Source organism: Alistipes intestinihominis (assembly GCF_040095975.1).
In the GTDB taxonomy this organism is placed as follows: domain Bacteria; phylum Bacteroidota; class Bacteroidia; order Bacteroidales; family Rikenellaceae; genus Alistipes; species Alistipes senegalensis.
Map to the genome: position 1 here is coordinate 1 of NZ_JBBMFL010000008.1, position 57,671 is coordinate 57,671.

Genomic DNA, 57,671 nt, shown 5'->3' on the forward strand with positions numbered 1-57,671 from the left:
CGAAGTGAGCGTGGGAATCCGTTGGAAGCGTTGTGAGGTCGCGGCATTCAATCGGATTGCCACGGCACCTGCGCTGCTTCGCAATGACGGGGAGGGCGTAGAACCGGAAGAGAGCCTCCCGGCAAACCCTCGCCCCTAAAACCCGCGTCATACGCGGGCGGGTGACAAAATGCCGTGTGGCGACCCGGCGCATGGCATTTTTCTGCCATTCGGCTGACATTTTGGCAGGGATCGCCGATCGGCACGACCTTTGTTCGAATTCCGGGCGTAACCTGAGGCCGGAGCCGGAAGGCAGGCCCCGGGGTGCGAAAAACGAAAAATGACAATTAAAACATATTACGATTATGGCAAAGATTATTGGTATTGACTTAGGAACCACGAACTCCTGCGTGGCAGTGATGGAGGGCAGCGAGCCCGTTGTAATTCCCAACTCCGAGGGACACCGCACGACCCCTTCCGTCGTGGCGTTCACGGCCGAGGGCGAGCGCAAGGTCGGCGATCCCGCCAAGCGTCAGGCTATCACCAACCCCAAGCGCACGGTCTTCTCGATCAAGCGTTTCATGGGCGAGGCTTACGACAAGGTCGCTGCCGACATCGCGCGCGCTCCCTATACGATCGTCAAGGGCGACAACAACACTCCGCGCGTGGACATCGACGGACGCCAGTACACGCCGCAGGAGATTTCGGCCATCATTCTGCAAAAGATGAAGAAGACGGCCGAGGATTATTTGGGTCAGGAGGTTTCGGAGGCCGTCATCACGGTTCCTGCCTATTTCTCCGACTCGCAGCGTCAGGCTACGAAGGAGGCGGGCGAGATCGCGGGTCTGAAGGTGCGCCGTATCATCAACGAGCCTACGGCCGCCGCGCTGGCCTACGGTCTGGACAAGAAGTCGAGCGACCTGAAGATCGCCGTATATGACTTGGGCGGCGGTACGTTCGATATTTCGATCCTCGAACTGGGCGACGGCGTATTCGAGGTGAAATCCACCAACGGCGATACGCACCTGGGCGGCGACGACTTCGACCACGTGCTGATCGACTACATGGCCGAGGCTTTCAAGGCCGAGCACCAGATCGACCTGCGCCAGGACCCGATGGCCTTGCAGCGTCTGAAGGAGGCCGCCGAGAAGGCGAAGATCGAGCTGTCGTCCTCGACCACGACGGAGATCAACCTGCCGTATATCATGCCCGTCAACGGCATTCCGCAGCACCTCGTGATGACGCTCACCCGCGCCAAGTTCGAGCAGCTGTGCGACCACCTGATCCGCAAGACCATCGAGCCTTGCAAACTGGCTCTGCGCGACGCGGGGCTGAATGCTTCGCAGATCGACGAGGTGATCCTCGTGGGCGGTTCGACGCGTATTCCCGCGATCCAGAAAATCGTCGAGGAGTTCTTCGGCAAGACCCCGAACCGTTCGGTGAACCCCGACGAGGTCGTGGCCATCGGCGCCGCCATTCAGGGCGGTGTGCTCACGGGCGAGGTGAAAGACGTGTTGCTGCTGGACGTTACGCCGCTGTCGCTGGGTATCGAGACCCTGGGCGGTGTGATGACGAAGCTCATCGACGCCAACACGACGATCCCGACCCGCAAGTCGGAGACCTTCTCGACGGCTGCCGACAATCAGCCTTCGGTGGAGATCAACGTCTGCCAGGGCGAACGTCCGCTGGCCCGCGACAACAAGTCGATCGGCCGCTTCCACCTCGACGGCATTCCCGCTGCGCCGCGCGGCGTTCCGCAGATCGAGGTAACGTTCGACATCGACGCCAACGGCATTCTGAACGTCTCGGCCAAGGACAAGGGCACGGGCAAGGAGCAGAAGATCCGCATCGAGGCTTCGTCGGGCCTTACCGAGCAGGAGATCCAGCGGATGCGCGACGAGGCTAAGGCCAACGAGGAGAAGGACAAGGCCGAGAAGGAGCGTATCGACAAGATCAACGCCGCCGACTCGAACATCTTCTCGACCGAGAAGCAGTTGAAGGAGTACGGCGACAAGCTGCCCGCCGACAAGAAGGCCGCCATCGAGACGGCGCTCGGCAAGCTGAAAGAGGCGCACAAGAACGCCGACGTGGCTGCCATCGACACCGCGATGGGCGAACTGAACGCCGCATGGCAGGCCGCTTCGCAGGACATCTACGCCGCACAGCAGCAGGCGCAGGGCGCACAGCCCGGAGCCGATGCCGGCCAGCAGTCGCAGTCGAACGCCGGCGGCCAGCAGGGCGGCGGCGACGGACAGCCCGAGGACGTGGAGTTCGAAGAGGTTAAGTAAAACCTCCGGGGAGAATCCCCGTCAAACATAACGCGAAGAGCGCGGTTCCGGAAACGGTGCCGCGCTCTTTTATTTTGCCCGGGAGGTAAATTTCGTTATCTTCGCCGACATAAATCCGTTTCCGATGGCTTGGTTGTATCTGATTCTGGCGGGGCTTTGCGAGGTGGGGTGGCCGCTGGGTTTCAAACTGGCGAACCTCAATCCGCGTTACCATCTCCTTTTTCTGGTCCTGGCAGTCGTTTCGATGGGCATGAGCGGCTGGTTGCTCTATATCGCCCAGAAGATGATCCCGATGGGCACGGCCTACATGATCTGGACGGGTATCGGGGGCGTGGGAACCGTGATCCTCGGCATCGTCTTTTTTCACGACGCCGTGACCTTCTGGCGGATGTTCTTTCTTTCGCTGGTTTTCATCGGCATCGTCGGCCTGAAGATGGTGCATTAGGCTCGCTCCGCCCGCCACATTCCGTAGAGGATCAGCGCCGTTCCGGCCAGCGCCGCAGGGGTGATGCGTTCGCCGATGCAGAGCGCGGCCGTGACGATCGTCACTAACGGATTGATGTAGATGTAGTTGGTCGTGCGCACGGTTCCCAGCCGGTGCATCACGGCGTTCCAGAGCAGGTAGCAGAGCATCGAGGCGACGACCCCGAGGAACAGCAGGTTGCCCCACACCGCGGGGCGTGCGAGCACCTCCCGTTCCGCCGCGAAGGGGTGGAAGGCGAAGACCGGAAGAATGGTCAGCAATCCGTAGAAAAAGACTTTCCGGGTGATGAAGACTGCGGGATAGCGGTCTCCGATGCGTTTGACGACCAGCGAGTAGACCATCCACAGCAGTGCCGCCGCGAGTGCCAGCATGTCGCCCCGCGGCGAGAGTTGCAGCACGAAATGCCCGTTGAGCACCACGAGGACCATGCCGGCGAAAGCCAGCGCCGACCCTGCGATCTGCCGCCGCGACATCCGTTCGCCGCGGTATGCGAGGCTCATCGCCACGGCCGTCCATACGGGCGCCGTGCAGACGATCAGCGAGACGTTCGAGGCCGGGGCGTACTCCAGGGCGATATTCTCGGTCAGGAAGTAGAGCGACCCTCCGCTCAGTCCGGCCGCCGCGAGCAGCAGTTCGTCGCGCAGATTCGCGGCCAGCAGCCTCCCGCGGGCGAAGGGCAGGATGCAGACGTAGGCCAGCGCGAAGCGCAGGACGAATATCTCCGCCGGGGTCAGCGAGTTGGCGATCAGCACCTTGGTCGATACGAACGTCGCGCCCCACACGGCGACGGCGAACAGCGCCGCGAGGTGGTATCGGTATTCCGGATATTTTGTCATGCGGCCCCAAAATTACTTATTTTTTGGCTTTTGACGCTAATTTCCACCCGCCGAATCCGCGTTATTTAATTCTTTTTTTCTATCTTTGCGTGCTATTATGCGTAATGACAAGAATTACAACAAATAATAACAACTATTTTTCATTCAAATGCAAAGTAAAGGTTTCATTAAACTCATCGCGGTCCTGCTGGGCCTCGCATGCGTTTACCAGCTCTCGTTCACGTTCAAAACGCGTGGCGTAGAGAAGAAGGCGGCTGCGTATGCCGCGCAGTTCCCCCTCGACCAGCAGGCCGAGGCCGAGCAGCATTACCTCGATTCGGTGCAGAACCTGTCGGTTTACAATCTGGGCTTCAGGAAGTTCACCTACAAGGAATGCAAGGAGAAGGAGTTGAACCTGGGTCTCGACCTCAAAGGCGGTATGAACGTCATGCTGGAGGTGCAGGTCGAGGATGTCATCAAGGCGCTCGCCGGTGACAGCCAGAACGATCCCGCCTTCGTCCAGGCCATCGCCGAGGCGAACGAGGCCATGAAGCAGGGCACGTCGAACGACTATATCGCCGATTTCGTGAAAGCCTATTCGCGTCTGTCGAACGGCCGGGCCATCGCCGAGATCTTCGTAAGCCCCGACCGCAAGGACATCACGCTCGAAAGCTCGGACGCCGATGTCGAGAAGATCCTCAAGAAGGAGACCGAAGCCGCCATCAACGCATCGTTCAACGTGTTGCGCAGCCGTATCGACCACTTCGGCGTCACGCAGCCCAACATCATGCGCCTGCCTAACTCGCACCGCATTCTGGTCGAGCTTCCGGGCGTGAAGGAGCCCCAGCGCGTCCGCGACCTGTTGCAGGGCACCGCTTCGTTGGAATTCTGGACCACCTACGATGCCAACGAGGTGCTGCCGGCGCTGGTTGCAGCCGACAAGCTCATCAAAACCGAACTGGAGCAGGCTCCCGTCGCTGCGGAGCCCGAGACCGCTTCCGCCGAGGCTGAGGCCGCTGCCGGGACTGCCGCTGCCGAGACCGGCGACCTGATTGCCGAGGTCGGCGCCGCCGATTCGACCGCCACGGCTCAGGTCGCAGGCGACGAGCTGCGCTACGACCGCGCGCAGAACCCGCTTTTTGCCGTTCTCAATCCCCGCTTTGCGGGCGGCGCCGCCATCGGCGCCGCCTACAAGGCCGACATGGCTGCTGTGAACGAGTACCTCGCCCAGCCGGCTGTGCGCGAGCTGTTCCCCGCCGACATCCTGTTCAAGTGGGGCGTCAAGGGCGACGACAAGATCGACGGCCGCTTCTACCTCTACGCCATCCGGGTTTCGACGCCCGACGGCAAGGCTCCGCTCGACGGTTCGGTCGTTACGGAGGCCACCGAGCAGTACGCCCAGCGCGGCGCCACGGCCGAGGTTTCGATGACCATGAATGCCGAAGGCACCCAGGAGTGGTCGCGCATGACGGGCGAGAACATCGGCAAATGTATCGCCATCGTCCTCGACGGCTATGTCTACTCGGCTCCCCGCGTCAACTCGAAGATCGACAAGGGCCAGTCGCAGATCACCGGCGATTTCACCATCCAGGAGGCCAAGGACCTCGCCAACGTGCTCAACTCGGGTAAGGTTCCGGCGCCCGCCAAGATCATTCAGGATACGGTCGTGGGTCCCTCGCTGGGCCAGGAGTCGATCAACGCCGGTATGATGTCGTTCGTGATCGCCTTCATCCTCGTCCTGCTCTACATGGGCCTGTTCTACAAGACCGCAGGCTGGATGTCCGACATCGCGCTGCTGACCAACGTCTTCCTGCTGATGGGCGTGCTCGTGTCGTTCGGCGCCGTGCTGACCCTGCCGGGTATCGCGGGTATCGTGCTGACGATGGGTATGGCCGTCGATGCCAACGTCATCATCTACGAACGCATCAAGGAGGAGCTCCGCGGCGGCAAGGGCCTTTCGCTGGCCATCAAGGACGGCTTCTCGAAAGCCTACTCGGCCATCATCGACGGTAACCTGACGACGATCATCACGGGTATCGTGCTGTTCATCTTCGGCAACGGCCCCGTTCAGGGCTTCGCCACGACCCTTATCATCGGTATCATCACCTCGTTCTTCAGCGCCATCTTCATCACGCGCCTGCTGATCGAGTGGATCGTCGGCAAGTGGGGCCGCATCTCCTTCTCGCGCAAATGGTCGGAGAACTTCCTCAATAACACGCGCGTCGATTTCATCGCCAAGCGCAAGGTGGCTTACTACATCTCCGCAGCCCTGATCGTGCTGTCGTGCGTTTCGTTCTTCGCCCGCGGTCTGAACCTCGGTGCCGAGTTCACCGGCGGCCGTGCCTATGTGATCCGTTTCGACCAGCCCGTTTCGGCCGAGGAGGTTCGCCAGAATGTCGAGCAGGCTTTCTCGCAGTTCGCCGATGCCGACGCTTCGTCGATCAGCTCCGAGGTGAAGCAGTACGGCAAGGAGAACCAGATGCGCATCGTGACGCAGTACCGTTACGACGATACGTCGGACGAGGCTACGGCCGAGGTCGAGAAGATCATCTACGACGCCCTGAAGCCGCTCTACTCCTACGACATCACTTTCGAGCAGTTCCGCAATACGCAGACCGACGCCAACGGTATCCTGACGGCCGACAAGATCGGTCCCTCGATCGCCAAGGACATGACCTGGAACGCCATCTATTCGGTGCTCTTCTCGCTCATCGCCATCGGTCTCTACATCACGTTCCGCTTCAAGCGCTGGCAGTGGGCTTCGGGCGCCACGGCAGCCCTGGCTTTCAACGCGCTGTTCATCATCGGTATCTTCTCGATGTTCTACGGACTGCTGCCCTTCAACCTCGAAGTCAACCAGGCGTTCATCGCTGCGATCCTGACGATCATCGGTTACGCCATCAACGACACCGTGGTGGTCTTCGACCGTATCCGCGAGTTCCTGGGGCTCTATCCCAAGCGCAACCTCAAGGAGAATGTGAACAACGCCATCAACTCGACCCTGTCGCGTACGATCAACACCTCGGGCACGACGCTCGTGACGCTGCTGGCCATCTTCTTCTTCGGCGGCGAGACGATTCGCGGCTTCATCTTCGCGCTGATCATCGGCGTGGTCGTAGGTACGGCCGCCACGATCTTCCTCGCTACGCCGATCGCCTACGATCTGATGACCAAGCGTGCCAAGGCCGACGGAGAGAAGTAGGGTTACGTCGAATGTTTTACGTGAAATGGACTGCATCCCGGGCGGGTGCGGTCCATTTCGCATTCGTGAACGGCCGCTCTTTCCGGTTCCGGCAGATCGGAATTTGCACGGAATTTGAAGGTTGTCCGGCGATGTGTAACGATATAACCGGAAGATTATGAAAACAAAGAATCTGTTGCTGGGTATGGGCGCTGTTTGCGGCGCTTCTTTCCAGGCGATCGCCTGCACGGGCATCGCGCTTACGGCTGCGGACGGCAGCTATGTACAGTCCCGCACCATCGAGTGGGCCCGCGGCGTTTTGCAGAGCGAATACGTCGTCATTCCGCGCGGCCAGCGGCTCCGCTCCTTCACGCCCTCCGGAACCGACGGAATGACCTTCACGGCCAAATACGGCGTCGTGGGGCTGTCCGTCGTGCAGAAGGAGTTCATCGCCGAGGGGATCAACGAAGCGGGATTGTCGGCCGGGCTCTTCTTCTTCCCGCAATACGGCGGTTACGAACCCTACGAACCGGCTCGGAACGACCGCACGCTCGCCGATCTGCAATTCGTGGCATGGGTGCTGACGCAGTTTTCGACGATCGACGAGGTGAAGGCCGGCATCGGAGAGGTGCGCATCGTCGGATTGGAGCCTGCGTCGGTCGTGCATTGGCGTATCGGAGAGCCCTCCGGGCGGCAGGTCGTGCTGGAAATCGTCGGCGGGGTGCCTCATTTCTACGAGAACGAGATCGGCGTGCTCACCAACGCTCCCGGTTTCGAGTGGCAGCTCACCAACCTGAACAATTACGTGAATCTCTATCCGGGCGACGCTCCCGTCCGGCGGCTGGGCGACGTGACGCTGCGTCCTATGGGCGGCAACTCCGGGTTCCTCGGGCTTCCGGGCGACGCCACGCCGCCGTCGCGCTTCGTGAGGGCCGCCTTCTACCGCGCCACGGCTCCGCAGCGCGCCACCGGGTTCGACACCGTGCAGCAGTGTTTCCATCTGCTCAACAATTTCGACATCCCCATCGGCATCGAGCATCCCGAGGGCAAATGTCCGGACATTCCGAGCGCTACGCAGTGGACCTCGGCCATCGACCTGACCAACCGCCGGGTCTATTACAAGACGGCCTACGACAATACGATCCGCTGTATCGACCTCGCGCGGATCGACTTCGCAAAGACGGCCTATCAGTCCCATCCGCTGGACCGGAGGCGGGAACAGCCCGTGGAACAGATTGTCATTCCGAAGTAGACCGCCCGGCCGCCCGCATCCGGCGGGCGGCCCCTCGCGGAAAGCCGGGCATGCAACTTTTGGGGTGCGGTTCATTTTGAATCCATCCGACTTTTTCATACCTTTGCGAACGTAATCGAACCTGTTCATGGAAAATTTGCTGAAATGGATGCATCGTTACGTGTCGCCGGTTTTTCTGGCGCTGCTGGTCGCGTCGTTCATCCTGTGGTATATCGCCAAACTGAGTTACACCTACACCGCCGAGCAGACCGTGAAGGTGAGTGTCGATGGGCAGCCCTTCGAGGTCACGTGCGTGGTCGAGGGCGTCGGGACGAACCTTTTCGGCTACCGGGTCTACATGAACAAGACGCTGCGCATCCCGCTTTCGGACCTCAAGACGAAGCGTTCGCACGAGGAGGGTCACGAAGGCAAGCTCATCATCGACCCGCAGTCGTTGCAGAACGCCCTTGCGCCGCGTTTCAGCGACATCAAGATCATCTCCGTCGGGGATATTCCCGAAATCGACGTTCCCGCGCGTCCATGATGAAGGTCGGGATCACGGGGGGCATCGGCAGCGGCAAGAGTACGGTTTGCCGCCTTTTCGCGCAGCGGGGCGTCGCGGTCTACGATTCTGACGCCGCGGCCAAGCGGCTGATGACCGAAGAACCCGCACTTCGGGCGGGCATCGCGGCCCGCTTCGGCGCCGAAGCCTACGCCGGCGGCGCGCTCAACCGCCCGTACCTCGCCGCGAAGGTCTTCTCCGACCCGGCGGCCCTGGCCGACCTGAACGCATTGGTCCATCCGGCCGTCATGGCCGATTTCGCCGCGTGGGCCGAACGGCAGGAGGGGAGTTATGTGATCCTCGAAAGCGCCATTCTCTTCGAAGCGGGACTGGAGGGTTCGGTCGATCGGACCGTCGCCGTCCTCGCCCCGTTAGAGCTGCGCGTCGAACGCACCTGCCGCCGCGACGGCTGCGACCCCGAAGCGGTCCGCCGCCGCATCGCCGCTCAGGCCGGCGACGATTTGCTGCGTGAGCGGGCCGATTACACCCTTGTCAATATTCTTGAAACCGATCTCGAACCCGCCGTTGCGGAGTTGGACCGCATATTTACCCATGAAGCCGTTGAACATTGATTTTTCCGCACCGCAGGTGATGGCGATTCTGAACGTCACGCCCGATTCGTTTTATGCCGGCAGCCGCATGCCCGACGCCGGGGCCGTCGAACGCCGCGTCCGGGAGGCCGTGGCCGAAGGAGCGCAGCTGATCGACGTGGGGGGCTATTCTTCGCGTCCCGGCGCCGACGAGGTTCCTGCCGACGAGGAGTGGCGGCGCGTGGAGCTGGGCGTCGGGACCGTGCGGCGGCTGGCTCCGGACATGCCGGTTTCGGTCGATACGTTCCGCAGCGAGGTGGCCGCAAAAGCCGTCGAGGCGTTCGGACCTCTGATCATCAACGATATTTCCGCCGGGGAGCTCGACCCCGCGATGCTCTCCGTCGCCGCGAAATACGACGTTCCCTATATCGCCATGCACATGAAAGGCGATCCCCGCACGATGCAGTCGCAGACCGACTACCGGCGCGACATCACCACCGAGGTCGTGGACTATTTCCGTATGCGCTCCGAGGCGATGCTTGCGGCGGGTATCCGGCCTGAAAATATCATCCTCGACCCCGGCTTCGGCTTCGCCAAGACCACGGAACAGAACTACGAACTGCTGGCGGGCCTCGGGGAACTCTGTGCGCTGGGTTATCCCGTGCTGGCGGGGCTTTCGCGCAAGTCGATGATCTACAAGGTCCTCGGCGTGACGCCTGCCGAATCCCTCGCCGGGACCGTCGCGCTGGGGTGGGAGTGCCTGCGGCAGGGGGCGAAGATCCTGCGCGTCCACGACGTGCGGGAGGCCGCCGATACAGTCAGACTGTTCAACATGTTCCGCCGATGATACGAGTTACCGACATACACAAGAGTTTCGGCACGCTCGAAGTGCTGAAAGGCGTCTCGCTGGAGGTCGCCGCAGGCGAGGTGGTCTCCATCGTGGGGGCCAGCGGCGCCGGAAAGACCACGCTTTTGCAGATCATGGGGACCCTTTCGCGGCCCGACAGCGGGCGCGTGGAGATCGGCGGCGAGGATGTCTCGTCGCTGGGCGACAAGGCCCTGTCGAAATTCCGCAACGAGCGCATCGGCTTCGTTTTCCAGTTCCACCACCTGCTCGCGGAGTTCACGGCTTTCGAGAATGTCTGCATTCCGGGGCTGATCGGCCGGCGTCCCCGCGCCGAGGTCGAGCGCCGGGCCGCGGAGCTGCTCGACATGATGGGCCTCGCGTCGCGCCGCGACCACAAGCCCGGGCAGCTTTCGGGCGGCGAGCAGCAGCGCGTGGCCATCGCCCGTGCGCTGGTCAATGCGCCTGCGGTGCTGTTGGCCGACGAACCCTCGGGCAACCTCGATTCGCACAACCGCGACGAGATCCACCGTCTCTTTTTCGAATTGCGCGAGAAATTGGGCCAGACCGTCGTTATCGTGACCCACGACGAGAACCTCGCCGCGATGGCCGACCGGAAGATCACCATGTCCGATGGAACGATTCTCTGACGACGACCTGCGGGAGCTGCTGGAGGCCCTGCACGACAAATACAACCGTCCCGAATTCATTCCCGACGACCCGATTTCGGTGCCGTATCGCTACACCGGGCGCGCCGACCGCGAGATCGCGGGCTTCCTCTCCGCCACGATCGCCTGGGGCAACCGCAAGGCGATCGTCAGCAGCGGTCACCGTATGATGCGCTTCATGGACGACGCCCCGGCGGATTTCGTCCGCAACGCTTCGGAGCGCGAGCTGGCGCTGCTCTCCTCCTATGCCCACCGCACGTTCAACGGCCGGGACCTGCGCGATTTCGTGCTGGCCCTGCGGCGCATGGAGGAGCGTTACGGAGGTATCGGGAACTTCTTCGAAACACGCTACGAGGCGACGCACTCCATGCCTGCGGTGCTGGCCGACTTCCGGCGCGAGTTTTTCGCCGCGGAGCACGCCCCGCGCTGTGAGAAGCACCTCTCGTCGATCGAGAAGGGCGCGGCTTGCAAACGCCTCTGCATGTATCTGCGGTGGATGGTGCGCCGCGACGACCGGGGCGTCGATTTCGGGATGTGGCGGCGTATCCCGATGTCGGCCCTCTACCTGCCGCTGGATCTCCATGTCGGCAAGACAGGGCGCGCGCTGGGGCTGCTGACCCGCCGTCAGGACGACTGGCGCGCCGTGGAGGAGATCACCGCCGCGCTCCGCCGGTTCGATGCGGAGGACCCCGTGCGGTACGATTTTTCGCTGTTCGGCGCCGGGATAGACGGCTGCCTGCGGTAACCGCAATTAAGAATTAAGAATTAAAAATTAAGAGTTATTTTCAGCTTCAAACAATTCACGATTCGGCAGGACCGCTGTCCGATGAAGGTCGGCACCGACGGCGTTCTGTTGGGGGCCTGGGCCGGTGTGCGGCCCTCCGACCGGTGGATGCTCGACATCGGCACGGGCACGGGGCTGATCGCCCTGATGCTGGCCCAGCGCTCCCCGGAGGCATCTGTTACGGGGGTAGACATCGACGACGTTTCGCAGGCCCGCGAGAATGCCGACGCCTCGCCGTGGGGCGGCAGGGTGGCTTTCGAACGCTGCCCCGTGCAGGAGTTCGCGGCGCCGGAACCGTTCGATCTGATCGTCTCGAACCCGCCCTTTTTCGTCGATTCGCTCACGTGTCCCGACGAAGGCCGTACGGCGGTACGCCATGCCGTGCACCTGCCTTACGACGAGTTGCGCGATGCCGTGCTTCGTCTGCTGGCTCCTGCGGGCCGCTTCGCCGTGATCCTCCCCACGGCCGAGGCCGCGCGGTTCCTTGCGGTCTGTGCCGGACGGCTGGCCCTCGTGCGCCGCACCGATGTCCGCACCACGCCCCGCCGCCCGGCCAAGCGGGCGCTGATGGAGTTCGTCCGCGCGGAGGGTGTCGCGGTCGTGCCCGAAACCTCGGAACTGATCGTCGGCACAGGCGAACACGAGTGCTACACCCCCGAATACCGCGCCCTGACCCGCGATTTTTACCTGAAATTTTGACGGCTCACGAAAAAAAGTTACATTTGTCGTATTGCAATAAAAAGACCCGGACTATGAAACTCAGACTTTTGGCATTGTCCCTGCTGCTCGCGGGCGGCGTTTCGGCACAAAACCCATACATCGCCTTGCAGGGCGCGAATGAAACCGCTTCGGGCGTCGTCGTCTCCCAGCCGCGCACGATCCTTGCCGTGGACGTTACGGTCGAGCGCGATCAGACCCTCACGGGACCCTATGCGCGTTATGCGCAGAAATACCTCGGGGTGCGCGCTCCGCTGGCCGACAAAACGACGTGGAACATCACCGGGGCGCAGATCGCCCTGTTGGACTTCGGCACCTGCCTCGATGCCGGGGCTCCCGCGCCCGCTTCGACGCGCATTTTCAACCACGCCGCTTCCGACGAGGAGTTCGCGCGTCTGCAACCCGACAAGACCGACATGACGACGCCTGCGCTGGAGGATGCCGCGCGCGCCGCCGCCGACCGGATCTTCTCGCTGCGCCGCCACCGGATCGAACTCATCACGGGCGAAGCCGGGGAGAACGTCTTTGGCGAAGGGCTCAAAGCCGCCCTGGCCGAGATCGACCGCATGGAGCAGAGCTATCTGGAGCTGTTCCTCGGCAAGCGCATCGTCTCGACCGAGACCCGCCGCTATGTGGTCTACCCGCAGGCGGACAAGAAGCAGTATATCGTCTGCCGTTTCAGCCCGGCCGCCGGATTGCTGCCCGACAGCGACCTTTCGGGCGACATCGTGCTGTTGCAGATCGAGCCTTCGGGCAACACGAAATGCGACCTCGAAGCCGGTCCGAAGGAGACTTCGGTCGTGGCGTGCCGCGTCGCCGATCCTTCGACCTGCACCGTCCTCTCGGGCGGCCGCGAATATGCCCGGGCCGTGCTTCCGGTCTTCGAGTTCGGCCGCACGGTCAATGTCGCTTTGCCGCGCCGCAAATAATCCCGCACCGGATATGGATTTCACCTCCCGGATGGCCGCGCTGCTTGGGGCGTTCCGCCGCGAACGCAACGGCGCCGTGGCCGATTCGATGCGTCTTTACGGCAAGCCTTACGGCCTGAACTACGGCGTGAGCCTTCCGACGCTCCGTACGCTGGCGCGCGCCGAAGGCACCGACCATGAATTCGCCCGCTATCTCTATCAACAGGATGTCCGCTGCCTGCGGCTCGCGGCGTTCCATATCGCCGACCCGGCACGCCTCCTACCCGCCGAATTCGCCTTCTGGGGCGGCGGACTGCTCAACTCCGAACTGGCCGAAGAGGCCGCTTTCGCTCTGCTGAGCCGCTCGGAAGCCCTTCCCGCGCTCTTCGAAGCGTGGACCGCCCCGGGCGCTCCCTGCCTCGAACAATATGCCGCTCTGATGGCCGCCGCCCGTGCGCCGCATCCGTCTCCGGCGTGGATCGCCCCGACTGTCGAAGCCGTGCGCCGCGCCGCTTCGGACGACGCTCCGGCCGCACGGCTGTTGGCGCAGGGTGCCGTGGCGCTGCTGGCCGCCGCAGGCTCCCTGAACGACGAAAACCGGCTGGCGGTGCTCCGCGCGGCCGGTTCGTTGGATTCGTCCCCTGCCGCGGAGTATCTCCGCGACGAGCTGGGATGGCGTCTGGATGCCTAAAGCAGCACGTGTTCGTGTTTTTCGAGTTCGTTGAGCACGTTCACCAGGTGCTCGTAATCCACCCGTCCGCTCTCGCGCCACAGCACCTCCCCGCGGCGGAAAAACATCAGCGTCGGTACCGACACGATGTTGTAGCGCCGCACGATTTCGAGCAGGTCGGGGTCTTCGATGTCCATGCGGTAAACGTCCGCGCGGCCGTTCATCTGTTTTTGAAACCGGTCGATCACGGGGGTCATCGCCCTGCACGTTCCGCACCAGACGGCGAAAAAATCCACGAACGTCAGCGCGTTCCGCCAGATGATCTTGTCGAAGTCTTTCATTGTCGCTGTTTTATTCGGTTCAACTTATCTCCGCCCACGTCATCCCCGCATGGGTCTTGTCGGCGAGCTCCTTTTCGGCGTAGCTGATCGTGCGGCGCAGCCCCTCGACCAGCGGCGTGCGGGGCTCCCATCCCAGTTCGCGGCGCGCCGACGAGATGTCGGGCGCGAGACGCCGCACGTCGTCGGCGCGGGCGTCGGTGTGTACGATCTGCGAGCGGCTGCCTGTAAGGGCGACGATCTTCTCGGCCAGCGCACGGATCGAAACCTCGTGGCTGCTGCCGAAATTGATCGTCCGCGCGGTCTCGGTCGGCGGGGCGTCCATCAGCCGTACCAGCCCGTCCACGACATCCTCGACCCAGCAGAAGGTCCGCAGCTGTTCGCCGCTGCCGTTGATCGGAATGTCGCGGTTCTGCAACGCCGCTACGATCATTTTCATCACCACGCGCTGATCCATCAGGTCGGCGCCTGTGCCGTAGGTGTTGAATATGCGGGCAATGCGGGCGTCCACTCCGAATTCGCTCTGATAGGCGCGGTGCATCGCCTCGGCGGCGCGTTTGCCTTCGGCGAGAATGCGGCGCGTGGTGCAGAAGCCGGACTCTTCGGCGGTGTCCCGGCAGTTTGCGGCATAGATGTTCCCCGCCGAGGCAAACAGGATGCGGGCGTGTTCCGCACGGGCGGTGTCGAGGGCGTTTATCGAGCCCAGCGTGTTGACTTTGAGCGTCTCGACGGGCAGCGCCTTGTTGTAGCGTACGCGGGAGGGCGAGGCGAGGTTGTAGATCTCGTCGCAGCGAATTCCGAATTGGTGGACGATGTTGTGGCGGACATAGCGGAATTCCGGATGCGGGGGCATGTCGCGCAGCAGCGGCGAATTGGCGATGTCGCGCGTGTCCACGCAGAAAACTTCGTGCCCTTCGTCCAGCAGACGCAGACACAGGTGGGTGCCGATGAATCCCACGCCGCCCAGTACGACTATTCTCTTTTGCATCTCGTTCCGGTTTTTTACCGGAGCGGAAGCAAAATCCGTTCCATACCGATGCGATTCCTGCTTTTTAACGGACTTCCAGAAAGAGCGCCCGGGGAAGCTGGTCGATGCTGTTTATCGGCACGACCTCGATTCCTTTGGGGCGCTTGCCGCCTTTGGCCAGATAGCCCGAGACGATGATGCGCTTAAACCCCAGCCGCGCCGCTTCGCTGATGCGCTGTTCGGTGCGGGGTGCGGGGCGCACTTCGCCCGAGAGGCCGATTTCGCCTGCGCAGCAGACCCCCTCGGCCACGGGACGGTCGTAGTAGGAGGAGATCACCGCCGCCACGACCGCGAGGTCCAGTCCCGGATCGGCGACCTTGAATCCTCCGGCGAAGTTCAGGAAAACGTCCTTCTGGAACATCTTCATTCCCACGCGCTTCTCCAGCACGGCCAGCAGCATGTTCATGCGCCGGCCGTCGTAGCCCGTCGTCGAACGCTGGGGGGTGCCGTAGGCCGCGCCGCTCACCAGCGCCTGCACCTCGATCAGATAGGGCCTCACGCCGTCGGCCGAGGCTCCCACGGCGATGCCCGAAAGCGGTTCCTCGTAGTGGGTCAGCAGGATTTCCGACGGATTATCGACTCCCCGCAGCCCGGCGTCGAGCATCTCGAAGACCCCGATCTCGAACGTGGCGCCGAAACGGTTCTTGATGCCCCGCAGAATACGGTAGATGTTGTTGCTGTCGCCTTCGAATTGCAGAACCACATCGACGATGTGTTCCAGTATCTTGGGGCCGGCTATCGCTCCGTCCTTGGTGATGTGTCCGATGATGAAGATCGACGTTCCGGTCGATTTGGCGTATTTCAGCAGCGTGGCGGCGCATTCGCGGATCTGCGACACGCTTCCCGCCGACGAGTCCAGCAGGTCGGTGTAGATGGTCTGTATCGAGTCGATCACCACCAGGTCGGGACGCTGTTCGGTGATCTGCGCCACGATGTTCTCCAGCAGCGTTTCGGGATAGATCAGGCATTCGTCGTTGCCGATTCCTATGCGTGCTGCGCGCATCTTGATCTGCTCGGCCGACTCCTCGCCCGAGACATAGAGGGTCTTCAGTCCGTTCGCCGCCAGCGCGATTTGCAGCGAGAGGGTCGATTTGCCGATGCCCGGCTCGCCGCCCACCAGAACCAGCGATCCGGGGACCATGCCGCCGCCCAGTACCCGGTTGACTTCGGCGTTCCCGAGGTCGATGCGCACGTGTTCGCTCTCGCGGATGTCTTTCACCCGCTGGGGCTTCGCCGCGGGCAGGGGGCCCGCCACGGTCGCCGCCACCGAACCGCTTTCACGGGCGATGATCTCCTCGGTGAAGGTGTTCCACTCGCCGCACGAGGGGCATCGTCCCAGCCATTTGGGGGCTTCGAACCCGCAGTTCTTGCAGAAATATGCCTTTTTGACCTTTGCCATCTCAGTTCGCGTTTGTCGAGGTGTACGACCGGCGTTCGGCCTTCGTGATCCCGGCGTCGGGGTAGAGCGCCTGGTAGGTTTCGGTCAGGTCGGTCACGAGCACCGTTTTGGTCCGCCCGTCCGTGTCCTGATAGGTCGAGAGCGTGAACGAGTATTCCGCCTCGGGTTCCGGACAGTAGATCAGCACCTCGTTCGTGCCCGGGGTCTTGAAGAAAGCCGCCGTCACCGTGCCGGCCTCCGTGGCGGTCTCGATCTGCGCGCGGCCGCCGTTGTATTTTGAGAAATTGAGCGTATAGCGCCCGCCTGCCTGCACGTGCGCCGACGCGACGATTCCGGCCTCGATCTCTTCGATCACCGGGTCCGTCGTTCTGCCTTCGTCCGCCCGGCTTTCCGGCGTCGGCTCGGGTTCGGGCTCGGGTTCCGGCTCCGGACTCGGGACGGTCACTACGGCTTCGACACGTACAACGGGGTAGACGGCCGTGTAGAACACCTCCGATTCGCTGCATGCTCCCAGCAGCAGTGCCGCCAGCACGGCGGCGCCGTATTTCAATCCTTTCATCATAATCCCAAATCTTCGTCGATCAGTACCACCAGCACCCGTTTGTCGGGCCAGCAGCGCAGCATCTCCATCCGGGTATTGCAGACCCGGTCCTGCGCATTGCAGTCCGAACAGACGCCCGTTTTGGCGCAGGGCGTGCGGAATCCCGGGTGGCGGGCGATGTTCTGCGGCGCCGCGATGCGGCGGATGCGCTCTTCGGCTGCGTTGCGGTCGGCCACCACCTTGTTGCGGCCCGCCACGATGACCACCTTGCGGGGTCCGAACGCCACCGGGGCGATGCGGTTGCCCACTTTGTCGAGCCAATGGAGCGTTCCCGCTTCGGTCACGGCATTCACGCCCGTTACGAAAAAGTCCGACATCAGGGCCTGACGGCGTATTTCGAGCCGTTCCTCATAGGGCTTCGAGGCGTCGAATCCGTCGAGCAGCACTATTTCGTCATTGCCGGCGAGCCACTCGACGATCCCCGTCGCACGCATTGTCATCGAGTCGCCGAACGACGCCAGCCGGGGCCGGCACTCCTCTGTGGCGGCCTTCATCACGGCGAAGGCTTCGGCCGTACTGCCGACGGCCACGGCGTCGAAATGATGCCTCCGCAGCGCCGCGGCGCAGGCTTCCAGTTTTTCCATGCTCTTTTTTGCCATCTCACAAAGGTAACTTATTTTCCGGTTTCTGCAAAATGCCCGTTTCCGCTTGAAAACGGGTTTTACCGGCGGCGGAAATTTGCGCTCGTATATGAAAAAAGGCGCGGAACACTCCGCGCCTTCGTCCCGAGCGGGGTTCTCCCCGGGATCAGTCCACTTTCAGCGAGTTATCGATCCTGCGGAGCATGTAACGGCAGAAGTCCCGCGAGGAGGCATCCGACGCTGCGGCGACGCCCCGGCGATAGATGTCGCGGAGTTGCAGCAGCATGCCGTAGTAGACGTGCTCCGAGAAATCCTTGGCGTAGTACGTCATGCGGTATTTGCCGTATGCGCTGATCGGAGCCAGCGTCGCCGTGGCTTCGTAGGGGAATGCGGGCTGCATGGCTTCCTTGTCCGCAGCGAACGCCGAGGCCCGGCCTTGTGCGGTTTTCGGCTCTGCGAGCACTTTCGAGCCGCCGATGACCACACCCGTAAATGCCTGTTGAAGCAGCCGGTTGTAGTCGGACAGTTTGCGTCCCGCCTTTACGTCGCGGAAGATGTAGTCGGCCATGTCCGCCGCCATCTCTCCCGGCGTATAGGCTCCCGACAGTCCGTTCTGGTAGCGGGGCAGGGTTTCCATGCGTTTCATCAGCGTTCCCAGGCAATCCGTCTGCACCGACTGCGGGAGGTTGGCCAGCTGGCCTTCGGTGAGCTTCGTGTCGAGCCACGAGAGGTCCTCGATGGCTTTCAGCGTCTCCTTCACATAACGCCGCTGCTCCTCCTTGGGCACGACGCGAAGCATCGTCTGCCCGTCGCCCTCCGTGACCTCGGTGTAGTAGACGCCGCCGATGTAGGCCGCCATGTAGGAAATCACCTCCCGGACACCCTGCGAGAGCGCCGCAATGGCTTCTGCGCGGTAGCTGCCGTCCGCATCGCGCTCTTCGAGCCACTCCGCTGCATGTTGTGCGACGGTGCGCAGATTCTCGAAACGGTAGCGGGTGCGCTTCACGGGATCGTCGCCCAGATTGTAATAAGCCAGACGTACGTCGCCAAAATAGTAGTCGTACCAGTAGTTGCCGTAATAATAAGCCGGATCGCCGGCTTTCTCGCGGAGCATTTCCGAAAGCGCTTTCTGCTCCTCGGCGGGGGTCTTGGCTCCTGCGATGTCGCCGTAGAGCCAGCGGACGGCGAAATAGTCGTACTTGCCCAGACAGTCGTTCACCAGCCGCACGTCTTTGTCCCCGGGCTGTGCCAGGTAGTTGTAGTCGTTGAGCGCCGTGATCGACGAGCAGAGCCCGTTTTCGCGGGTGAAAGCCGCCGAGCGCAGCGAATCGGTCGGATAGGCCGCTGCCGCCGCATAGTTGGTCGCAAGGCCGAGCAGCTGGGCCACGCCGCGCGCCGTGTGGACGGCCAGCGACGAGGCGAGTTCCTCGTCGTCGAGCATCATGTCGCGTGCCGCGGGATCTGCGGCCGAGAGGTCGATGAAGCGGCGCAGGCGGATTTCGTCGAGCAGGCTTTCGGGCAGGTGGATGCACCCGCCCGTGATTTCGCCGCTGCGGGGATCGGTCGAGAGGTTGACCGTCATCTTCGGATTGGTCGAGGCGACGTACTTCACGTAGAATCTCCCGGGGCTGTTGCTGTCGAAGCCCTCGGCGGGGTAGACTTCGGCTTTCAGCACGTCGCCCATGCCGATGCGGCGGAAGGCTTCGTTCCACAGCGCGATGCCGCGGCGGATGCCCCGCTGCCACGCCGGAGTGAAGAGGGTGTCGATGTAGAAGGTCACGGGACGAATCTCACCCCCGGGGCGGAAGTTGATCCGCGAGGCGAAATAGGCCGGGCGCGTGCCCTGTTCTGCGGTGAAACGGGTGAAAGGCACGGGCAGTACGCCGATCCGCGGGTCGGCGATGCGTGCCGGGGCGCACTCCTCGGGGAGCATCGTGACCGTGCGCCGCGCACGGGCCGTGAAAGGTTTGTCCTTGCAGATGATGAAGATGAAATACTGCGTCGTCACACCGTAGGTCATGTCGCTGATGACCGAGGCGTAGTCCTTGCCGCCCTCCACGTCGCGGAGCAGCGAGCGGTCGGCCTTGTAGCTGGCGCGGGAGATGTGCAGCGGGCTCATGCCGCGGGCTTCGAACGCTTTGAGGTGTTCGTTGTCGCTCATGAACAGCGCCGTGTTCTCGATCACCACGGCCGTCGAATCGGCGTTGTAGGCCTTGATCGGGTAGCTGGCGACAATGGGCATCGCCGAGCTGAGCTCCAGCGCCCGGGCGATGCCGGCGTCGCTGTCGGAGAGCGTGCGGCGCGGTACCTCGTGCATCCTCACCAGCGAATCCCGGCGTGAGAACGTGATGTGGTAGGGCGGCAGGGGCTGTTGGCCTGCCAGTCCGTAGTCGGCCAGCGACGATGCTTCGATCGTGGTGTTGATGACGAACTCGCGTTCGAGGATGTCGAGCGGAATCTCCGTATAGAGTTTTCCGTCGATGATGTGGAGTTTGAAAAGCCCTTCGGCCGTTCTGGACTCCTTGTCCTTGAAGAGTTTTTCGTAGGCCGACAGCTTTTTTTCGGGAGCCGGGGCTTCGCTCTTTTTCTTCTCCTTGCGGCTCTTTGCCGCCGCGTGCGCCCCGATGGGCAGCGCGGCCGTCGCCAGGAGTGCGGCTAACAGCAGCGCGCCGATCTTGTTCAGGAATGTTCTCATGGCTGCCGGCATTATTTGTTGAGCGCTTTGTCGAGGTTGTGCAGCAGGTATTGGTAGTGCATGCGGGTTTCGCCCGACGCCGATGCCACCTTGCCGCGCAGCAGGTCGCGGATGCGCAGGATGTCGTTGTAATAGATCATCGAGATGTCTTTCTGTGTGAAGTACTGGAACCGGGGCGCGCCGAATCCCGACACGGCGTCGCCGTCGGCCGCGGTTCCGTGCGCACACCCGGCGCAGCTGCACAGCGGCGCGGGTTGGGCGAATGCGCTGAATGCCTCCCGTCCGGCGTCGTCCGCGGCGAATGCGTTGGGCGTGCTGCCTCCGGCGGTGTAGTTCTTCAGCCCGGCCTTGACGGCTGCGGCTTTGAGAAATTCGCGCTGGATGGCCATTTCATCCTCGGTCAGACGGCGGTTGCGCACGGTAGGCTCCCATACGAAGTCCGAAACGTCTTTGTAGCAGGCTTCGGGGGTGTAGGGGTCTTTCGACAACTGGGCGTTGATCGCCAGGGTCTTCTTGGCCGGAGCGTTGACCACGGCCTTGATGATCGCTTCGCGCACGGCCTCCCGGGGCGAACCCAGAATGGTCACCTTTTCCAGCAGAGGCGCGTTGTCGAGCCACTCCATCCGTTTGAGTTCCGCGAGGATGAACTGCAATGCCCGGCGCTGCTTCTCGCGCGGAACGCACGCCACGGCCTCCACGGGGTCGCCCTCCAGTTTTTCGTTGAGGTAGATGCCGCCGATGTTGGCGTAGACGTGCTGGATATAGGTGACGTACTGGTTCACGATGTTCGTGTACATGCCGTTGCGCTGCGAATAGTCGTCGTCGCCGGACGCCAGCCATGCGTCGAGGTTTTCGAGGATGTAGCGCAGGTTGTGGATGCCGTATTCCGAGGCCTTCACGGCGTCGTCGCCGAGGTCCTCGGTCTGCGACTTGGGATCGACGATGCCCCCGAACTGCTGTTTGCCGTAGCGGTAGGTCGGGTCGGCCGAAGCCTCGGTGATCCATTTCGAGGTCACCGCATACTCCTCTTCGGGGGTTTTGGCGTCGGGCACCGGGGTGTAGAGCCACTTCACGGCGTATTCGTCGTAGACGCCGAAACGGGGAGGCGTCATCCGCACGCCCCGCTCCATGTCGCCCGGCTGGGCCACGTAGTTGAAACGCGCATAGTCCATGATCGAGGTGGTCGTGCCGTACTTCCGGGTGAACGACGGCGAGCGGAGCGAATCGACCGGAATGACCGACGACGAACTCATGTTGTGCATGAATCCCAGGCAGTGTCCCACCTCGTGCGCCAGCACATAGCGGAGCCCGTCGAGCAGCACCTCGTCGGGCAGATTTACCTGCCGGACGCGCTCGTCGGCCTGCGAGGTCTGCACGAAGATCATCCGGTTGAGCATCTTCACGACATCGTGGAAGACGTAGACCGAGGCGTTGAGGATCTCGCCGCTGCGCGGATCGACCCACGAGGGACCCATAGCGTTGGCGATGGGCGCCGGAGCGTAGCGCAGGCAGGAATATTTGATGTTGTCGGGGTCGAACTCCGGATTGTCCTCGGGGTAGGGCAGCGCCTTCACGGCGTTTTTGAACCCGATCTTGGCGAAGAGCTCGTTCCACTGCGTGACGCCCTCATAGACCGCGGGCTGCCACTTCTCGGGGAAATCCGGGTCGATGTAGAAGACGATCGGCTTGACGGGCTCGACCTGCTCGCCGCGTTTCCAGGCCTCCGTGTCCGAAGGCTCCAGCCGCCAGCGGTTGGCCAGGTAAATGGCCTTCACGCGCTGTTCCTTGTCGCTGTACAGGTATTTCCCGGTGGGGAATACCGACATGCGGCTGTCGGTGATGCGGGGGCGGTAGGGCTCTTCGTCGAGCAGCACCAGCGTCCGGGTCATGACAGCCGTCAGCGGTTCGTTGTCCACGATCTTCTGCTTCGTCACGGGGTGAGTCACCGAATAGGTGTAGCTCAGCGTGCTCTTCACCGTGAGGTTGTCGGCGAATGATTTGATGCCGTCCAGCGACGAAAGCTCCTTTTTGAACGACTCGCTGAGGCTCGGCGACCCTGAGCCGCCGTAAGCCCCGAGGTAGGAGAAGGGCGACAGCTCCTTGACGTGGCTCACGAAGAGGTCCGTGACGTTGAACACCACGGCTGTCGAGTCGGCGTTGTAGGCGTCGATCTTGAAGTTGCGGAAGATGGTCGGGATGTTGTTGCGGTCGAGCGAGCGGAGGATGTTCCCGGCCACGCCCAGCGTATAGTTGTCGGCGTTGATCTCCCGGATCTGCACGTTTTCGCCCGTCTTGGTGAAGGTGATGTGGAGCGGTACGTAGGATTTCGAACCGGGGACTCCCGTGAGGTTGTCCGAGGTCTCCGAGATCACCGATCCCAGCAGCATTTCGCGTCCGAAGAGCGCCTGCGGAAATTCGAAATAGAGCTTGTCGCCGACCTTGTGCAGTTTGATCATGCCGTCGGCTACGTCGTGTTTCTTCTTGAAGAGCTTGTCGTAGGCGCTCTCCTTGGGTTTTTCCGCGGTTTGCGCCGTCTGCGCCTTTTTCCGGCTGCTTTTTCGGCTTTTGGCTTCGAGCGGCGCGGCGGCTATCAGGGCGCAGAGCGAAAGCGTAAGAATTTGTTTGAGCATAAATCGTATCGATGGTTAATTGTTTCAGAAATAGCGGTGAACGATGCGGATGGCTTTCGAGCGGGACATGTCGCCCGGATTGGTGCCCGGCACGCCCTCGGGGATGTCGCATTTGAAGCGTTTGAAATGTTCGATCCACAGGGGGCTCGTTTCGCCCGTCGTCTTGTCGCGGAAAGTCATGGGCTTCATCCGGAAGATCGGTTTTCCGTCGGGGCGGAGGTAGGAGACATAGATCAGTTCGCTGCAATAATAGGTGTCGTCGTCGGGGTTGAAAACATAGTCGTAGCGTTTTCCCAGCAGCTTCTTGATTCGTTCGATGGCTGCCGGGATGTTCTTTTGCAGCCGGGGTTTCAGTCTGCCGACCACCACGACCGGTTTGCCGTCGATCAGCTGGGAGTTGCGGAAGAATTTGTCCAGTCTGCTTTTGACGACCCCGTAGGGCACGGCTTCGAGCACATAGGTCTCCCCGTTCTCCACGTAAGCGACGCCCACGTGCGAGAATTCCAACTGTCCGATGCCCGAAGTGACGTTCTTGATGGCGTCGGTGTAGGCGCTCCGGCCATTGACCTGAAAGAGCAGATCGCCGGTTTCGAGCCGGAAGGTCTCCTGCGCGAATCCGGGCGCGACGGTGAGGAACAGCAGGACGAACAGGATTTTTTTCATGGTTTGCATAGGCGAATCGTCTTCGAAAGATAAGGATTATTTCCGGCAGTCCCGTGCAGGGCCGTCGGAAATAATCCCCTCGTTTCGGGTGTTTACTGGTTGGCCAGGTAGCGGACCACCTTGCCCGGGATCGTGGTTTCCACCTCGGAGTAGGCTTTCAGGTCGTCGGTCCGGGCGTCCAGCACATACATTTTCGAGGATTTGGTACTCGTATCGTATGTGAATATCGCCGTGTATAGCTCTTTGGTGTTTTCGCTGATGGTGTTCGGGGTGGAGATGACCACCTCGGCGGCCGTGATCGGAGCCGGAAAACTCTTCACCGCCTTCGGGTCGGCCTGCGACTCGTAGCTCGTGCGCCAGAGGTCGTTGCCCTTGGCGATGTAGAGGTAGTTGAGCGGAACTTCGACGCCGTTGGTGAACATTTTGCAGTCGTCGCTCATGCCCCCGGCCCAGGAGGTGATGTCTTTCTTGCCAACGCAGGTGATGATGTCGCTGCCGCTGGCCTTCTGCTCATACGTGTAGGTGTAGAGCTGGTAGGCGGCGCCCGATTTCACGGCCACGAACATCTTGATCTGCTTGTCGATGAACGTCGGCTGGCGGAATACGCCGATGATCCGGTCGGCTTTGAGCGCCGCATCGCCGCTCTCATCCGGCAGTATCTGGCGCAGATACCCCCGGTTGGAGTCGTAGCGGTAATACCAGAGTTCGCCCGAAGTCATGCGCTGTATCGAGAAATGCATCCGATTTCCATAGGGATTCGCACCCATGATCTGCGCTACGTTGTCCTGCGAGGGTTCGGCGCCGGGCAGGATCACCTGATACTCTTCATTGCTCGGAGCGATGAAGAGTGAACTGCCGATTAGTATTTCCTGCATGCATCCTTTGTAAAATCCCTGTCCCTCGATCTTCCCGTCGGGCGTACCCTGGAACACTTCGTTGCTGATCGAACCCACGTGGAAGCCCATCGGGTAGCTGCCCGATTCCGATGTCTCCACGATCACGCCGTAATCCGGGGCATGGTCGGTGTAGACGATGAGTTTCGATCCGGTGAAGGTAGCTCCGGTTACGGAGCCTCCGATCTCGCGCGGGGCGTTGTAACGGGCGTAGAGGTCGGTATAGAGTGTCGTGAATGCCTCCGGGGTCGAAGCGTTCGTACCTTTGACCGAACCCCATTCGACGGTTCCGTCCTCCTTTTCATAGACGAAGACCCCGATTTTCGGTGTTATCGTTTGGGAAATTTTCACTCTCAGAATAGTGCCGCTTTCATTTTGGAGGTAATAGAGCCAGTTCTCGCCTGATTCCCTGTTGTCGATGGCCAGCCAAAAAGAGGTCTCTCCCGAGTCGTTGAATTCCATTTTTGCCGTACGGGTCACCGTCCAGTCCAGTTTGAGTCCCGACGCGATGGTGTCGCCGCCCATGACCCAATGATAAGCGAATTGCGAAGTGTCCGCTCCCGGATTGAAACGAACCGTGGGATTTATGCTCAGCGTTTCATCTTCGACCAGGTTGAGAAAGTAGGCTGTTTCGGTGCCGGGTATGCTCATGCCTTCCACTGCGGCGATTTCGGTCCACGAGCCGGTGTAATAGCTTCCCTCGTCGTCGTAGCAGCCCGTTGCCGCGAGGGCGGCCGCCAGAATAACCGTCAGGTATTTGAATGTTTTCATGGTCGTTCGTCTTTATTCGTAATTGATCGTTCCTATGAACATCACCCGCTCTCCGTTGTCGTAAGTGGGGTTGTCGCGGAACCATTCGTAGGTGCGTTTTCCGTAGGCGTAGAGTTTGGCCTTGTTGTTTTCCACCCAGCTGTCGGAGGTTACTCCGTTCAGCTCGACGTATTTTTCGGCTTTGACGGAAGAGTAGATCCCTCCGTAGTCGTCCAGTTTGTTTCTGTTCCAGAAATCCGGCTGCGTGGTGAATCCTTCGCCGGATACTTCCAGACCGATGCTCTGGTAGTTGTCCAGTCCGACGGTGAAATCCGCTCCCGGGACGAGTTCGAAGACCAGCGTGCCCGAAGCCTTGTCGGTGCGGAGTTTGGCGATGTTCGCATGGACGACGGCCGAATCGGCATATTGCCCCGCATGCAGGATTTGCTTTTCCGGAAGTGTGAAATGCACGCCTTCCACCAGGTCGCCGTAGCTCTTTTCGGCCGATACACGTATCGAATACGGCCGGTCGTGGTCCGCGATGGGACCGGAGAGGCGTATCGGAAGTTTGAAATCGGCCTGCTCCTGTCCGGCGTAGAACACCGCGACGAGTTTCAGCGTATCGAGTTCGTTGCCGCTCAGATTCAGCCCGGGCATGAAGTAGGATTTGACGAAATTCAGCGAGGGGCGATCCGGGTTGTAAATCATAATGTCTTCTTTGCTGCAAGCCGTAAGGCAGAGGACGATCGCCAGAACGGATATGATGTGTTTTTTCATGGTTTTCATCGCTTAATAGGTTCGGCCCGCGTTGTATTCCTTGTCGGGAATGTCGGGTGTGTACTTGTTGTCGTCCATTGTGAAGTAGTAGGCCATGTCCGGCGTCTGGAACAGCGTGGTCAGACGCGGTTCGTTTCGCCGTTTGTAGGCGTAGAAGAGCTGTCCCTCGCCGAGCGTCTCGCGGCGGTATTCGAGCAGGATCTCTTCTTTCAGACCGTCGGTCGTGTCGTATATGCCGCCTTTTCGTGCGTCTTGGAGTTGTCGGAGGATGCTCAGACCTTCGCTCGGGCTGACTGCCGTGATGGCCGCTTCCGCGGCGATCAGATAGGCTTCGCCCAATTTGAGCAGCGTCACGGCCTGCTTCGGATAGAGCGCCACGTCCTCTGCCGTACTCGATTCGCGGATGTATTTGCCGACCATGCCCGAGGGGTAGACCGTCCGTTTCCAAAGGTTGATGCGGATGTCGCTTTCTGCGGAAAAGAAGGCCCCGGGCGTCAGTCCGGAAGTTGCGCTCAGCCATTTGTTCGAATTGAAGCGGGCCATTGCACCGAGTCGTGTTCCGCTCATATTGAGTGCGTCGCGCATGTTTTTGTCCAGATCGTCCGTGAGCACGGCGAAGAGATTTTCCATCGGGCAGCTGCGGTCCACGGGAGTTCCGTAACTATCGACACGGCTGCGCTCGGCTTCGGTGATGAAGTGGACGCCGGCTCCCGCGGCGTTGTCGATGACCTCCTTGGCCGCTTCATAGGCCTCTTTGTCCTTGCCGCGGTAAAGGAACGACCGTGCCTGGAGCAGTTTCACGGCGTAATAGTTCAGCTTGTACTGGCGGTTGGTGGTGAACATCAGCGTATGGTAACTCTTGTCCGAGCTGATGGGATCGTTGTCCTTCATGATCTCGGCGGCATGGGCCAGATCGGCGTCTACCTTGTCCAGAATCTCGTCGGTCGTCGATGAGGGAACGAATTTCAGAGCATCGAGCGTCTCCATGTAGGGGATGCGTTTGGCCGTCCTGCCCTGCTCCGACAGATAGGGAGGCTGGAACAGCCGCACGAGGTCGAGATGCAGGTAAGCCCTCACGGCCAGCGCTTCGCTCGTCAACAGTTCCTTGACACCCGTTTCGAACGCTACGTCGGTGGTTTTGAGCTCCTGAAGCAGCAGGTTGGCGTTGGTGATGGTGTTGTACATCTTCGTCCAGATCGTTTCCAGCGTGGCATCGGTCTTTTCTGTCCGGATGCCTCCGCGCGTGTAGTTGAATGCGGGGAATTGCAGTGCTGCGACCATGGGGCCGTAAGTCGGGTCTGCATAGTAATTGTTTGCCTGATAGGTGACCATGTTGCCTGCGCCCATATACACGGCGCCTCCCATCAGATCGAGGTATCCGCACGTGAGGTCGAATCCGTAGAGCTTGTCGTCGGCCATCTTGATGTAGAGGCCCGCAAGCGCGGAGTAGAAACCGTCTTCGTTCTCGAAAACCTTGTTCGAAGTGATCTCCGAACGGGGATATACGTCGAGCCAGTCTTTGCACGATACGGCGCCGACGGCCAGCAGCAGCAGGGTTGCGATATATCTTATTTTCATGGAAATCTGTTTTTAGAAGTTAGCTTGAAGACTGAGCGTGAACGTCCGTGCGAAGGGATACGAAAGTCCGCGCTCCTGCCGGATCGTCGAGGAGTAGAACAGGTCGTTGGCCGAGAGCGCGATACGGAGCATCGACATGCCCAGCAGCCGCTTGTCGGGGCTGTTGAGGTTGTACATGATGCGTATCGAGTTCATCCGCAGGTAGTTGTTCTTCTGTACGAAACGCGAGCTGGCGTAGGTTTTTCCCGAGACGTTGATGCCGCGGTACTTGGCGCTCTGTCCCGGCTCCGACCAGCGGTCGTAGAGGGCCCGGCGGTCCATGTTGTAGGCCACCCGGTTGACCGAGTTGTTCATCGAGGTGTTCTCGATGCGGTCCACGAGCGTCTGGTTGTACATCTCGCCGCCGAACGAGTATTCGAAACTGGTGTTCAGCGACCAGCGCTTGTAGCTGAGATTCACGCCGAAATAACCTCTCAGGTCGGGCTCCGTGTCGCCCACGACCACCTGATCCGCCGAGTTCCACGTGAAGGTGCGCTTGCCGTCCTTGGTGATGAATATCTCCTGACCCGTGCCGGGGTCGATGCCGGCCGACGGCACGGCGTAGATCGCCGTGAGCGATTTGCCCTCCTCGAACAGGAAGACGTTCTCGATTTTGGTCTTGTCGGTCGTCGTCTGCTGCTCCATGATCTGCTTGTTGTAGTCTTTGAGGGCTTCCGAGAGATTCGTCAGTTTGTTGCGGTTGTGCTGTCCGTTCACGAAGAGGTTCAGCTGCCATTCCTTGGTGCGTACGGGCGTTACCGAGAGATTGAAGTCGAAACCCTTGTTGCTTACGTCGCCCTGATTGGCCGTGTAGGACGAGAATCCCGTCGAGGGCAGAATATCGACCCGGGTGATGTTGTTGTCCGTGGTGTTCGAATAGTAGTTGAACTCCAGGTTGATCCGGTTTTGCAGGAACCCCAGTTCGACGCCGATGTTGCGTTTGAGCGTCGTCTGCCATTTGAGGTCGGGGTTGGCCAGCGACATGAGCTCGGCGCCCGTGATTCCGTCGTACATCGTCAGGTACTTGTACATGTTGAGGATCTGGCTCAGCACGAAGTTCGAGTTGCCGGTGGTGCCGATGTTGGCTTTCAGGGCGAGGTTGTCGAAGATCTTGCGGTTCATGAATTTCTCGTTCATGAGATTCCACCGCACGCCCACGGCCCAGAACGACGACACGCGCTGTTTGCTGGCGAAGTTCGACGATCCGTCCACGCGGTAGCTTCCGTCGAGCATGTAGCGGTTGTCGAACGAGTAGTTGACCGTTGCGAAGGCGCCCGCCGTGCGGACGATACTGCTCGAACCGGTGGGGCGTCCCGAAAGCGGATATTGTGCGCCGTCCGAAGGATAGGTCTGCGAGTTGTTGAGGAATCCCGTCACCGAATAGCTGTCGCTTTCGGCGTTGTCCTCTTTGATCTCGCCGCCGAGTACGGCCTGCACGGTGTGCCGTCCGAAACTTTTCAGGTAGGAGAGGTTGACCATGCCGTAGTATTTCGATGTCGTCGTGTTCTGCTTGTCGTAGGAGCCGCGGCGGTAGAGCTGTTCGACGGAGTTGTTTTCGAGTCCGTCGGTGATCGCCGAACTGAACGGCGAAACGTATTTCTCCGTCATGCTTTCCATCCGGTCGTAAGTGAACGACGCCCGCAGGCGCAGATCCTTGACGATCTCCCAGTTGGCGCCCAGCTGATACGTCAGGCTGAGGTTGTTGCCGCGCGAGAAGTTGTTCAGGTTGTTGACCTCGTAGAGCGGGTTGATCTGGGAACCGAGGACATCGGAGCCGATGCCGGTCCAGGGAAAGTTCTCGTAGAGCGGGATGTTGTTCGCCGAAAGGGTCGGGAAATAGTCTCCGTTGCTGTCCTTGATACGGAAGATCGGGAGCAGCTGGGTGTAGGTCGAGAAGTTGCCGTAGGGCGAATCCTTCGTGTCGGTGAATCCCACTTGCAGGTCGCTGGTCAGTTGCAGCTTCCGGGTGTCGTAGATCAGTTTCGCGCCGCCGCCGTAGGTGTTGCGCTGCGAGCCGATCATCACGCCGTCCGAAAAATTGCCGTTGAGGTTGATCTGGTAACGCAGCGTGTGATCCTTGCCCGGTTTGCCAACGTCGGTTCCGCCTTCGAGGAAGAGCGAATGGTCGTGCTTGAACGAGGTGCGGAGCGGTTGTGCGAGCCAGTAGGTGTCCACGCCGTTGGCGGCCTCCATTTTGAGCATCGTCAGCAGGTTGCGCCGTTCGGGGTCCACGCTGCCGATGGTGGTCGAGCCTCCCGAGAAGACATCCATCTTTTCGTAGTACTGCACCAGCTCTTTCGAGTTCATCAGGTTGTACGACGAGAGGTCGGGGGTCTCGATGCTGGTGTTGAGCGTGTAGGAGATCTGTATGCTGCCTTTCTGGGGCATTTTGGTCGTGATGACGACCACGCCGTTCGCCGCGCGCGATCCGTAGATCGACGAGGCTGCGGCGTCTTTGAGGATGGTGACGTTCTCGACGCGGTTGATGTCGAGGTTGTAGACCTTTTCCACTTCGACCTGGAATCCGTCGAGGATGAAGATCGGCAGCGAGGTGTAGGTTTGGAGCGTGTTTTCCGAGATGTCGGGCATACTGTTCGCGCCGCGGATCTCGATGCGGTCGGGAATGTAGTTGGGGTTCGATCCGAATTCGCCGGTGATGTCCGAGATCACGAACGAGGGGTCGTACACCTGCAACGCCTGCAACATGTTGGTCGGGTTGACCTTCACCAGATCGGCACCCTTCACCTGCGTCGCCGTACCCGTGAAGCTGTTCTTGGCCTTGGGCACATAACCCGTGATTACGAGCGCTTCGGATTCGATAACGTCGGATTTCATCGTGACGTTCAGCGTTCCGTTGCCGACGGGCAGCGTCTGGGTTTTCATGCCGATCATCGAGACGGTGATGTGCGTTTCATCGGCCGGCACGCGGAACGAGAATGTTCCGTCTGCGGCTGTCGAGGTTCCGCGCTGCCGGTCTTTGACCGAGATGACCGATACGCCGACGATCGGCTTGCCCGCTTCGTCCCGGACCACGCCCGATACTGTGCGCACCGGGACGGCTTTGGCCATTACCGAACTTCCTTGTGTCGCTGCGGCTTTGGGGTCCTGCGACAGTACGATGGTATTGTTGATGAATTGGTAGGTGAGGCCCAGCTTGGGAAGGATGCTTTCGAGCACCTTGTTCACGGGCACCTGCCTTGCCGAGACGTTTACTTTGCGCGATACATCGACGCTGTTGTCGCTGTAAAATATTTTGTATCCGGTTTGCTTCTGGATTTCGGTCAGCAGGGTCGAGAGCGGTTTTTCCTGTAACCGGAACGAGACTTTGGCCTCCTGCGCACGGAGCGCTCCGGCGGGGATGCAAGCCAGGAGGGTCAGCAGCAGGCACATCCGCAGCAGCCTGAGAGACCGTGCGTTGCGGGGTGCCGGGACGGTATGTTTCGTGATGTTGTTCATCTGCTTGATCTTAGGTTATTTGACAATGGGGAATGCCTTTTTGCCGATCTCGGTTATCTGCGAGCCGTCGTAGGCTGTTATCGTCTGATTGAGGCGTTTGCAGAAGTGATAGCGCACGCCTTCGCCCAGGAATTCGTACCGGTACTGTTTGTCGATGGCCTCCATCAGCTGATCCTGCGTAGCTGTTTCGGGCAGCTTCAGCGATTCGCTGTTACGTTGGACCATGAAGTCGTTGAACAGTCCGATACCCGCGGGGAGCCGGTCCGATTTGGCGGCAGCTTCCGCGGCCATGAGGTACACCTCGCCGATCTTGATCACCGGGATTGCCGGTGTGGTTTTCCATTTGTCGATCTTGCTCGTCGGGGCGAATTTCGTGCGCATCGTGTTGTCGGCGTCGAACCAGTTGCGGCGACGGTCGTCGGCGTGCAGGTCATTGATGTCGAGCCGTGCCGAGAGGGTCACGCCCCGGCCGTCGGGAACGGGCGCGAAGAGCTCTTCCGAGAGGGCGCAGAATCCCGTTTCGGGCGAGGGCAGCGCGAAGATGAACTCCGTCGAGAATTCGTAGTCGGTTCCCGAAACGGTTCGCACGAAAGCATATCCGCCTTCGCCGATGATCTTCGTCAGCAGTCCGTATGCCTTGCCGAAATCATCTGCCGTGCCGCGGCTCATCAGCGCGCGGGCTTCGGCTGCCAGACAGCCGTAGTAGTTGAGTTTCCAGACGCGGTCGATGGGCGAGGCCCCCAGGAGCGACATTTCGTCGTAGCTCACGCCGGTGACGACGGGGTCGTATTCGGCGAGCTCGGCGGCTGCGGCCTCCAGCTCCGCGATGATCTTGTCGGTCAGCTGTGCCGTGGTCATCCGCACGCCTTCGGGCTGCGTGCCCTCCACCCAGAGGATGTTCGACGCGGCGTTGTCCGCCGCATAGGCGGGGCTGTAAAGCCGCAGGAGTTCGAAATGCAGGAATGCCCGCAGCCCCCGGGCCTCGGCGACCATCATTTCGCGCGATCCGGCGATGAAATCCACGTCTTTCTTTTCGGCGAAGAGTTCGAGAATGTCGTTGCACTGGTAGATGGCGGCGTAGAGCTTGGCATAAGCCTCCCGGGAGACATTCTGTCCCATTTCGCTGCTGAAATCCAGTTTGGTCCATGCTTCGGCTCCTTTGTCGGGGACGAAGCTCTGGGCGAGGAATTCCACGCCTCCCAGCGTGAGGTTCGAACCGTAGAGTTCCTCCGAACGGAGTCCGGTATAGATGCCGTTCATGTAGTCGCGGAAAGAGGCTTCGTTGTCGAAGACCTTGGCGCCGGACTGGCCTCCTCCCTTGGGTTCTGCCTCGAACCATTTGTCGCACGATACGGTGACGAGGAGCAGGAGCGCGGTGTATATGATTTTTTTCATGTGTTCGCGTTTTTAGAAGGTTGCTTGAAGCGAAAGGATGAAGCTCGTTGCATAGGGATAGTAGAGGCTGCGGGGGCTCTTCACCGACGACGAATACCAGAGATCATCGCACGTGAGGCTCACTTTCAGCGCCTGCATGCGCATCGCCGAGGCGATCCGTTTCGGAAATGCGTATCCGATGCGCAGCGACGCGAGCGAAAGGGTGTTGCGCTTCGACACGAACCGCGACGAGGCGTATTCCGAGGCGTTGCCGACGCCCTGGTAGACGGCGTTTTGGTTTGAGGGGCTCCATTTGTCCGCGGCGGCCGTCGGAACGTTGTCCGAGTATCCGGCCAGATCCACCGCCCGCTGGGTGTAGAGGTCGTAGAACTTGCCGCCCAGCGAATAGGAGAAGACCGCCGCGAAATCGAAGTTGCGATAGGCGGCCGTCGCGCCGAACGTACCGCGCAGCTTCGGGGTCATGCTGCCCTGATACTCCATGTCTGCGGCGGTCGGGTCGAACGACACCGATCCGTCGCGCAGGTAGAACTGTTCGCGTCCGGTCTCCGGGTCGATGCCTGCCGAGCGCAGGGCGTAGATGCCGTCGGCGGCATCGCCCTCGGACATGCCGTAATGGTTTCCGTTCTCGAAGTTGGACGCGTTGAACGCTGCGGCCGAATAGTCGGGCAGTTCGGTGATCCGGCTCCGGTTGACGACGCCTTTGGCGAAGAGCGTCAGGTCGAGGCCGTTGCGGTCGCGCAGGACGCCTGCCGCCACCGAGAATTCCACGCCCGAATTGCGGATCGCGCCGCTGTTGGCATAGCGGTAGCCCGATCCGAAGGCGATGTTCTGCTCTTCGAGCGTCAGCAGGTTTTTCGACAGGGAGTTATAGTATTTCACCGCGATGTCCACCGTGCTGATGCGGCCGCTGACGCCGACGTTGACGTTGCGCGTCGTCTTCCATTTCAGAGCCGGGTTGCAGACGTTCATGTTGTAGAAGGTCACGAGGCCCTTGCTGTAATCGAGCCCGGTCCTGTATGTCCCCATGCCGTTGAGGTAGGGGTTGCCGATGTCGTAGGCGTAGAGCGGGTTGGCGAATGCGTAGTCGAACTGGTATCCCGCCGTGCTGCCGTATCCGGCCGTCAGCATCAGCCGGCCGATCAGCTCCGAGTTTTCCAGCAGGGCTTTTTTCAGATCGTAAGCCGCTGTCAGGGAGTAGGAGCCCGCCGTGCGTTTGTCGGGTGCGAGCATCGAGGATTTGTCCACGCGGCCCGCGAGGTCGATGAAAAGCGTCCGGTCCAGGCTCCACGACACTGCACCGTAGCCGCTCAGCACGCGCTCGTAGGTCTTGGTGCCCTCGGGGCGCTCCGCGGCGTATCGTTGTGCGAAAGAGATGTAGTCCATGTGGTCGCTCGACATGCCCACGCCGCGGAATGCGTCGTCGGTCATCGTCGCCGAGTAGACCTCCATGCCGAGCGTGGCGCGCAGGGCGTGGTGCCCGCGTTCGAGACGGTAGTCGGCCCACACCTTTTCCTGATAGCTTTCCAGCCGGTTGCGGAGGATGCGGTAGCTGCCTTTCTGGTCGATTTCGTCGATGCCGTAATCCTTGTAGACGAGCGACTGCGGGGAGGTGAATTCCGAACGCTTGTCGTAGTCGTGCGTAAGGTTGAACTGGCCTGCCACGCTGAAATGTTCGTCGATCTTCCAGCGCAGGGTGAGGTTGTTGTTCACGCGTGCGATCTTGTTTTCGGCGAAACTGTTGAGCGAGGTTTCGTAGAGCGGCGACCATTGCTCGCTGAAAGTCCCTTCGCCCAGTATGTCGTAGGGTACGCCGCGCTCGTCGGCCGATGCGTAGTAGGGATTCATCCGCGCCCATTCGTACATCGACCCGTAGGTCGATTCCGCGGCGTCGGCCATGTCCACGCTCAGTTCGTTCGAGATTTCCAGTTTGCGCGTCGTGTAGCCGATGAAGGCCGATGCGCCGTACATCGTGCGCTTCGAGCCCTTCATCACACCCTTCACGGGGTTCATGTAGAGCACCCCGCGGTAACGCAGGCTGCTGTCGCCGCCGTCAACCGTGACGCGGTGGCGGTGCGAGAACGAGGTCCGGAGGGGCATCTCCAGCCAGTCGGTCGAACCGTTGGCCTTTACGTCCGCCATGCGCTGTTGGTAGAGTGCGTTGTTGCCTTCGTAGGCGCCCATGCGTTTTTCCCAGTCGAGTTTCTGTCCGGCATCCATCAGGTCGAACGCACGCATGCCGGCACGCTGGAACGTGCCGTCGAAATGATAGGTCAGCCGCAGGGGGTGGGTCTCCGGGATCCTCGTCGTGATGACGATCACTCCCTGCCCGGCCCTCACGCCGTACAAGGCCGTCGCCGTGGCGTTTTTGAGCAGCGCGACGCTTTCGATGCGCTGGATGTCGAAATCTTTCAGCCGGTCGAACGATTCGCTGTGGCCGTCAACGATGACCAGCGGCCGGGCATCGGCGGAACTCAATCCCCAGGCGAACGATTTCACGCCCTGGAGGCTCATCGCGGCGGGAACCGCATTGGGATCGGAACCGTATCGTTCGTCGGGGTCGGTGCCGCAGATCGACGGGTCGATCAGTTGCAGGGCTCTCATGAGGTCGGTGGGGTGGAGTCTGCGCAGCTCTTCGCCCGAATAGCGGGCTTCGGCCGTGGCTGCGGACTCCGTGCGGCAGTTGTCGCGGACAAATTCTTCGTGTCCGGGGGTGTTGCCTTGTCCAAACGCCGGGGATGGGCTCATGGATAACATGACCGAAACGACTGTCGGGAATGCCAGCGGCCGCAGCAGGCGCACCGCGGAAGTCCCTCCCGGAAGTTTCCGTTCGTTTGTTTGTAAAGGTTTCGTCATAATTCGAGTGGTTTGAATGGGTGTTTTCTATCTCAGCGTGATCTTCGTTCCGTCGTAGTTTATCTGCATGCCCGTTCCGGTCGATGCGATGATGGTGAGTATTTTGTCGAGGTTCTCGCACCGTGGGAACTGGCCGCTGAACCGAAGTCCGTCGAGCAGGGGCGATACCTCGAATTCGAAGTCGTACCAGCGCGAAAGGCTCTCCATGATCTCGGTGACCGAGGCGTGTTCGAAAATGAAAGTTCCGCTCATCCAGGCTGTCGCCAGCGACGTATCGACCGCTTTCACGGCGATCGCGCCGCCTTTCCGGCGGCTGTATTCGGCCTGCTGTCCGGGTTCGAGCGTCACGGCGTCTCCGCCTGCGAGCGGGCTGATGGCCACCGAACCCTCCACCAGCGTGGTGTATATGGCGCGGTCGCCTTCATAGGTGTTGATGTTGAAGCGCGTTCCCAGCACCCGGATGCTTTGGCTGCCCGATTCGACGATGAAAGGCCGCCGGGCGTCGTGAGCCACCTCGAAATAGGCTTCGCCTTCGAGCCATACGCGGCGTTCGCGGCCCTGGTCCGAGGTGAAGAACCGCAGGCGTGAGGCGGCGTTCAACCATACCCGCGTGCCGTCGGCCAGCGTGAGGCTGTATTCGCTGCCGCGGGGCGTGACCAGCGTGTTGTACTCTTCGGGAAGCTCCTTTTTCGGTTCGTGCCGGGACTTGTAGGCGAGACTGTTCTCTCCGGTTAGCTCCACGTCTACGCCCGTTTCGGTCCGGAGCGCCAGCGAATCCCGCAGCCCGAGGTCGATGCTCGCACCGTCGGCGAAATAGAGCACCGCGTGCTGTCCTTCGGGTTTGATCTGCGCGATCTGCGCCATCACCCGTTTCTGGCGTCCGATGTGCGTATAGTAGATGACGCCGTAGGCGATCAGTACCGCTGCCGCAAGGCTCGCGGCGCTTTGCAGCATCAGCGCGTAGCGTTTCAGGCGCCGCCGGTCCCTGCGCTCTTCCATCCGGCGCTGCACCTGCTCCCAGGCCCGCTCCACGTCGCATTCGGAGCGGATCACCCGGCGGCGTTCCAGTTCTTCGGCGTCGAGTATCTTTCCGACGATGCGGGCTTTTTCCTCGCCTTTCAGCTCCCGGAGACGCAGTTTGAGCTGTTCGCGCTCGTGCGGGGAGGTTTTCGATACGAAAAAACGTCCCAGCAGCACACCTGCCTTGATGAATGATATGATATTCCCGACTAACACTGTTATTATAACACTTCGGAAGCGGGAACGGATGACATGCGATGCGAAAAAAATGTAAAAACTTATTTTTGCATCGGTTAGAGGCGTGTTAAATCGTAACTTCGGAGCCGGATTTCAGCGGATCAGAAGAGCATCCATTGGTTGGAAAGCACGATCCTCAGGACTTTGTAGGCGCGTGATTTGTGCGTGCGCACGGTGTTGATCGAGATGCCGAGCACGTCGGCGATCTCCTGGTTGGAGAGTCCTTCGACGGACATGTTGAGCACCTGACGGCCCATCTCCGGCAGTCCTTCGATCGCCTGCGAGATGATCAGCGACGACTCTTCGCGCATGATGGCGTCGATGAAGAACTCTTCGCTCTTTTTCTCGTTGCGCTCACGTTTGTAGTGCGCCGCCTGCATTTCGGCGTAGCGGTTGCGTATCTGCTCGTGACGCAGATGGTTAAGGCATTTGTTGCGCAAGGTTTTGTAGAGGAATCCCTTGGCCAGGTATTCGTTGTCGAACGTGCATCCCTGTTCGAGCAGGGCTACGAAAGCCTCTTGCACGAGGTCTTCACATACCTCGCGGCTCTGGACGAAGTTGCGGGCGAAAGAGACGAACATGGGATAATAGTTCCGGAAGAATTCGGGGACGTTTCCCCCCCCCTCCGAATTGCGGAATACAAGAGCCTTCGGGCCGTTGTATGTTCCGTCCTTATTCATGGTTTCTTCGTCTCTCGTTAAACTAACCTTCGCTGCGGGCGCAGCTTACTCCTGCGGTCAAATATACTTGCTTTTTGGATAAATTACAAAAAAAATTGCAAAACGCTGCGATTTTCGGGCCTCCCCGATATGCCGGAACGGCCCGGATCAAAAGATCCGGGCCGTTCCGACTGTTCGGCGTCCCTGCCGCTATTTGATGAAGAACCGGTATATGTCGTTTCCGTTGGCGTAGAGCAGCAGGAACAGGATGATGATAAGCCCGATGTACTGCGCGCCTTCCAACACTTTGTCGCTGACCTTGCGGCCCGTCACCATCTCCCAGAAGGTGAAGATAGCGTGTCCGCCGTCGAGCCCCGGGATCGGCAGGATGTTCATCACGGCGAGGATGATCGACAGAAAGGCGGTTTTCAGCCAGAAATCCTGCCAGTCCCACGACGAGGGGAAGATGCTGCCGATGGCGATGAATCCGCCCAGTTCCTCGTACATCTTGGTCTTGGGCTGTACGATCATCTTCAGCTGCTCCCAGTAGGAGGAGATCATGTCGCCGGCCTTGCGGAAACCCGCCGGAATCGACTCCCAGAAGGTGTACGTCTGCGTGCGGAGCGTGTAGGGGTTTTGCACGATCACGCCGATCGTTCCCTCGGCGGAGACGGGAACGGGAAGTTCCAACGTTCCGCCGTCGCGCAGGACAGTCAGCCGCACCGTGTCGCCGGCATGGAGTTGCAGATAGGCTTTGTAGTCGCGGTAGTCCATCTTTTCGTAACGGTCCGCCGTGCGCCGACTCTCCATAGCGACGATCTCGTCGCCTTTCCGCAGCCGGGCGGCAGTCGGCGCCACGACGCTGTCGATCAGGAAAGGCATGCGCTGGACGAGGAGTTTTTCATAGCCCTTGTTCTGACGCATGGCGATCAGTTCGGCGAGCGGGAGTGTCAGTTCCACCTGCTCTCCGTCGCGCTCCACGACCACGCGGCGGTCGCCCTCGGTGATCAGCAGCGAGTTGAGGAACACCATCGGGTTCTCCACCGCCTCGCCGTCGATGCTCACCAGCCGGTCCCCGTCGCGGAATCCGAGGCTGTGGCCCGCTTCGTTGAAGTTGTAGCCCCATTTGGCATCCTCGTTCGAGAAATAGCTGTCGCCCCAGGTGTAGCAGACGCCGATGTAGATGGCCACGGCCAGCACGACGTTCATCACCACGCCGGCGATCATCACCAGAAAACGCTGCCAGGCGGGTTTCGACCGGAACTCCCAGGGCTGCGGGGGTTGTTTCTGATACTCCTTGTCCATCGACTCGTCGATCATGCCGGCGATCTTGCAGTATCCGCCCAGCGGCAGCCAGCCTAAACCGTATTCGGTGTGTCCGCGGCGGAACTTGAAGAGCGAGAATCCCAGGTCGAAGAAGATGTAGAACTTATCGACGCGGATTTTGAAGACCCGCGCCATGATGTAGTGTCCCAGCTCGTGAATGCCTACGAGGATGGTGAAACAGAGGAAGAATTGAATGATCTTGGTTAGAATATCCATTGTCGGAAAGTGGTTACAGTTTCAGAAATTCCGCCGCCAGCGCACGGGCTTCGGCGTTCGCTTCGGCATAGTCGGCCAGAGTGGGCGAGGCGATGAACGACGCGCGTTCCAGCGCATGACGGATGGCGCGCACGATGTCGAGCCACGCGCACTTGCGGGCGAGGAATGCGGCCACCGCCACTTCGTTCGCCCCGTTCATCGTGCAGGCCGCCGTGCCGCCGCGCCGCAGGCAGTCGTAGGCGATGTCCAGCGCCGGATATTTCGCGCGGTCCACCTCGGCGAAGGTCAGCTGCGGATGGTTCAGGAAGTTGAACCGCTCGCCCGGACGGTTCGCCCGGTCGGGGAACATCAGCGCGAAGCTGATCGGCATGCGCATGTCGGGCGTTCCCAACTGGGCCTTGATCGCCCCGTCTTCGAATTCGACCATCGAGTGCACGATCGACTGGGGATGGAGCAGCACCGAGATCCGCTCGGCCGGGGTTCCGAAGAGCCAGTGGGCTTCGATCACCTCGAACCCCTTGTTCACGAGCGTCGAAGAGTCGATCGTGATCTTCGCGCCCATGTCCCATTGGGGATGGCGCAGCGCCTGTTCCACCGTGACGTTCGCCAGCTCTTCGGCCGCGAGGTCGCGGAACGCGCCGCCGCTGCACGTGACGATCAGCCTTCGGACCGGGGCGCGTTCGCCCACGAGGCATTGGAAGATGGCCGAGTGCTCCGAGTCGATCGGGATCACCGGGGCTTTCCGTTCGCGCGCCAGCGGCATCACGCAGGCGCCGCCCACCACCAGCGACTCCTTGTTGGCCAGCGCGAGCTTCTTGCCCGCCTCGATGGCGGCCACCGTGGGCGCCAGCCCCGCATAGCCCACCAAGGCGTTGACCACCACTTCGGTGTCTCCGCCTCCGGCGACCTGCGCCACGGCCTCCTCTCCGGCGTAAACCTTCGTGTCGGTGTCCGCAAGTGCTTCGCTCAGGGCGGCGTAATGGCTCTTGTCGGCGATCACCACCGTGTCGGTGTCGAATTCCCGGGCTTGCTGCGCGAGTTTTTCCCAGTTGCGGTTTGCCGTGAGGATGCGGGCTTCGAAGCGGTCGGGGTTCTCGCGAACGATGTCGAGCGTCTGCACGCCGATCGAACCGGTCGAACCCAGTATGGCAAGTCGTTGTTTCATGCGTTTGTCAGAAGACGATGTATCCCTCCGGGTCCACGGGCTTGCCGTTGTTCCAGAGTTCGAATTCGAAGAGTTTCACCTCGCCGTTCTCGGCTTCGGCGTTGTATCCGATCAGCTCGCCCGAGCGGATGGTCTGTCCCACCGACACGAGCGACTGCGAAAGATTCTTGTAGATCGAAATCAGGTTCCCGGCGTGTTGCAGGACCACCGTGTAGCCCGCCTCCGGGGCCCAGAGGCTCTGCACGACCGTTCCGTTGTCGATGGCCGCGATGCGGTCGCCGGCCGCCGCCGCGATCTTCACGCCGAAATTCCCCTGTTTGATGTCGAAACGCCCGGTGATGATCCCTTCGACGGGCGTCGCCAGTTCGATGGCCTCGCGGATCTTGCGGCGCGACCCCTCGCTGCGCGGGGCGATGGCATACTCCCCGTCGCCCTCCATCTGGGCCCTCAGCAGCGAATCCTCGGGCGAGGGCATCACCAGCACCTTGCTGATGCGCGACGAATCCGACGCGGCCAGCGTCCGCGCCACGGGGGTGCGTCCCTCCATGATGAGGGCGATGTTGCGGTTGTAGGTCATCATGTCGTTCATCATGCGCTCCATCGAGTCGAGTCGGATGATGTTTTGCTGCAGGCTTTCGCGCGAGCGGTCGGCCTCGGTGCGGTATCCGGGCAGGAACTCCAGCACGGGGCTGTAAGCCACCAGCGACAGCGTGAGGATGAACAGCAGCAGGACGAACGCCACCAGCCCGGCGAAGACGCTCGCGGGCGAAAGGTGTATGTGCCACTCCTCGGAATTGTCCGTGGCGTTGAGCATGCTGAAGCGGCGTTTGCGGAACAGCCCGCGCCACCACGCCCGTATTCTCTTCAGAAATTTCATTTTCCGGGAACGTTTTTTCGGGGTTACGTCTGACAAAGGTAGCCAAAATTCCAAAAAACCTTTGGCATCGCCTTGAAAATTTTTACCTTTGCAGATGCTTTGAACCTAAACGTCACAAACACATAAAAAAGTATGGTCAAACCTACACTCTTGGTCCTGGCGGCGGGCATGGGCTCCCGCTACGGATCGCTCAAACAGATGGACGGCGTCGGTCCCAACAACGAAGCCATCATCGACTATTCGGTCTACGACGCCATCCGCGCCGGTTTCGGCAAGGTGGTTTTCGTCATCCGCCACTCTTTTGAAAAGGAGTTCCGCGAAGTCTTTTCGGCCGACCGCTTCGGCGGGCGCATCGCCGTCGATTTCGTCTTTCAGGAGCTGGACTACCTCCCCGAGGGACTGACGGTTCCCGAAGGCCGCGTGAAGCCGTGGGGTACGAACCACGCTGTGATGATGGCCGCCGATGCCGTTCACGAGCCGTTCGCCGTGATCAACGCCGACGACTTCTACGGCGCCGAGGCTTACAAGACCATCGGCGAGTACCTCTCGAAACTCGGCGATTCGAAAAACAGCTATTGCATGGTCGCCTACGACCTGAACCGGACTCTTTCGGAGAACGGTACGGTTTCGCGCGGCGTCTGCGGCGTCGATCCGAAGGGCGACCTCACGTCGATGGTCGAGCGCACGCAGATCGAGCGCATGCCCGACGGCCGGATCGTCTTCCACGACGGTGGCGCAGACGAGGAATTGGCCGAGGATACGCCGGTTTCGATGAACCTCTTCGGGTTCACGCCCGATTTCTTCGCCTATTCGAAGGAGTACTTCGCGCAGTGGTACGCCGAGAATCACGAGAATCTCAAGTCGGAGTTCTACATCCCGACGATGGTCAACAAGCTGATCGGCGACGGCACGGCGACGCTCCGCGTGCTGCGTTCGGCCGCCCAGTGGCACGGCGTCACCTACAAGGAGGACAAACCGGCGCTGATGGCCGCCATCGAGAAGATGATCGCCGACGGGAAATATCCCCGCGATCTCTGGAAGTAGTTTCCGGCGGTTGCGGCGGCATCTGCCGCGGATTTTCAGACAGGGTCGTAGCTTGAAAAAGTTACGGCCCTGTCTTATATATATAGGGTCGGTCGGTCTTTGCCTGCGACGCGAACGACAACCCGTGCGAAAAACTCGTTTCCGGTTTGTTTTCCGATAAATTTTTTATATCTTTGTAGAGGTTTGTTAGGTTCCTCGTGGAGGATGGCTCCTTTCGATAGCGAGAAAGGGCTCTCTTCGGGAATTTTGTCGGTATTTCTTTGGTTAATCTGCTTGTTCTAACCCTGTTTGAATGATGAAGTTTTACGTTCGGACAATTTCGCCCCTTTTTTTGCTTGTGGTCTTGTCGTTATGCGGCTCGCAGCAGGCGTTCGGACTTTGTGGAAAACGCAGCCGCAAGGCGCCCGCCGAACAGCGTGACACCACGAAAAGTTCGGCATACGACAAATTCTTCAAGGAGGAACACCGCATAGCCCGGGGCCTTTTCACGCTGCATGAGATGAAAGGACGGGTCTATTTCGAGATTCCGCTCCGGCTGATGGACCGGAGCATGCTGCTCGGAACGACCATCTCGGCTACCAGCGACAACGGTCACGGAATCGTGGGCTCCAAGCCGAAAGATCCGCTTCATTTCGCATTCACGCGTGCGGGAGACCGGATCGCCATGCGGCTGATTTCGGAGCGGACTGTCTCCCCCCCCTCCCGGATCATGCTGAAATAGGGCGGGCGCTCGCAACGAGCAATATCGGCGCTATTTACCGGTTGTTCAAGATCGAGACCTTTACGCCCGACAGCTCAGCGGTGGTCGTGGACGCCACGAATCTGTTTGTCAGCGATGACGAGCGGCTGTCGCCTTTCGACAAATACAGCCAGCACACGCTTTCGGGACGCCTCAAACGCAAGGAGTCGTTCGAAAAGGAGAAGTCCTACGTGACCGGAATCAAGTCCTTTTCGGATAACGTTTCGGTCAGCAGCAGTCTGAATTACCGGGTGACGATCTCGGAGCGCGGGCTGCGGGATGTGCCGGTTACGATCGCTGCCACACGTTCCATCCTGCTGCTCGACAGTCTTCCCGTCAGCCCCCGGATCACCGACAGCCGCATCGCCGTTTTTCCGACGGGCAAGATGCTCTATTCTCCCACGACCCAGGGGGCCCGTCCGATATGGTATGCCAACCGCTGGCGGCTGGAGCCCTCGGACATCGAAGCCTACCGGCGCGGGGAATTGGTGGACCCGGTCAAGCCGATCGTCTTTTACATCGACCGTAATTTTCCCCGCACGTGGCTTCCGTACGTCATCGAAGGGGTGAATCAGTGGAGCGAACTTTTCGAGCAGATCGGTTTCCGCAATGCCGTCCAGGCGCGGCTTTTTCCCGAGGACGATCCCGAATTCGACCCCGACAACCTCAAATATTCGTGCGTGCGGTATGCCCCGGTGACGATTCAGAATGCTATGGGCCCCTCGTGGACCGATCCGCGCAGCGGCGAGATCGTCAGCGCCTCGGTCTATCTTTATCACGATGTGATCGAGCTGATCAACAACTGGCTTTTCATACAGACCTCGCCGGCCGATCCGCGCGTGCGGCAGAAGCAGATTCCTCAGGAGATCATCGGCGACGCCCTGCGGTATGTGCTTTCGCACGAGATCGGGCATTGCCTGGGCTTCATGCACAACATGGGCGCATCTTCCGTGATCCCCGTGGATTCGCTGCGGAGCCCCTCTTTCACCCGCGAGACGGGAACGACCCCGTCGATCATGGATTACGCCCGTTTCAACTATGTCGCCCAGCCGGGCGATTTCGAGCGCGGCGTGCGGATGACGCCTCCGCGGTTCGGGGTTTACGACCGGTTTCTGGTGAAATGGAACTATACGCCGCTTTTCGCCGGGAGCCCCGAGGCGGAGTATGCGATCACCTCGCAATGGCTGCGCGAGGCGTCGGCCGATCCGGCCCTGCGCTACGGCAAGCAGCAGTTCTCCGAGCCGCTTGACCCCCGATCCCTCTCCGAGGATCTGGGCGACGATCACGTCAAGGCTTCCGAATACGGCATCTCCAATCTGAAATACGTGCTTTCGCACCTCAATGCCTGGACCGAATCCGACGACCGGGATTACAGCTACCGCAAGACCATCTACAACGGAATCGTCAACCAGTATTTCACCTATCTGAACCATGTCTATGCAGACGTGGGCGGAGTGTATCTGTATGAGAAACACGTCGGAGACTCGGTCGAACATTACCGGAGCGTTCCCCGCGAGCGTCAGGTTCGGGCGTTGGAATTCCTGTTGGGACAGCTCGACGACATGGAGTGGCTGGACGACCGGAGTGTGACGGGCAATCTGGGGCTGGTGGCCTCGGCCGCGGACGCCGTGTGCGAGGCTGTGATGAAAGCCGTCGTGGCGTCGCCCTCGAAAGTGGGGCTTTCGGCTGCGCTGGCCGAGAACGACGCCTTCACGCCCGAAGCGTGCATGTCGTTGATTTACGACCGGATCTGGGCTCCGACCCTTCGCCGGAAGGCGTTGAATCTCTCGCAGATCAAGCGGCAGCGTCTTTTCCTGGAGACGCTCGGCAAGGTGGCCGCATTGCGTGAAGAGGGAAATTCCAAGAGCCTTGCGGCCATGCGGCGGATGGAGGTTCCGGAGGCGTTCCGCACGGACCGGTCCCTGCTGCCGAACGCTTCGGCAGGTTGTCCGGGACCTGTGGCGGGGTATGACGATCCCATGCCGCTGTTTTACGAAGAGCGGCCGATGGAGGGACTCGCCTATGACTGCGTGCTGAAGATCCGGCGTTTGCTGGAGGGACAGCGGAACCATCCCGATCCGCAGACCCGGCTGCACTACCGTTCGCTGTTGCATACGATCGAATCCTATCTGAAATGACGGCGGTTATGAGAGAAAGATACGATATGCGATGGATCGTGACGCTGTTGATGCTGTTGTCGGTGCTGTGCGATGCGACGCCCGCGGCGGCCCGCAAGCGGCGCGCGACGGCTCCCGAACCGCGTAAGACGGCTTACGAACGGCTTTTCGCCGGTAAGAATCCCCGAACGGTGCAGGGATTGTTCACCCTGCATCTGCTCGACGGGGATGTCTATTTCGAGGTGCCCGATTCGATGCTCGGACGTGACCTGCTGCTGGGGGTTACGGTGCTGTCGGTCAGCGACGGCGAGGAGTCGTCGGTCGGAATGCAGCCTTCGCGTCCGCGCCATGTCGTTTTCCAGCGAACCGATTCGCTTTTGCAGATTGCCGCACTCGACAGCCGTTCGCGCAGCGACGATCCGGCGATCGGGCGGGCGCTGGCCGCGAGCCGGCAGCCCTCCGTGATCGCGTCGTTTCCCATCGAGGCGGTTACGCCCGACAGCAGCGGCGTCGTGGTGCGTGCGACATTGTTCTTCCGGAACGGCGAGAGTTACCTTTCGCCCAAGGACCCGAAGAGTTACAGTAGCCGCGACGGATTCGTCCTGCGGAGTTACGAATACCGTTCCGAAGCCTCCTGGATACGCGATATAGCGGCCTTTAGCGACAATGTCTCGGTGGTGAGCGAGCTCTCCTACGAAGTCTCGTCCTACGCTTTCGGCGTGATTTCGCGGGGCGATCCCGAGCTCTTCACGGCGGCCGTGCGGACATCGTTCCTGCTGCTGCCCGAACCGATGACGACGGTCCGTGAAGCGGATCTGCGCGTGGGCACCTCCACGTCGCGTTACGTCGAATACAGCGCCGACCGGCAGGGCGCCGAAGTCCGTTATTACGCCTCCCGGTGGCGGGTGGATGCCGGGCGTCCCATCGTCTTCTATCTCGACGAGCGTTTCCCGGCGGCGTGGAAACCCTATATCGAACGGGGCATACTGCTCTGGAACGATGCCTTCGAGCGGATCGGTCTTCCGCGGGCCATCGAGGTGCGGCGTGTTTCGGCGGAGGGACTGCCCGACGTGAACGACATTCGCTATTCGGCCGTACGCTACGTTCCTTCGCCGGCCCGCGATCTGCGGTTCAACGCCTGGACCGATCCGCGGACGGGAGAGATTCTGAGCGCCAACATCTACATCAGCCACAATATCGGGCCGCAGATCCAGACCGAACGGCTTCTTCAGACGGGAGCCGCCGATCCCCGGGCGCGGCGTCTGGAGCTCGACGAGGCGCTTTTCGGCGAGAGCCTGTCGGCGAAGATGGCCCGTTATACGGGTTTTTGCCTGGGGCTGCTGCCCAACATGGGGGCTTCGCAGACGGTGCCGCTCGATTCGCTGCGCAGCGCGCATTATACGGCCGCGAACGGACTTTCGGCCTCGATTCTCGACGAGCTGCCGTTGAACTATGCGGCGCGTCCCGAAGATTTCCGGAACGGCGTGAAACTCTGTCAGACATCGCTGGGGCCGTACGATTACCGCGCCGTCGAGTGGCTTTACGGCGACGGGGCGGTGAGCGACGATCCGTCGTGCCGTTTTCTGCGGGAACAGCCGGAAAAATTCGCGCTCGATCCCCGGGCCCGGGCCTCGGATCTGGGCGACGATCCGCTGCGGGCGGCCGATGCCGGGCTGGCGAATCTTGCCGTTGTTCTGCGCCATGTCTCGGAGTGGATCGACGACGAGGATGTCGATTATGCCTACCGTTCGGCCTTCCCCGAGTCGGTTTCGTTCTATTGCAATGCGTTGTTCGGCTCCGTGATCGCCCGTTTGGGCGGAGTGCGGATCAACGAACGCTATGCCGGAGATGCGGGCCGGAGTTTCGAGCCGCTTCCCGCCGGGACGCAGCGGGAGGCGATGCGGTGGCTGCTGTCGCGGCTCGACGATCTGCAATGGCTCGACAGCCGTTCGCTGATCGTGGGGGAGGGGCTCAATCCCGGAATCGCGGATTTCATCCGTACGGAGACTTTCGACCGGATTCTGGGAAGCCTGGACCGCATTGCGCTCTGCGCTTCGTTGACCGACGGGGAGGCTTACACGCGCGCGGAGGCGCTGGACGACCTCTCGGCCTATCTTTGGGACAATGCGGACCCGGCGGACGAACTCGTCAAGCAGCCGCTGCAACTGCGATTCCTGAATCGGTTGCTGACCCTTGCCGAACAGGCCGCGGGCCGGAAATCGAAGCTGCGTTCGGACTATTTCGCCGAGGCTGTGACGGCGGAGAATTCCGCAGGCTTCGCTCCGCTTGCCGGGGTTTCCTACCTCACGCGGCCCGAGGACGGCCATCTGCTCTACGGCGTGCTGCTCGACTGCCGGGATCGGATTGCGGCCGCCCGGAATCGGAGCGCCTCGCCGCAGATGCGGGGGCACTACGCATTGTTGCTGCGTCGGGTGACGCACTTTCTTGAAAACAAGTGACGATAAGTTTGTACACCTATAACGATTGAGGCCTATGAAGATGATTTTACGTCAAGCCTTGGTTCTGCTGTCGGTTCTGTTGCAGTGCGGTGCTGCGTTCGCACAGCCGCGGTCCGTCACGGGACGGGTTGCGGATGTGAACGGGATGCCCGTGGTCGGGGCGACGGTGGTCGTGAAGGAGGCGCGCAGCAGCGGGGCGATCACGGATTCCGACGGACGCTACCAAATCCGGATTCCCGAAGGCGGCAAGACCCTTCTGTTTTCATTTGTCGGTTATCAGACGCAGGAGCAGGTCGTGGCTCCGGGGCGTACACGTTTGGACGTGGTCCTGCAACCCTCCTCCACGGAAATCGAACAGGTCGTCGTGACGGGATATTCGCAGACCACGGTCAAGAAGGTTACCGGTTCGGTGGGAATCCTGACGGCCGACGAATTGAAACTCAAGCCGCAGACCTCGGTGGATGCCCTGATGCAGGGCGAGCTGGCCGGCGTTTCGGTGACGCCGACGACGGGACGGCCGGGGGCCAGTCAACGGATTCGTATCCGCGGCATCGCCAACCTCTCGGGAAATACGGCGCCGCTGTGGGTGGTCGATGGGGTCCCGATGCAGAACGAGGGTCCGAGTACGAATCTGAGTTCCAACGAACTCAAGGCCGGAGGCTTCGACGATATTTTCATTTACGGTATCGGCGGGGTGAACCCGAACGATATCGAGTCGATCGTCGTGCTGAAGGATGCCGCGGCTGCTGCGATCTACGGTTCCCGGGCGGCGAACGGCGTCATCGTGGTGACTACCAAGCGGGGCAAGGCCGGCAAGATGAAGGTCAATTTCTCGTCGAATGTCACGGTTTCGTTCCGGCCGCAGCGGCAGCCGTCGCTGATGAATACGGCCGAGAAACTGGCCTGGGAGCGGGAGCTTTGGGACGAATTCGCGGCTGAGAAATATGCGCAGTCGCTTCTGGACCCGTCGGTGATCTATCCTACGGTGGGCATCGTGGGGCAGGTGCGTTCGGGACAGCTGGCCTTTTCGCATCTCAAGGGCGACCCGGCGGCGCAGGAAGCCTATCTGAACAGTCTGGCTGCGACCGACACCGACTGGTACGACGTGATTCTTCGCAACGCCGTGTCGGTAAACGGCCATGTTTCGGTGAGCGGCGGCGAGAATGCCTACAACTACTATCTTTCGTTGGGTTACACCAATGACCAGGGCATGCTCATCGAGGACAGCGCCGACCGCTACACCTTCAAGGCGAATCTGGGATTCAAACCGACGCGGCGCCTGTCGTTCGACGTGGGGGCCGATATTTCGTACCGGCAGGCCGATACGCCGAATCCGAGTGTCGATCCCTTTACCTATGCCTACTTCGCCAATCCCTACGAGAAACCTTACAACGACGACGGAAGCTATGCGAACGACCAGACGTGGCTTTCGCTGCCCAACGACAACCGCGATACCTATGAGGACCTGCCGGAAAAGGGCTTCAACATTCTCCGGGAGATCGAGGGCAACAAGACGAAGACCGATTATGTCTCGACGGAGGTGCGTATGGGGCTCGAATACAAGCTGCTGGAGAATCTGAAATTCGTCGGTCTGGCCTCCTACAATTTCAATAACAACGATACGCAGACCACGCGGGAGGAGGACACCTACGGGGCTTTCAAGGACCGGTTGAGCATCCACCGTACGCATAACGGCAATCTCTACGGCTCCATTCTGGAAAACAAGAGCCGCCGCACGGGGTATCTGCTGCGCGGTCATCTCTCCTATGTCGGGGAGTACGGCGAGGGGCATACGCTGAATGTCGTGGGAGGTGCCGAATTGCGGGGCAACGATTCGCATACGCTCTTCAACAAACGGTTCAACTATGATCCGCGGACCGGGAATACGGCCCTTCCGCCGATCGAGAAACCCTCGGAGAGCACGCTGCGGGAGATCGAGCGTCTGACGGGCGAGTATTTCACCAAGTCCCGCTATGCGTCGTTCTACCTTTCGGCCGACTATTCGTTCCGGGACCGTTATATTCTGAGCGTCACGGGGCGCGCCGACGGCAGCTCCTATTTCGGCACGCATGCGCAGTTCAATCCGAACTGGAGTGTGGGCGGAGCCTGGATTCTGACCGAGGAGCCCTTCATGGCATCGGCCCGCAAGGTGCTCCATTACGCCAAGCTGAAAGCCTCTTACGGCTTTACGGGAAATATCGTGACGAGCGCCTCGCCGCAGCTGATGATGAACTATTCGTTGCAGACCTACCGCGAATATATGAACCAGAACCATTTGGTCGGAACGATCTCTTCGGCGCCCAATCCGAATCTGGGGTGGGAGAAGGTCAACGACGTGAAGGTGGGTCTGGACCTGGGATTCCTGGACGGCCGGCTTTCGCTCGAAACGGAGTATTACAGCCGTCTGACCAAAGGCGCCGTGGACGACAAGCCGCTTTACGTGACCACGGGATTCACCCATCAGGCGGCCAATTTCGCCCGCCTGCGCAACCGGGGTATCGAGTTCACGCTCCGGGGCGGGATCGTTCAGACCCGGGACTGGATGCTGGATGCTTCGGTCAATTTCGCTTTCAACTCGAACAAGGTGCTCGAATATGCGAGTTCGGTATCGTTCCAGCATATGAAGCTCAACTACTACGAGGGCTATCCGGCCCGGGCGCTCATCGGCGGCAAGGTGGTCGGGATCGACCCCCTGACGGGTCTTTACGAATTCAAACTGCGCCCCGATGCGGTCATTTCGAGCGATGCGGACTACACCGACGAAGCCAACTACCTCTACTATCTGGGGAACCGGGAGGCGCCGTTCAACGGCGGTTTCAGCCTTTCGGCCGGATACCGGAATCTGCGTCTGTCGGTCAACGGCGTCTTTTCGTTCGGGTCTTACGCCTATGACCGCAACGAGTCGCCGGCGACTTACAGCCAGATCGCTGCGGGAAGCGTCTCCACGATGGACCGGGCGCAGACGGAGTACAGCGACCTGTATTCGAACCACCTGAATGTCTGGAAAGACCGCACCGACCGTTGGACGGAGACGAACCCTACGGGGACGAAGTACCCGCGGATCTACGACTCGTTCGACGCGAAGTACCATTTCGACCAGTCGAATCCGACCTCCAATGCCGTGGTCGATGGAATCTATATCTACAAGATTTCTTACGTGCGGATCAAGAACATCACGCTCTCCTACTCATTGCCGCGCAAGGTGGTCAACCGGGGCGGATTCGATGCCGTGAGCTTCAACGTAAGTCTGGCCAACTTCTTTACATTCACCGATTACAAGGGCATGGACCCGGAGGTTCCGGGCGCGATCTATCCCACGACGCGCTCCGTGACGTTCGGCGTGACGCTCGGATTCTAAAAACAGCGGATTATGAAACGGAAAATATGGATGATAGTCCTGGCAGCGCTGCTTTTCGGCGGATGCAAGCGTTATCTCGACGTGACGCCGCAGGGAAAGATCATCCCTGAAACGGAGGAGGATTTCGAAGCCTTGCTGAACAACATGCTGTATGCCATCGAGGAAGGTACGGACGAAGATATTCTGGGCTGCTACGACCGGGTGATTCTCTACGAGTCGATCTCCGACAATCTCGATGCGAACATCTCGGCCGGGCGTCTGACGCTCTATGCGGGCGATGTGGCGAACAACTTTCAGAAGGGATATTACGAGGGCCTTTATTCGGCGATCAAGGATTGTAACCTGATTCTGGAGCACATGCTCGAAAAGGACTCCGCGAAGGCCCGGGCGTTGTGTGCCGCAGCCTATGCCATCAAGGGCGTATGCTATTACAATCTGATCCGGATCTACTGCGAGCCGTACGATGCGGCGACGGCCTCCTCTCTGCCGGGCATTCCCATCGTCGAGCGTTTCGATGTGGAAAGCGATGCGGTGCCCGACCGCAACACCCTCGCCCGGAGCTACGAGTATGCGGTTTCGCTCTTCCGCAAGGCGATCGATTGCCACATGACCGACGAGTCGTATCTTTTCACGGAGGCGGTGGCGAAGACCTACCTGGCCAAGCTCTATTTCTGGGCGGAAGAGTGGTCCGAGGTGATTCCGCTGTGCGAGGAGCTGTTGGCCGTACCGTCCTACGCCCTTGCGGACAGAAGCGTTTATACGGAGTCGATCCAGTCTTACGGCGAGCGGTTGCAGGAGGTCATCATCCGCGACCGGACGACGGGCGACGACGACGTGAAGACACTCTACGACGAGACTTTTCAGCGATACCTGAACACGCGGCCGGTGAATGCCACGCTGTTGAAACTTTTCGGTGCGGAACCGCAGAAGGATGTGCGTTGGAACATCATGTGCGATGCGAAGCGGGTTAACCGGAAGACCGTGACGGCGCGGGTCCGGGGTTCGGAACTGCATCTGATGCTTGCCGAGAGTTATGCCCACCCGGGGGCGCAGCAGGACGAGGCGAAGGCATTGTCGCTGCTCAACGAACTGCGCCGCAAGCGTATCGAAGATGTTGAGGATTACACGCTTCGGACGCTTCCCGAGCCGGACCCCGGGGCGCTGATCACGGTGGATGCCGCGGGCAAGCCCCTCACGCCGTTGATTTCCGCCATTCTGGACGAGCGGCGCAAGGAGCTCTACATGGAGGGCGACCGCTGGTTCGAACTCAAGCGTAACGGCTGTCCCGAATGGTGGGTGATCCAGCAGTCGGGAAGCACGCTGCCGGTCAAATACGTGGTGCGGCGGTATCTCTATACGATGCCCGTGAGTGTCCGGGACATCCGGAACAGTCAGGGAAAGATCGCCCAGAACCCGGGTTATGAATTTTGAATAGCAAAGCTATGAAACGAAGGAAATGGATGTTTTTCGCAGCGCTGACGGTGTTGGCGTCGGCGGGACTTTTTGCCGCGGGATGCGACGAATACGACGATGTGCCGCCGCGGAGCTCGGGCGGATCGTACGATCTGCTGCCGATTGTCGGCGAATCGGCATCGGCCGAGGAGCTCGAAACGTGGCGGGAGATTCGTTCGGAGTACGAATCGGCGGTCGGAAATTGATACTCTGATTGTTTCACTAAATAAAGACGGATTATGAAAAAGTATTTGTATTTGTCCGTGGCGCTTCTGACGACGTTGTCGCTGGGCGCGTGCGGCGACGACGACGAACCCGGATCGGGTTCGGCTGCCAATGTGCAATTTTCAGCATCGTCCTATACGCTGGACGACGAACCGATCGAGATCAAGGTGGTGGCGTCGCAGGCTGCGGCGTCGAATCTGAATATCGGATTCACGGTCGGCGGTACGGCCACGACGGCCGATTACGAGCTTTCCGCGCAGAGCTTCCTGCTCGAAGCCGGCAAGACCGAGGCGACCGTCACCGTAACGCCCAAGCAGGCTTACAAGGAGGCCAAGACCCTGACGTTCAACCTTGCTGCCGGTAAGGGATATGTGATCGGGCGGGTCGCTTCCACGACGGTAAATCTGGTCGAGTCGAGCGTTTATGTTTACAGCTTCACGACGGCGGCGGCAGAATTGCAGGAGTCGCTGGATGTTACGCTGACCGTGGGCGACGAGAACTTCAAGGCGCCTAAGGATCTCGAATTGCCGTTCAAGGTCCTTTCGGGCTCGACGGCCGAGTTGGGCAAGCACTTCCTGGTGAAGGACGAAGCCACCTCTTTCATCGTTCCGAAAGACGGCAACACGGCGACGCTGACGCTGCTTCCGGGTCCCGATGCTGACCTTGCCAATCCCGCGACGCTGAAGCTCGGCGTGGATGAGCAGGGCGGACGCTTCGTCGCCGGAGAGATCGCGAGCGTAACCGTCACGGTCAAGGGGCTGCTCTCCTATGCGGCTCTTGCCGGCACGTGGCATTGCAAGGAGCTGATCGGTCTGGAGATGCTCGAACTCTTCGCTATGGAAGAGGATTTGGATACCTCGAAGATCCCGAGCAATAACGATGACTTCACGATTACGATTACGGCCGGGAGCGAGAGCGCGAAATTCACGCCGTCGAGCACGGGCGATCTGGCCAATCTCTTCCGGACGTGCGACATGACCTATACCGCACCGTTCAACGTGCTGGAGGGCAAAGTGAGCGGGTCCTGTACGACGGTCGGCGAGCAATATTTCTGGGTCGATGAAGGTTCGTTCGATCTGACTTATTTCCAGTTGAGCAGCGGAAACCGCTCTTTCGACAATTCGAACGAAAAACTTGGTAAGTTGACTATCGCGCTCATGCTGGACAAGGACGGGTCGATGATCCTCTTCCTGCGCGACTTCGACCAGCCGCCGTTCCTGCCCGAATGGTGGGAAGATCCCTTCGATCCGACATTCTTCGGTCTGGGGTATCGTTTCGAGAAGGCCGCGCAATAGCCGTCTCTGCAATTCGGGAAAGCACCTCTCCTCTTACGCGAGGTGCTTTCCCTTTTGTTTTCGATCCGGAGTCGACCGGATCGTTTCGTTCGCATAAAAAGAGTTTGCCATGAAGAGTTATTTACGGTTGTTGTGGGGCATCGCGCTGCTCGGGTGCTGCGCCTGCACGACTTCGCAGGATCGGACGACGCTGTTGGAGGTTTCGCCCCGGAGTGTCGTGTTGCCGCACGAGGGCGGGGACGAATGGATCGAATTGCAGGCCGACGGAGCCTGGACTTCGGAGGTGTCGCCTCCGATAGCGCGGGAGTGGCTGACGACCGAACCCGCCTCGGGCGGAGCCGGGAAACATCGGGTCCGGCTGCACGTCGCACCGAACGCGGATTTCGCACAGCGCGATGCCTCGGTCTATTTCGATGCGGCGGAGCTTTCGCAGGTGGTTGCGGTTACGCAGGCTCCGACCCTCGTGACTCCCGGACGACTCGAATTGCCGGCTCTCAATACCACCGAGTATCTGACGGTCGGATCGGCTTCCGAACCGCTCGAAGTCGCGCTCTCCTCGCAGGCGGAGTGGTGTACGGCCGTGGTCGAGGGGGCGCGGATGCGCATCCGCGCCTCGACGAATCTCGGCGCGGAAAGGTCCGTGACGTTGCATGTGACGGCCGGCCGGTTCACGCAGGATGTCGTGCTCGTGCAGCGGGCCTTCGATCCGGTGAGAAACTACGGCGACGGCGAGGTCGTTGCGCTGCAACGGGCCACATCCGGAAACGGCGTGTGTCTGGTCGTCGTGGGGGACGGCTACACGCTTGCCGAGATGGCCCGGGGAACGGGGAAGTATGAAACCGACATGCGGCGAGCGGCCGAAGCCTTCTTCTCGGTCTATCCTTACAGCGCCTACCGCTCCTATTTCGATGTCTACATGCTGACTGCGATTTCCGAGGAGGCGGGCATGAGCTGTGTCTCTCCGTCGGAGACCGTGGATACGAAATTCTCGACGCTGTGGCAGGGGGTATCGACCTCGATTTCGTGCGATGACGGAGCCGTCCGCGACTGGCTGACGCGGGTGACGGCACTGACGGGGCGCCGCATGCAGGATTTGACGGTCGTCATGCCGATCAACCGGGCGGTGTATGCCGGGACCTGTCTGATGTGGACCGACGGTTTTTCGATCTCCATGATTCCCGTCGGAAGCAGTTTCGACAAACTTGTGGTGCACGAGGCCGGCGGACACGGTTTCGCCAAGCTGCTCGACGAATACGTCTATTACGAGACCGAGATTCCGGCGAAAACCCGGAGCGAAATCGAGAGTTTCAAAAACTTCGGATTCTATATCAATGCGGACTTTTCGCCCGACATCTCCCAGACGACGTGGCGGGATTTCGCCGCGCGGCCCGATTATCCGATGGTCGGAACCTATCCCGGGGCGGGCACCTACCGTTCGGGGATCTGGCGTCCGGAGGAGAACAGCTGCATGAACGACAATGTCGCCTATTTCAATGCCCCGAGCCGATGGGCCCAGATCCGGCGTATCCGGAGGCTCGCCGGCGAGCCGGATTATACGTTCGACGCATTTCTGCTCGAAGATCAGCGCCCGGCTTATCCGGTCGGAACGCGCTCGGGAATCGGGGATTTGTCCCGCTTCGTGCCGTCGGGGCCTCCCGTGGTCATCACGGAGCCGTCGGATCGTTGAGCGGCGAAGTTCTTTGTTCGGAGCGGACGGATGTCGGGAAAAAATCGTATCTTTAACCTCCGAAATTACGAAAAATGATCGCTTGCTGTCTGTTCGATCTCGACGGAGTTATCGTCGATACGGCCCGTTATCATTATCTGGCATGGGCCTCGCTGGCCCGGGAGCTGGGTTTCGAGTTCACGCCCGAGGCGGGAGAAGCCACCAAAGGCGTGAGCCGCATGGCTTCGCTCGACATCGTGCTGCATGCCGGGGGACTGGATGACCGCTTCTCCCCGGCCGAAAAGGAGCGTCTCGCCGCGGAGAAGAACGCCCGCTATCTGGCTTATGTCTCGGCGATGACGCCCGCGGAGGTGCTTCCGGGCGCTGCCGCGTTCTTGCGCGACGTGCGCGCCCACGGTGTGCTGACCGTGCTGGGCTCCGCGTCGAAGAACGCCGGGACGATCCTCGACCGCTGCGGGCTTCGGCCGCTGTTCGACGCCGTGGTCGATGGCACCGGGGTCACGCATCCCAAGCCCGATCCCGAGGTTTTTGCCAAAGGGGCCGGGGCGGTCGGTGCGCGGCCCGAAAACTGCGTGGTGTTCGAGGACGCCGCCGCGGGTATCGAGGCCGCAGCGCGCGCCGGCATGCGCTCGGTGGGTGTCGGCGGCAGCCCTCTGCTCGCGGGGGCCTCGATGCAGCTGAAAGGATTCGAAGGATTTACGTTTGAGATGTTATGCAGAGAAATAGACTGAACCTCGTCACAGACCCCTGGCGGATCGTCGAGGCCGATTTCGACCCCGCGCGGGTCGAGGCCGCCGAATCGCTCTTCGCGCTGGGCAACGGCGTGATGGGCGGCCGCGCCAATTTCGAGGAGCGCTACTCGGGGCCGTCGCTTCAGGGCAACTACATCGGCGGGGTCTATTATCCCGACAAGACCCGCGTGGGGTGGTGGAAGAACGGCTACCCGGAGTATTTCGCCAAGGTGCTCAATGCGGCCTTCTGGATCGGGGTGGATGTCGGGATCGACGGCGAGCCGCTCGACCTGGCGACCGTCGCGGAGGTGAAGAGTTTTTACCGCGAGACGGACATGCGCCGCTCGGTGCTGACGCGCCGCATGACGGTCACGATGCGCAACGGCGCCGAAATTTCGGTCGAGGCTGTCCGCTTTCTGTCGCTGACGCGCCGCGAACTGGGCGTCGTCCGCTACGCCGTCACGCCGCTGAACCGCGCCGCCGCGATCACCTTCTCGCCCCATATCGACGCCGACGTGCGCAACGCCGACGCCAACTACGACGAAAAGTTCTGGGAGCCGGTCCTCACCGACGGCGACGTTACGCAGAGCCGTACCCGCAAGAGCGGTTTCGAAGCCGCATGGGCGCAGGCCGTGGAGCTCGAAGGCGCGGAGTTCCGCTGCGAGACGCAGCCCGAGAAGGTCCGTCATACCGCCGCGGTGCGCTGCGACGCGGGCCGCACGGCCACGTTATATAAGTATGCGGGTATCTGCTCGTCGCTCAACCATGCCCCTGCGGACCTCGCCGCCGCTGCGCGTGCTGTCGCCGCTGACGGACTGCGGACAGGCTTCGACGCCCTGCTGAAAGAGCAGGAGGAGGCGTGGGCGGCCCGCTGGCACGGGTGCGACATCGTGATTGGGGGCGACCCTGCGGCCCAGCAGGGCATCCGCTTCTGCATCTTCATGCTCCTGCAAACCTACACCGGGGTGGACACCCGCCTGAACATCGGGCCCAAGGGCTTCACGGGCGAGAAATACGGCGGCGTCACCTACTGGGACACCGAGGCTTACTGCCTGCCGTTCTACATGGCCACCGCCGGGCAGGCCGTGGCGCGCGAACTGCTGGTCTACCGTTACAACCAGCTGGACAAGGCCATCGAGAACGCCGCCAAACTGGGGCTCCGCGACGGCGCGGCGTTGTATCCGATGGTCACGATCAACGGCGAGGAGTGTCACAACGAGTGGGAGATCACCTTCGAGGAGATCCACCGCAACGGCGCCATCGCCTATGCCATCCATAACTATATCCGTTATACGGGCGACGAGGGCTACCTCGCCGACTGCGGACTGGAGGTCCTCGTGGGCATCGCGCGCTTCTGGGCCCAGCGCATCACGTGGTCCGAAGCGCGGCGGAAATACGTCCTGCTGGGCGTCACCGGCCCCAACGAATACGAGAACAACGTCAATAACAACTGGTACACCTCCTATATCGCCTGCTGGTCGATGCGCTATGCCGCCCGGGCCGCCCGGTGGGTGCGCGAGAACCGCCCTGCGGACTATGCGCGCATCTGCGCGAAACGGGCGTTCGACGAGGCCGCCGAGACGGCTGTGTGGCACCGCATCGCCGACAACATGTATCTCGGCGAGGATCGGGAGCTGGGCATTTTTCTCCAGCAGGACGGTTATCTGGACAAGGAGCAGACGCTCGTGGCGGACCTCGACCCTGCCGAGCGCCCCATCAATCAGAAGT

43 protein-coding genes (1 of these 43 running past the window's edge) are annotated in these 57,671 nt (G+C 60.8%); 23 read left to right on the forward strand and 20 right to left on the reverse strand.

Features of this window, described 5'->3' with window-relative positions; all coding sequences use genetic code 11:
- Window positions 1-344 precede the first annotated feature (344 nt).
- Window positions 345-2,267 (forward strand): molecular chaperone DnaK, encoded by a 1,923-nt coding sequence (gene dnaK / locus WMO46_RS08030; protein WP_129651919.1) that lies wholly within the window; start codon window positions 345-347, stop codon window positions 2,265-2,267.
- A 124-nt stretch (window positions 2,268-2,391) separates the two neighbouring features.
- Window positions 2,392-2,712, forward strand: a complete 321-nt coding sequence (locus tag WMO46_RS08035; RefSeq protein WP_458693326.1) for a DMT family transporter — start codon at window positions 2,392-2,394, stop codon at window positions 2,710-2,712.
- Here the strand turns inward: WMO46_RS08035 and WMO46_RS08040 are convergent.
- Entirely contained in the window at window positions 2,709-3,587 is an 879-nt protein-coding gene (locus WMO46_RS08040) for a DMT family transporter (RefSeq protein ID WP_349094155.1), read from the reverse strand. The genes WMO46_RS08035 and WMO46_RS08040 overlap by 4 nt on opposite strands.
- 148 nt (window positions 3,588-3,735) lie before the next feature.
- Between WMO46_RS08040 and secDF the strand changes: the two genes are divergently transcribed.
- The 10 genes from secDF to WMO46_RS08090 all read left to right on the forward strand — a co-directional run bounded on the left by secDF (window position 3,736) and on the right by WMO46_RS08090 (window position 13,682).
- Window positions 3,736-6,768: a protein translocase subunit SecDF gene (gene secDF / locus WMO46_RS08045; RefSeq protein WP_195496435.1), complete on the forward strand. Its 3,033-nt coding sequence runs from the start codon at window positions 3,736-3,738 to the stop codon at window positions 6,766-6,768.
- A 157-nt stretch (window positions 6,769-6,925) separates the two neighbouring features.
- Complete coding sequence (locus tag WMO46_RS08050) at window positions 6,926-7,999, forward strand: choloylglycine hydrolase family protein (RefSeq protein ID WP_349094156.1); 1,074 nt, start codon at window positions 6,926-6,928, stop codon at window positions 7,997-7,999.
- A 127-nt stretch (window positions 8,000-8,126) separates the two neighbouring features.
- On the forward strand, window positions 8,127-8,522 hold the full coding sequence (locus WMO46_RS08055) for a hypothetical protein (protein WP_019150683.1): 396 nt from the start codon (window positions 8,127-8,129) through the stop codon (window positions 8,520-8,522).
- Complete coding sequence (gene coaE / locus WMO46_RS08060) at window positions 8,522-9,112, forward strand: dephospho-CoA kinase (RefSeq protein WP_044118728.1); 591 nt, start codon at window positions 8,522-8,524, stop codon at window positions 9,110-9,112. Before WMO46_RS08055 ends, coaE begins: the two co-directional genes overlap by 1 nt.
- Window positions 9,093-9,917, forward strand: coding sequence for a dihydropteroate synthase (gene folP, locus WMO46_RS08065; RefSeq protein WP_458693327.1), 825 nt, complete (start codon window positions 9,093-9,095; stop codon window positions 9,915-9,917). Before coaE ends, folP begins: the two co-directional genes overlap by 20 nt.
- Window positions 9,914-10,564, forward strand: coding sequence for an ABC transporter ATP-binding protein (locus tag WMO46_RS08070; protein WP_019150680.1), 651 nt, complete (start codon window positions 9,914-9,916; stop codon window positions 10,562-10,564). Before folP ends, WMO46_RS08070 begins: the two co-directional genes overlap by 4 nt.
- Window positions 10,548-11,327 carry a TIGR02757 family protein gene (locus WMO46_RS08075; RefSeq protein ID WP_349094157.1) on the forward strand — a complete coding sequence of 260 codons (780 nt, stop codon included), beginning with the start codon at window positions 10,548-10,550 and terminating at the stop codon, window positions 11,325-11,327. The genes WMO46_RS08070 and WMO46_RS08075 overlap by 17 nt, the downstream gene beginning before the upstream one ends.
- An 81-nt stretch (window positions 11,328-11,408) precedes the next feature.
- Entirely contained in the window at window positions 11,409-12,065 is a 657-nt protein-coding gene (locus tag WMO46_RS08080) for a tRNA1(Val) (adenine(37)-N6)-methyltransferase (protein ID WP_349094158.1), read from the forward strand.
- Window positions 12,066-12,118: 53 nt separating this feature from the next.
- Window positions 12,119-13,012: a DUF4831 family protein gene (locus WMO46_RS08085; RefSeq protein ID WP_019150677.1), complete on the forward strand. Its 894-nt coding sequence runs from the start codon at window positions 12,119-12,121 to the stop codon at window positions 13,010-13,012.
- Between the two features lie 13 nt (window positions 13,013-13,025).
- Entirely contained in the window at window positions 13,026-13,682 is a 657-nt protein-coding gene (locus tag WMO46_RS08090) for a DNA alkylation repair protein (protein WP_278818764.1), read from the forward strand.
- On the opposite strand, the gene WMO46_RS08095 is transcribed toward WMO46_RS08090, so the two are convergent.
- The 19 genes from WMO46_RS08095 to WMO46_RS08185 form a co-directional block, all read right to left on the reverse strand.
- Window positions 13,679-14,002: a thioredoxin family protein gene (locus tag WMO46_RS08095; RefSeq protein ID WP_019150675.1), complete on the reverse strand. Its 324-nt coding sequence runs from the start codon at window positions 14,000-14,002 to the stop codon at window positions 13,679-13,681. The two genes, WMO46_RS08090 and WMO46_RS08095, sit on opposite strands and share 4 nt — an antisense overlap.
- Window positions 14,003-14,021: 19 nt before the next feature.
- A complete protein-coding gene (locus tag WMO46_RS08100; protein WP_019150674.1) occupies window positions 14,022-14,987 on the reverse strand; it encodes an NAD-dependent epimerase/dehydratase family protein in 966 nt (321 codons plus the stop codon).
- 64 nt (window positions 14,988-15,051) lie between these two features.
- Window positions 15,052-16,425 carry a DNA repair protein RadA gene (gene radA / locus WMO46_RS08105; protein WP_349094159.1) on the reverse strand — a complete coding sequence of 458 codons (1,374 nt, stop codon included), beginning with the start codon at window positions 16,423-16,425 and terminating at the stop codon, window positions 15,052-15,054.
- A 1-nt stretch (window position 16,426) separates the two neighbouring features.
- The gene (locus tag WMO46_RS08110; protein ID WP_349094160.1) at window positions 16,427-16,987 is read right to left on the reverse strand and encodes a hypothetical protein; all 561 of its coding nucleotides are present in this window, start codon (window positions 16,985-16,987) and stop codon (window positions 16,427-16,429) included.
- A complete protein-coding gene (locus WMO46_RS08115) occupies window positions 16,984-17,610 on the reverse strand; it encodes a lactate utilization protein (RefSeq protein WP_410520086.1) in 627 nt (208 codons plus the stop codon). Before WMO46_RS08115 ends, WMO46_RS08110 begins: the two co-directional genes overlap by 4 nt.
- A gap of 163 nt (window positions 17,611-17,773) precedes the next feature.
- The gene (locus WMO46_RS08120) at window positions 17,774-20,302 is read right to left on the reverse strand and encodes a DUF5117 and DUF5118 domain-containing protein (RefSeq protein ID WP_349094162.1); all 2,529 of its coding nucleotides are present in this window, start codon (window positions 20,300-20,302) and stop codon (window positions 17,774-17,776) included.
- Between the two features lie 11 nt (window positions 20,303-20,313).
- Window positions 20,314-22,932 carry a zinc-dependent metalloprotease gene (locus WMO46_RS08125; protein ID WP_129651930.1) on the reverse strand — a complete coding sequence of 873 codons (2,619 nt, stop codon included), beginning with the start codon at window positions 22,930-22,932 and terminating at the stop codon, window positions 20,314-20,316.
- A gap of 24 nt (window positions 22,933-22,956) precedes the next feature.
- Window positions 22,957-23,595, reverse strand: a complete 639-nt coding sequence (locus tag WMO46_RS08130) for a YiiX/YebB-like N1pC/P60 family cysteine hydrolase (RefSeq protein WP_129651931.1) — start codon at window positions 23,593-23,595, stop codon at window positions 22,957-22,959.
- Window positions 23,596-23,687: 92 nt separating this feature from the next.
- Complete coding sequence (locus WMO46_RS08135) at window positions 23,688-25,259, reverse strand: hypothetical protein (RefSeq protein ID WP_349094163.1); 1,572 nt, start codon at window positions 25,257-25,259, stop codon at window positions 23,688-23,690.
- A 12-nt stretch (window positions 25,260-25,271) separates the two neighbouring features.
- Window positions 25,272-26,015 carry a DUF4843 domain-containing protein gene (locus tag WMO46_RS08140; RefSeq protein WP_281717854.1) on the reverse strand — a complete coding sequence of 248 codons (744 nt, stop codon included), beginning with the start codon at window positions 26,013-26,015 and terminating at the stop codon, window positions 25,272-25,274.
- A gap of 12 nt (window positions 26,016-26,027) precedes the next feature.
- Window positions 26,028-27,593, reverse strand: a complete 1,566-nt coding sequence (locus WMO46_RS08145) for a RagB/SusD family nutrient uptake outer membrane protein (protein ID WP_349094164.1) — start codon at window positions 27,591-27,593, stop codon at window positions 26,028-26,030.
- Window positions 27,594-27,605: 12 nt separating this feature from the next.
- The gene (locus WMO46_RS08150; protein ID WP_349094165.1) at window positions 27,606-31,088 is read right to left on the reverse strand and encodes a SusC/RagA family TonB-linked outer membrane protein; all 3,483 of its coding nucleotides are present in this window, start codon (window positions 31,086-31,088) and stop codon (window positions 27,606-27,608) included.
- A 15-nt stretch (window positions 31,089-31,103) separates the two neighbouring features.
- Window positions 31,104-32,483, reverse strand: coding sequence for a RagB/SusD family nutrient uptake outer membrane protein (locus tag WMO46_RS08155; protein WP_349094166.1), 1,380 nt, complete (start codon window positions 32,481-32,483; stop codon window positions 31,104-31,106).
- A gap of 12 nt (window positions 32,484-32,495) precedes the next feature.
- Window positions 32,496-35,336 carry a TonB-dependent receptor plug domain-containing protein gene (locus WMO46_RS08160; protein ID WP_349094167.1) on the reverse strand — a complete coding sequence of 947 codons (2,841 nt, stop codon included), beginning with the start codon at window positions 35,334-35,336 and terminating at the stop codon, window positions 32,496-32,498.
- Window positions 35,337-35,363: 27 nt separating this feature from the next.
- Window positions 35,364-36,572 carry a FecR family protein gene (locus WMO46_RS08165; RefSeq protein ID WP_349094168.1) on the reverse strand — a complete coding sequence of 403 codons (1,209 nt, stop codon included), beginning with the start codon at window positions 36,570-36,572 and terminating at the stop codon, window positions 35,364-35,366.
- Between the two features lie 122 nt (window positions 36,573-36,694).
- Window positions 36,695-37,273: an RNA polymerase sigma-70 factor gene (locus WMO46_RS08170; RefSeq protein WP_242493226.1), complete on the reverse strand. Its 579-nt coding sequence runs from the start codon at window positions 37,271-37,273 to the stop codon at window positions 36,695-36,697.
- A 189-nt stretch (window positions 37,274-37,462) separates the two neighbouring features.
- Window positions 37,463-38,794, reverse strand: coding sequence for an RIP metalloprotease RseP (rseP, locus tag WMO46_RS08175; RefSeq protein ID WP_129651939.1), 1,332 nt, complete (start codon window positions 38,792-38,794; stop codon window positions 37,463-37,465).
- 13 nt (window positions 38,795-38,807) lie between these two features.
- Window positions 38,808-39,959: a 1-deoxy-D-xylulose-5-phosphate reductoisomerase gene (locus WMO46_RS08180; protein ID WP_129651940.1), complete on the reverse strand. Its 1,152-nt coding sequence runs from the start codon at window positions 39,957-39,959 to the stop codon at window positions 38,808-38,810.
- A 7-nt stretch (window positions 39,960-39,966) separates the two neighbouring features.
- On the reverse strand, window positions 39,967-40,836 hold the full coding sequence (locus WMO46_RS08185; protein WP_349094169.1) for a murein hydrolase activator EnvC family protein: 870 nt from the start codon (window positions 40,834-40,836) through the stop codon (window positions 39,967-39,969).
- 132 nt (window positions 40,837-40,968) lie between these two features.
- On the opposite strand from WMO46_RS08185, the gene WMO46_RS08190 reads away from it, so the two are divergent.
- The 11 genes from WMO46_RS08190 to WMO46_RS08240 form a co-directional block, all read left to right on the forward strand.
- A complete protein-coding gene (locus tag WMO46_RS08190) occupies window positions 40,969-41,880 on the forward strand; it encodes a nucleotidyltransferase family protein (RefSeq protein ID WP_019150667.1) in 912 nt (303 codons plus the stop codon).
- Window positions 41,881-42,172: 292 nt separating this feature from the next.
- The gene (locus WMO46_RS08195; protein ID WP_349094170.1) at window positions 42,173-42,601 is read left to right on the forward strand and encodes a DUF5118 domain-containing protein; all 429 of its coding nucleotides are present in this window, start codon (window positions 42,173-42,175) and stop codon (window positions 42,599-42,601) included.
- 41 nt (window positions 42,602-42,642) lie between these two features.
- Window positions 42,643-44,757 carry a zinc-dependent metalloprotease gene (locus WMO46_RS08200; protein WP_349094171.1) on the forward strand — a complete coding sequence of 705 codons (2,115 nt, stop codon included), beginning with the start codon at window positions 42,643-42,645 and terminating at the stop codon, window positions 44,755-44,757.
- A gap of 8 nt (window positions 44,758-44,765) precedes the next feature.
- A complete protein-coding gene (locus tag WMO46_RS08205; RefSeq protein WP_349094172.1) occupies window positions 44,766-47,195 on the forward strand; it encodes a zinc-dependent metalloprotease in 2,430 nt (809 codons plus the stop codon).
- A gap of 34 nt (window positions 47,196-47,229) precedes the next feature.
- Window positions 47,230-50,553 (forward strand): SusC/RagA family TonB-linked outer membrane protein, encoded by a 3,324-nt coding sequence (locus WMO46_RS08210; RefSeq protein ID WP_349094173.1) that lies wholly within the window; start codon window positions 47,230-47,232, stop codon window positions 50,551-50,553.
- Between the two features lie 12 nt (window positions 50,554-50,565).
- A complete protein-coding gene (locus WMO46_RS08215; protein WP_129651945.1) occupies window positions 50,566-51,984 on the forward strand; it encodes a RagB/SusD family nutrient uptake outer membrane protein in 1,419 nt (472 codons plus the stop codon).
- A gap of 11 nt (window positions 51,985-51,995) precedes the next feature.
- Window positions 51,996-52,211, forward strand: coding sequence for a hypothetical protein (locus WMO46_RS08220; protein WP_129651946.1), 216 nt, complete (start codon window positions 51,996-51,998; stop codon window positions 52,209-52,211).
- 33 nt (window positions 52,212-52,244) lie between these two features.
- Window positions 52,245-53,525 (forward strand): hypothetical protein, encoded by a 1,281-nt coding sequence (locus WMO46_RS08225; protein ID WP_349094174.1) that lies wholly within the window; start codon window positions 52,245-52,247, stop codon window positions 53,523-53,525.
- Window positions 53,526-53,634: 109 nt separating this feature from the next.
- The gene (locus WMO46_RS08230) at window positions 53,635-55,212 is read left to right on the forward strand and encodes a M64 family metallopeptidase (RefSeq protein ID WP_129651948.1); all 1,578 of its coding nucleotides are present in this window, start codon (window positions 53,635-53,637) and stop codon (window positions 55,210-55,212) included.
- A 74-nt stretch (window positions 55,213-55,286) separates the two neighbouring features.
- Window positions 55,287-55,943 (forward strand): beta-phosphoglucomutase, encoded by a 657-nt coding sequence (gene pgmB / locus WMO46_RS08235; RefSeq protein ID WP_129651949.1) that lies wholly within the window; start codon window positions 55,287-55,289, stop codon window positions 55,941-55,943.
- On the forward strand, window positions 55,925-57,671 hold the 5' portion of the coding sequence (locus WMO46_RS08240) for a family 65 glycosyl hydrolase domain-containing protein (RefSeq protein ID WP_349094175.1). It continues 542 nt past the right edge of the window; 1,747 of the gene's 2,289 nt are visible here — the first part of the coding sequence; the start codon lies at window positions 55,925-55,927; the stop codon falls past the right edge of the window. The genes pgmB and WMO46_RS08240 overlap by 19 nt, the downstream gene beginning before the upstream one ends.

Coding starts and splice junctions, on each gene's coding strand:
- dnaK (WP_129651919.1), top strand. CDS start 345: ATGGCAAAGATTATTGGTATTGACTTAGGAACCACGAACTCCTGCGTG.
- WMO46_RS08035 (WP_458693326.1), top strand. CDS start 2,392: ATGGCTTGGTTGTATCTGATTCTGGCGGGGCTTTGCGAGGTGGGGTGG.
- WMO46_RS08040 (WP_349094155.1), bottom strand. CDS start 3,587: ATGACAAAATATCCGGAATACCGATACCACCTCGCGGCGCTGTTCGCC.
- secDF (WP_195496435.1), top strand. CDS start 3,736: ATGCAAAGTAAAGGTTTCATTAAACTCATCGCGGTCCTGCTGGGCCTC.
- WMO46_RS08050 (WP_349094156.1), top strand. CDS start 6,926: ATGAAAACAAAGAATCTGTTGCTGGGTATGGGCGCTGTTTGCGGCGCT.
- WMO46_RS08055 (WP_019150683.1), top strand. CDS start 8,127: ATGGAAAATTTGCTGAAATGGATGCATCGTTACGTGTCGCCGGTTTTT.
- coaE (WP_044118728.1), top strand. CDS start 8,522: ATGAAGGTCGGGATCACGGGGGGCATCGGCAGCGGCAAGAGTACGGTT.
- folP (WP_458693327.1), top strand. CDS start 9,093: ATGAAGCCGTTGAACATTGATTTTTCCGCACCGCAGGTGATGGCGATT.
- WMO46_RS08070 (WP_019150680.1), top strand. CDS start 9,914: ATGATACGAGTTACCGACATACACAAGAGTTTCGGCACGCTCGAAGTG.
- WMO46_RS08075 (WP_349094157.1), top strand. CDS start 10,548: ATGGAACGATTCTCTGACGACGACCTGCGGGAGCTGCTGGAGGCCCTG.
- WMO46_RS08080 (WP_349094158.1), top strand. CDS start 11,409: ATGAAGGTCGGCACCGACGGCGTTCTGTTGGGGGCCTGGGCCGGTGTG.
- WMO46_RS08085 (WP_019150677.1), top strand. CDS start 12,119: ATGAAACTCAGACTTTTGGCATTGTCCCTGCTGCTCGCGGGCGGCGTT.
- WMO46_RS08090 (WP_278818764.1), top strand. CDS start 13,026: ATGGATTTCACCTCCCGGATGGCCGCGCTGCTTGGGGCGTTCCGCCGC.
- WMO46_RS08095 (WP_019150675.1), bottom strand. CDS start 14,002: ATGAAAGACTTCGACAAGATCATCTGGCGGAACGCGCTGACGTTCGTG.
- WMO46_RS08100 (WP_019150674.1), bottom strand. CDS start 14,987: ATGCAAAAGAGAATAGTCGTACTGGGCGGCGTGGGATTCATCGGCACC.
- radA (WP_349094159.1), bottom strand. CDS start 16,425: ATGGCAAAGGTCAAAAAGGCATATTTCTGCAAGAACTGCGGGTTCGAA.
- WMO46_RS08110 (WP_349094160.1), bottom strand. CDS start 16,987: ATGATGAAAGGATTGAAATACGGCGCCGCCGTGCTGGCGGCACTGCTG.
- WMO46_RS08115 (WP_410520086.1), bottom strand. CDS start 17,610: ATGGAAAAACTGGAAGCCTGCGCCGCGGCGCTGCGGAGGCATCATTTC.
- WMO46_RS08120 (WP_349094162.1), bottom strand. CDS start 20,302: ATGAGAACATTCCTGAACAAGATCGGCGCGCTGCTGTTAGCCGCACTC.
- WMO46_RS08125 (WP_129651930.1), bottom strand. CDS start 22,932: ATGCTCAAACAAATTCTTACGCTTTCGCTCTGCGCCCTGATAGCCGCC.
- WMO46_RS08130 (WP_129651931.1), bottom strand. CDS start 23,595: ATGAAAAAAATCCTGTTCGTCCTGCTGTTCCTCACCGTCGCGCCCGGA.
- WMO46_RS08135 (WP_349094163.1), bottom strand. CDS start 25,259: ATGAAAACATTCAAATACCTGACGGTTATTCTGGCGGCCGCCCTCGCG.
- WMO46_RS08140 (WP_281717854.1), bottom strand. CDS start 26,015: ATGAAAAAACACATCATATCCGTTCTGGCGATCGTCCTCTGCCTTACG.
- WMO46_RS08145 (WP_349094164.1), bottom strand. CDS start 27,593: ATGAAAATAAGATATATCGCAACCCTGCTGCTGCTGGCCGTCGGCGCC.
- WMO46_RS08150 (WP_349094165.1), bottom strand. CDS start 31,088: ATGAACAACATCACGAAACATACCGTCCCGGCACCCCGCAACGCACGG.
- WMO46_RS08155 (WP_349094166.1), bottom strand. CDS start 32,483: ATGAAAAAAATCATATACACCGCGCTCCTGCTCCTCGTCACCGTATCG.
- WMO46_RS08160 (WP_349094167.1), bottom strand. CDS start 35,336: ATGACGAAACCTTTACAAACAAACGAACGGAAACTTCCGGGAGGGACT.
- WMO46_RS08170 (WP_242493226.1), bottom strand. CDS start 37,273: ATGAATAAGGACGGAACATACAACGGCCCGAAGGCTCTTGTATTCCGC.
- rseP (WP_129651939.1), bottom strand. CDS start 38,794: ATGGATATTCTAACCAAGATCATTCAATTCTTCCTCTGTTTCACCATC.
- WMO46_RS08180 (WP_129651940.1), bottom strand. CDS start 39,959: ATGAAACAACGACTTGCCATACTGGGTTCGACCGGTTCGATCGGCGTG.
- WMO46_RS08185 (WP_349094169.1), bottom strand. CDS start 40,836: ATGAAATTTCTGAAGAGAATACGGGCGTGGTGGCGCGGGCTGTTCCGC.
- WMO46_RS08190 (WP_019150667.1), top strand. CDS start 40,969: ATGGTCAAACCTACACTCTTGGTCCTGGCGGCGGGCATGGGCTCCCGC.
- WMO46_RS08195 (WP_349094170.1), top strand. CDS start 42,173: ATGATGAAGTTTTACGTTCGGACAATTTCGCCCCTTTTTTTGCTTGTG.
- WMO46_RS08205 (WP_349094172.1), top strand. CDS start 44,766: ATGAGAGAAAGATACGATATGCGATGGATCGTGACGCTGTTGATGCTG.
- WMO46_RS08210 (WP_349094173.1), top strand. CDS start 47,230: ATGAAGATGATTTTACGTCAAGCCTTGGTTCTGCTGTCGGTTCTGTTG.
- WMO46_RS08215 (WP_129651945.1), top strand. CDS start 50,566: ATGAAACGGAAAATATGGATGATAGTCCTGGCAGCGCTGCTTTTCGGC.
- WMO46_RS08220 (WP_129651946.1), top strand. CDS start 51,996: ATGAAACGAAGGAAATGGATGTTTTTCGCAGCGCTGACGGTGTTGGCG.
- WMO46_RS08225 (WP_349094174.1), top strand. CDS start 52,245: ATGAAAAAGTATTTGTATTTGTCCGTGGCGCTTCTGACGACGTTGTCG.
- WMO46_RS08230 (WP_129651948.1), top strand. CDS start 53,635: ATGAAGAGTTATTTACGGTTGTTGTGGGGCATCGCGCTGCTCGGGTGC.
- pgmB (WP_129651949.1), top strand. CDS start 55,287: ATGATCGCTTGCTGTCTGTTCGATCTCGACGGAGTTATCGTCGATACG.